Source organism: Pseudomonas sp. RL_105y_Pfl2_101 (assembly GCF_963970585.1).
Lineage (GTDB): Bacteria > Pseudomonadota > Gammaproteobacteria > Pseudomonadales > Pseudomonadaceae > Aquipseudomonas.
The window spans coordinates 1-56,899 of the sequence record NZ_CAXAPG010000030.1 but is presented as its reverse complement, the minus strand read 5'-3'; the positions used below and the strand labels follow the sequence as shown (position 1 = coordinate 56,899).

Sequence of the window (56,899 nt, the reverse complement as noted above, 5' to 3'; positions counted from 1 at the left end):
GATATACACACCTTAAGCGAACAGCATTAGCCTTCCACAGGGGAACTGCGCTGATTTTTAGTCCCGCACCAGACTTTGCTCCCACCCCTACGCGTTGTAATCTCCCCGCCATTTCCCCGGCCAAGGCTTCGATCACCCATGACCACTTCCCTCATCCGCATCGCCGCCGCCCTGTTGCTCGGGCCGGACGGGCGAACCCTGCTGGTGCGCAAGCGCGGCACCCGGGCCTTCATGCAGCCGGGCGGCAAGATCGAGGCCCATGAACAACCGGTGCAGGCGCTGGCCCGTGAGCTGGAAGAGGAACTGGGGTTGCAGATCGACCCGGCACAGGCCCATTACCTGGGCGTGTTCAGCGCGCCGGCGGCCAACGAGCCGGGGTTTATCGTGCAGGCCGAGGTGTTTTTGCTGAGCATCGACGCCCCGGTTTCGCCGGCAGCCGAAATTGAAGAGGTGTGCTGGATCGACCCGGCCGGCGACAGCGATCTTTTGCTGGCACCGTTGACAGGCGAGGTGATCCTGCCGTTTTATCGAGCGACACTTCTCGCTACCTGCTGATTCACGCCTCAAGGACTGATGCTCATGATTCCATTGCCGGACCTGTTGATTTTCGCCGCCGCCGCGTTGCTGATGGTACTGACGCCCGGCCCGAACATGATCTACCTGATTTCCCGTTCGATCTGCCAGGGCCGCAAGGCCGGCGTCACCTCCCTGCTGGGGGTGGTGGCCGGGTTCTTCGTGCACATGTTCGCCGCGGCCGCCGGGTTGACGGCGGTGTTCCTGGCGGTGCCGGTGGCCTATGAAGTATTGAAATGGGCCGGTGCGCTGTACCTGTTGTGGCTGGCCTGGCAGGCCGTGAAACCAGGTGCGCGTTCGCCCTTCGAGGCCCAGCAGTTGCCAGCGGACTCGACGCGCAAATTGATCACCATGGGCTTTCTCACCAGCGCGCTGAACCCCAAGATCGCGGTGTTCTATCTGTCGGTGTTTCCGCAGTTCATCAGCCCGGAACACGGTTCATTGTTCACCCAGAGCGTTATCTTGGGCCTGACCCAGATCGGCGTCAGTTTCAGCGTCAACCTGTTGATCGCCCTGTTTGCCGCCGGCATTGCCTCGTGGTTCGTCCACAACCCGACCTGGCTGGCGGCGCAGCGCTACTTCATGGGGTTTGTACTCGGTGCGCTGGCACTGCGCTTGATGTTTGAGCAACGGCGTTCGGCGTGAGCATCCGACGGTTGAGGGCCGGCGATGCCCTGGCGTATCGCCAGCTGATGCTCCAGGCGTACGCACTGCATCCGCAGGCCTTCACCTCCAGCGTCAGCGAACGGTCGAAGCTGCCTATCAACTGGTGGGAGTCACGCCTGGGCAGCCGGCTCGATGTACTGTTGGGGGCGTTTGTCGAGCAGGCGCTGGTCGGCATCGTCGGCCTGGCCTTGGAGCCCCGGGAAAAAGCCCGGCACAAGGCGCTGCTGTTCGGCATGTACGTCGCCGATGAACAGCGCCATCGCGGGCTTGGCTACCAGTTGGTACAAGCCGCCCTCGACGAAGCCCGGCGCTATCCCTTCTTGCGTCTGGTGCAACTGACCGTCACCGCCGGCAACGACCCGGCGGTCAAGCTCTACCAGCGCTGCGGCTTCGTCCTGTACGGCCTTGAGCCGATGGCGATCCGCGTGGACGACGAATACCTCGACAAAATCCATATGTGGCTTGAGCTTTGATCCCACGCAGCTCCCCTGGAGCTGGCGAAGCCTGCGATCTTTTGATCTTGATCTGTGGGGCGTTCGCTCGTGACTCAATTGTCAGGGGAAAGATCACAGCCTCGCTTCGCTCGACAGCTCCTACAGTCAGCGCACGGCACTGACACCGTCGAGTGTGGAGAACGACGTGTCCTTGGCCGTCAGCAAAAAGTCGCGCATGTACGGCGCGTCGAGCATGTCGGTGCGCACCGCCGCATACAGGGTGGCAAACAAGCCTTTCTCCCCCAGTCGCTTGGCCTTCACGTAACCGCGCGAGCTGTATTCATGCAGGGCCCAGTGCGGCATGCCGCAGACGCCGCGGCCGCTGGCCACCAATTGCATCATCATCACCGTCAGTTCAGAGGTGCGCACCTGGGCCGGTTCGATGTCGGCCGGCTCCAGAAAACGGGTGAAGATGTCCAGGCGGTCGCGCTCCACCGGGTAGGTGATCAGGGTTTCGCTGATCAGGTCCTCGGGCACGATGTACGCCTTGCCGGCCAGTCGATGCTGGTTGGCCACGGCGAGCATCGCCTCGTAGGTGAACAGCGGCACGTAGGTGATGCCGGCCAGTTCCATCGGGTCGGAGGTCACCACCAGGTCGAGGTCGCCCCGGGCCAGGGCCGGCAACGGCGCGAAAGCGAAGCCCGAGGCCAGGTCCAGCTCGACTTCCGGCCAGGCATCGCGGAACTGGTCAATGGTCGGCATCAACCACTGGAAGCAGCTATGGCACTCGATGGCCATGTGCAGCCGTCCGGCGGTGCCGCCCGCCAAGCGGGCGATGTCCCGTTCGGCGCCGCGCAGCAGGGGCAGGGCGGCATCGGCCAGTTGCAACAAGCGCAGGCCGGCGCTGGTGAACCGTACCGGCTTGGTCTTGCGCACGAACAACTGCATGCCCAGGCGTTCTTCCAGTTCCTTGAACTGGTGGGAGAGGGCGGACTGGGTCAGGTGCAGGCGTTCGGCGGCTTCGACCAGGCTGTCGGCTTCGCGCAGGGCGTGCATCGTCTTGAGGTGGCGGAGTTCAAGCACCGGAGTTGCTCCATGAGTAAAACTTGTGATCAACACGAAAAAGTTGAGTTTGTCTCATGTGGGGCCGGCTGTCGACAATGGCACCATCTTTTACAGGAGGACGCACACCATGGCTCTGGCCCACACCCTCGGTTTTCCCCGCATCGGCGCCGACCGCGAACTGAAAAAAGCCCTCGAAGCTCACTGGAAGGGTGACCTGGCCCCGGCTGCGTTGCAGGCAGTGGGGCGCGAACTGCGGGCCCGGCACTGGCAATTGCAGAAAGACGCCGGCATTGACCTGCTGCCGGTCGGCGATTTTGCCTGGTACGACCAAGTGCTCAGCCACTCCTTGACCCTGGGCGCCGTCCCACAGCGTTTCCACAGCACCTTGAATGCCCAGGGCCGGCCGACCCTCGACACCCTGTTCGCCATGGCCCGTGGCGCCACGGCCAGTTGCTGCGGCACCGACCACGGCCAGGCGCAATATGCCCAGGAGCTGACCAAGTGGTTCGACACCAACTACCACTACCTGGTCCCGGAGTTTTCCGCCGACCAGACCTTCGCCCTGAGCTGGGAGCAGTTGTTCGACGAAGTGGACGAGGCCCATGCCTTGGGTCATCAGGTCAAACCGGTGATCATCGGTCCGTTGACCTACTTGTGGCTGGGCAAGGCCAAGGGCGAGGCGTTTGACAAGCTCGGCCTGCTGGAGCGCTTGCTGCCGGTCTACGGCGAAATCCTCAACCGCCTCAAGGCTCAGGGGGTGGAGTGGGTGCAGATCGACGAACCGATCCTCACCCTCGACCTGCCTCAGGCCTGGAAGAGCGCTTTCGAGCGGGCTTATCACATCCTCCAGTACTCGCCATTGAAAAAACTCGTGGCCACCTATTTCAGTGGTCTGCAAGACAACCTCGGCCTGGCGGTGAGCCTGCCGGTGGACGGCTTGCACATTGACGCGGTGCGCGACCCGGAACAACTGGGCCAGGTGCTGGACCGCCTGCCGACCTACAAGATTCTTTCGGTGGGCCTGGTCAATGGCCGCAACGTCTGGCGCTGCGAACTGGAACAGGCGCTGGCGCAGCTGCAACCGGCCCAGGAGCGCTTTGGCGACAACCTCTGGGTCAGCACCTCGTGCTCGCTGCTGCACAGCCCGGTGGACCTGGAGCGCGAAGACCGGCTCGATCCCGAACTCAAGAGCTGGCTCGCCTTTGCGGTGCAGAAGTGCGGCGAGGTCGCGGTGCTGCGCGATGCCTTGAACGATCCCCTGGCGCCCGCTGTGCAACAGGCCTTGGCCGACAGCCGCGAGGTGCAGGCCCGTCGTGCCAGCTCGACGCGCATTCACAAAACCGCGGTCCAGGCACGTTTGGCGGCAATCGGGCCACAGGACAGCCAGCGGCGTTCGCCGTTTGCCAAGCGCATCGAGCTGCAGCGTGCACGTCTGGCGTTACCGACCTTTCCCACCACCACCATCGGATCTTTCCCGCAGACGGCGGCCATTCGCCTGGCACGCCAGGCCTACAAGCAAGGAAAATTGTCAGCCAACGACTATCAGGACGCCATGCACACCGAGATCCGCCATGCCGTGCAGATCCAGGAACGCCTGGGCCTGGACGTGCTGGTGCACGGTGAAGCCGAGCGCAACGACATGGTGGAATACTTCGCCGAGCAACTGGACGGCTACGTCTTCACCCGTTTCGGCTGGGTGCAGAGCTACGGTTCGCGTTGTGTGAAGCCGGCGATCATTTATGGCGACATCAGTCGGCCGAGTGCCATGACCGTCGACTGGATCCGCTATGCGCAGAGCCTGACCGACAAAGTCATGAAAGGCATGCTCACCGGTCCCGTGACCATGCTGATGTGGTCGTTCCCCCGCGAAGACGTGTCGCGCCAGGTCCAGGCCCAACAACTGGCCCTGGCCCTGCGGGACGAAGTGCTGGACCTGGAAAAGGCCGGGATCAAGATTGTGCAGATTGACGAGGCGGCGTTCCGCGAAGGGTTGCCGCTGCGTCGCGGGCAGTGGCAGGAGTACTTGGATTGGGCGGTTGACGCGTTCCGTTTGTGCGCGTCGGGGGTGGCTGATGAAACCCAGATCCATACCCACATGTGCTACAGCGAATTCAATGATGTGATCAAGGCCATCGCTGACATGGACGCCGATGTCATCACCATCGAGACCTCGCGTTCGGACATGGAGTTGCTGGAAGCGTTCGAGGCGTTCGACTACCCGAACGACATCGGCCCCGGTGTCTACGACATTCACTCGCCACGGGTGCCGGATACGGCTGAGATGGTTGCGCTGATGAGCAAGGCGGTAAAACGGATCGCCGCCGAGCGGCTGTGGATCAACCCCGACTGCGGGTTGAAAACCCGGGGCTGGCCGGAAACGGAAGCGGCACTGGTGAACATGGTGGCGGCGGCGCGGCAGTTGCGTAGCCAACTGGCATAGAAGCTGTCGAGCGAAACGAGGCTGCGATCTTTTCCCTGGCAATTGAGTCAAGAGTGAAAAAACAGCAGATCAAGGTCAAAAGATCGCAGCCTTGGGCAGCTCCTACGCAATCTTCATCAAACTGTCACGCAACTGTGGCAGCGCGCTTGAACAAACTTCATCAGACTCGCGCTCTACTGGGGTTCTGCGTTTCGGTGTTTCTTCATGCGTGTATTCATTTTCCTGGCCGCGTTGTTTTTCGGCCTGCCGTCGATGGCGGCTTTGCGGTGTGACATCAATGTTGCGACCCAACGGGTCGATCTGGATCAGGTGAGTCTGGCCTACCAGAGCGTTGGCCGTGCTTCGGATCCGGCGCTGTTGCTGGTGATGGGCCTGGGTGGGCAATTGATCCATTGGCCGGACGAAGTGGTGGTCGCCCTGTGCGAGCAGGGGTTCCGGGTGATTCGCTACGACAACCGCGACGTTGGTCTGTCCACCTGGCGCCAGGCCCCCGGCAGCGCCAACCTGACCTTTGAAGCGTTGCGCTACAAACTCGGCTTGCCCGTGGCCGCGCCTTATACCTTGACCGACATGGCCGATGATGGGCTGGGGTTGATGGATGCCTTGCAGGTGCAGAGCTTCCACGTGTTGGGCGTGAGCATGGGCGGGATGATCGCCCAGCACATGGCCGCCATGGCGCCGCAGCGAGTCGAAAGTCTGACGCTGATCATGAGCAGTTCCAGTGCCGAAGGCTTGCCCGCACCCAGCGCCGCGCTGGTGCAGTTGCTGTCGCGGCGCGGTGCGCCGAATCGCGAAGCGGCCCTGCAGCAGCAGGCCGATCTGCTGGCCGCGTTGGGCAGCCCGATGGTGGCGGATGATCGCCAGGCATTGCTGCATCAGGCCGCCGTGGCCTATGACCGGGCCTTCAACCCCGAAGGCGTGAAGCGCCAGATCATGGCGATCATGGCCGAACCGAGTCGCGTGGCGCTGCTCAATCAACTGCGGGTGCCGACCCTGGTGGTCCACGGCACCGCCGACCCTTTGCTACCGGTGATGCATGGCGTGCATCTGGCGGCGCACATCCAAGGTAGCCAATTGAAGTTGATCCCGGGCCTGGCCCATCGTTTCCAGGAGGCATTCAAGGCCCCGTTGCTGGCGGCCGTGCTGCCGTATCTGCAGCAGCACCGCGAAGACCCGTCGCACTGGGCGCAGATCGAACCGGTGCAGGCGCCTAACCTGCTCTAGCGTTTCCTGTGGCGAGGGGGAGCAAAGCTTGCTCGCGAAACAGCCACCTCGATCTCTGGAAGACCGCGTCGCCTTCATCGCGGGCGAGCCTTGTTCCCACAGGGGTCGTTCCAATCAACACAAACTCTGGGTCAAACGGTCATCCGCAACCGCGCCAGATCCCGCAGCGGCGGCGCGCCGAACAACCGGCTGTACTCGCGGCTGAATTGCGAAGGGCTTTCATAACCCACGCGATACCCCGCCGCCGAGGCCTCCAGCCCTTCGGCGAGCATCAGCCGTCGGGCCTCTTGCAGGCGCAGTTGCTTCTGGTATTGCAGCGGGCTCATGGCGGTCATGGCCTTGAAGCGGTGATGCAGGGTCGAGACACTGAGGTTCACCTCCCGGGCCAGGTCATCGATGCGCAGCGGCTGTTCGAAATGGCCGTTGAGCCATTTGATCGCCTGGCTGATGCGATGGCTCTGACTGTTGGCGATGGCGATTTCGTACAGCCGATAACCCTGGGGACTGCGCAGCAGGCGGTACAGAATCTCCCGGCGCACCAGGGGCGCAAGCATGGCGATGTCTTTCGGGCTGTCCAGCAAGCGCGCCAGGCGCAGCACGGCGTCGAGCGTCGGCGTGTCCAGGCGTTCGACATACAGCCCCCGTCCGGCGGGTTGGGTCGGAACACTCAGGGGGCCGGCGTCGGCGATCAGTGCGGTGATTTCCGCCGGGTCGATGTCCAGGCGCAGGGCGAGGATCGGCTCTTGCGGCGAAACGTCAGCGATGCAGCCACTCAACGGCATCGACACCGAGACCACCAGGTAATGGAGCGGGTCGTAGTTGAAGTACTCATCCGCCAGGCGCACCTGTTTGCTGCCCTGGGCCATGATGCACAGCGCCGGTTGGGCCAGCACCGGGGCGAACTTTTGAGACTTGCTGTGGCGCGACAGGTTCAGCGAGCCGATGGCCGTGGCGTAGCTGCCGTCTTCGCTGGTGTTGCGGTCGATGATCGACGCCAATTCGGCGCGCTGTTGTTCCAAGTGCGTGTCCAGCGGGACATGGGCGTGGTCAAGTGGCGACATGCCGGGATCCTCAGGCGATAGGGAGCGATGAACCAAAGCTTATGTTTGTGCAAGGCGCAGCGATAGCAACATCCTGTTGAAAGCTTGCCTGATCCTGCACGGCGCAAGGGGCTATGACGGTGCAACGTTGCCGAAACTTGCTTGAAACCTTTTGTTTCAACTTCCCGGGTTTCAATCGGTGCGATGGCGAATTCTATGGCGCCGATGTGCAGGATTGTGCAATGGGTCGGCAGGAATTGACTAACGAAGCTGGCGTCGTGGCGCTTAACCTTTGATCCTGTCGCAGCCTGTCCCCGGCTGCACAACGGATGACCTGGGAGGGTTGAACATGACGACACAGATCCCCGTCAGCCACATGGCTTTCGTCCGTGCCCGCGGCGGTTGCTCCAGGCAACTGGGGGCGCGACTGAGTACGCTGATCGCGCCCTCGCGCCAGGCCCCCGGTTGCTTGCACTTTGCTTTGCAGCAATCGCAATGCGACGCTGATTTGTGGCTGGTGTCCGGGCTCTGGGTCAATCAGCCATCGATGGACGCCTACTTCAATTCACCGGCCATGGCGATTTTCGCCGAGCTGGTGCAGGACCTGGTGGTCAGCAGCCTGGATTTCCACACCTTCAGGGAAGTTTCTGCTGCCGACGCGACCGAAGGGTGTCGGGCGCAGGTACACAAACTGGCTGGATGAAGGTTTAATGAGCGTCATTTTCCACCGCCAGGATGCACAAGACATGGCACGTAAAGCCTTTGAAACCTTTGAAGCTGTTTCCGCTGTCGTTCCCAAGGAAGGCGGCGGTTACCATGCCGCCATTGCCACCAAGGCCATCGGCGGCTCAGGTGCGCCGCGCTTCAACAAGATCCTTGAAGACCAGGCCTTCGAGACCGCTGTCAAAGCCGATGAAGCGGCAGCCCTGCAACTGACCCACCTCAAGGGTGTCGACGACGAGGGCGGGTTGCTCTGGAGCTCACGAGATTAACGCTGTGGGAGCAAGGCTTGCTCCCACCGTGCAAGCCTCTATCGAGGGCGATGCATCTTGAACAACGCCTCGGGCCCCAACTGGAAATAATCCGCCGGCCCGCCACCGCGCAAGATCGGCTCGGCGGCGGCGGTGTCGTATACCCCATCCTTGAGCAGCCACTTGGCGATATGCACGGCGACCACTTCGCCGAGAATCAGCCAGCTCGGTACCAGCCCTTTATCCGCGCGCTGCAGTTGAATGATCTGCGTGACCTTGCATTCGAAGGACACCGGGCTTTCGGCGACGCGCGGAACTTGGATTACCCGTGACGACGCCGTCGTCAAACCCGCCAGTTCGAACTCATTGACCTCTGGCGCGGCCATCGCGCAGCTCTGGTTCATCTGCTCGGCCAGGGGGCGCGTGGCCAGGTTCCAGGCGAATTCGCCGGTCTGTTCGATGTTGTTCAGGCTGTCTTTGCGCCCGACGCTGGAGAATCCGATGATCGGCGGAATGTAGTTGAAGGCGTTGAAGAAACTGTAGGGTGCCAGGTTCAGGTGGCCTTCGGCATCCTGGGACGAAATCCAGCCAATGGGGCGCGGGCCAACAATGGCGTTGAACGGGTCGTGGGGCAGGCCGTGGCCGTTGGCGGGTTCGTAGAAATGGATGTCATCGGGCATGGCTGAAGAAGGTCCTGCGGTGGAGTTTCAAGGGAGTGAAGATAGTGCAGGGCCCCACTGTTTTTGTCAGTACCCAGGGACCCTCTGGGAGTGGGCTTGCTCGCGAATGGGCAAGTTCAGACACATAGATGTCGACTGACACACTGTCTTCGCGAGCAAGCCCGCAATGTGGTGAGTGGCGATAACAAAACCAGCGGTGGTCTTCCTTTTTCCATCTCCCATCAATAACTAAGCCCGGCCGAAGCCGGGCTGTGAGGGTGTCGTTCTCGGATTAGCTGATGGCAGCAGTGTTAGTGCGATCGAAGCCATCTTCAGCAACGGTGGCGCCGCCAGTGCGATCGAAACCATCTTCGGCGACGGTGGCGCCGTTAGTGCGGTCGAAACCATCAGCAGCAACAGTGGCAGTGGTTGTGCGGTCGTAACCGTCAGCGGCAATGGCCGAACTGGTGCGGTCGAAGCCATCGGCGGCGAAGGTGTTGGCAGCCAGTACGGACAAGGTCAGGGCAAGGATCAGTTTGGTTTTCATGGTCGTGCTCCAGAGTGGTTGGCGTTAAGTGCCTTGGGTGTGGAATTCATATTACGCTTGTTAATTTGATTAAAAAGTGCAAAAAAACGCTTAAATGAATCGACTAAATAGATGTGTTTGCGATCGTCACAGGGCAGGCGAAAAGTCTCATCACCCAGGCACCGGATTGCGTTTGGTTGAGAGTGAGAGTGGAGGGCAGGCATTAACCAGCGATTAATGTCGGATAATTCTTTAGGGACAAGGAAACGAAAAAGGGGCGAACCTGTTCAGGTCCGCCCCTTTTATTTGTCCGACTGGGATATCAGTCGGTGACAATCCGCGAGTGCTTGCGGGTGTCTTTCATGGTGATGTACACCAGCAGCGACACGGCGATGCAGGCCGTCACGTACCAGTAGTAGCCGGTTTCCATACCGATGCTCTTGAACCACAGGGCGATGTATTCAGCGGTGCCGCCGAAGATCGATACGGTCAGCGCATAGGGCAGGCCGACGCCCAGGGCGCGGATTTCGGTGGGGAACAACTCGGCTTTCACCACGGCGTTGATCGAGGTGTAGCCGCTGACGATGATCAGCGCGGCCATGATCAGGAAGAACGCGCCCCACCAGGTCTGGATGGAGTGCAGGGCAGTGAGGATCGGCACGGTGCACAGCGTGCCCAGGATGCCGAAGGCGATCAGGATCGGCCGGCGCCCGATCTTGTCCGAAAGCCCGCCGATCACCGGTTGCAGGCACATGAACAGGAACAGTGTGGCGGCGGAAATAGTGGTGGAGTCGGAGATGCTCATGCCGACGGTGTTCACCAGGTATTTCTGCATGTAGGTGGTGTAGGTGTAGAACGCCAGGGTGCCGCCCATGGTCAGGCCGACCACGGTCAACAGTTCCTTGGGGTGGCGCATCAAGGTGCGCATCGCGCTTTCCTTGGCTTTTTCCTTCTTGGTGAACGACTCGGTTTCTTCCATGCCGCGACGCAGGTACAGCGCCACGATCGCACACAGCGCGCCGATGGCAAACGGGATGCGCCAGCCCCAGGCGTACAGCTCTTCGGTGGTGAGAAACCGTTGCAGCACGATCAACACGCCCAAAGCGATGAGTTGGCCGGAGATCAGGGTCACGTATTGAAAGCTGGAGAAGAAACCGCGACGTTCCTTTGTAGCCATTTCGCTCAAGTAGGTTGCCGAGGTGCCGTATTCGCCGCCCACCGACAGGCCCTGGAGCAAGCGGGCCACCACCAGCAGGATCGGCGCGCCGACGCCGATGGTTTCGTAGCTGGGGCTCAGGGCGATGATCAGTGAACCGAAGCACATCAGGTACACCGAGGCCATCAGTGCCGCCTTGCGGCCAGCACGGTCAGCGTACAGGCCCATCAGCCAGCCACCGATCGGGCGCATCAAAAAGCCCACGGCGAAGATCGCGGCGGTTTTCATCAGTTGTGCCGTGGATGACCCGGCCGGGAAAAATACTTTGGCGAAGTACAACGAGAACGCGGCGTAGACGTACCAGTCATACCACTCGACCATGTTGCCGACCGAGCCGCTGAAGATCGATTTGATCCGGCTGGCGGTGGTTCTTTCACGGGCGGGCACGGCAGCCGACCCAATGGGCAGGGCGTTGGAGTTGTCCATTGAAGGATCCTTCGTTTAATTGTTTTTGTGGAGCGCGTGGGAACGCAGCCTGACAGGGCTATAGCAGGAGCTGTGCCAGGTGCTAGAAGGCCGGTTTAGAGGGGTTGGTGGTGTCGCGTAGGCAAAAATCCGCTCATTGTGGCTGGTGAAGTGGGCGGGAATCCGCTTATGCAGTGGGAAGTTCGATGTCTGTGCGGGCCTCATCGCGAGCAGGCTCGCTCCCACATTTGGACCTGTATGTACGAACCATTGTGGGAGCTGCTCGCGATGGCGCCGGTTCAGGCGCTACAAAGCCTCAGGGCGAAGACGTCGAGGGCGTGAACTCCAGCTTCAACTCGCCCCGGTACTGCCCGGTGTTTTTGTCGATCTGGTTGAAGGCCGGGGTCTGCAAGGTGATCGGCCAGGGTGTGCACACCACCGGGAAGGGCACGTTGGGCAGGCGCACGGCGCGGATGTCGGCGTTGTTGATGCCGGTAAAACTCACCGGTTGCCCGGACACGTGCTGGGTCTCCCCCAGGTTGGCGGTGCGGGTGCGGACCTTGTACTCGATGCGGTTGCGCTCGCCGATGCCGCCGGAGGCATGGTGGACGAAGAAGCGCCCATCCATGCCCGGTACGGGGTTGGTGCCGGTGACGCGGATTTCGTAGCGCTGGCTGTTGGCGTTGTAGCCATCGTAGAGACAGGCGTCGACGACGGTTTGGCCGGAGACGATGCCACCCGGGCCGTTGCTCAAGGGGCGTGTGCGCAGGTTCAGGTCCACCAGTGGAGTACTGACACCGTAGGCGGGCAGGTAGATCTGCATGTTGTTGTGGTCGGTGACGTCCAGCTTGAAGTCCACGGTGTAGGTGTTGGCTGCCCCGATAGGTTGGCTGGCGTATGTTTTCAGTTTGAGTCTCAGCTGTGCGGTCCAGACTCCTCCCGATGGCAGTCTGGCCAGTTCCGATTGCGGTATCCAGATGGTGGAGGCACTGCCCCGAGGGCTGATCTGGTCTCCGCACACCTGATGGTTGTTGCTGGTCAGGTGGTGCTGGCGGGTTCCCCATCCGGTGGTGAAGCATCCCGAGTTTGTGAAGTACCGCTCCATGTATCCTCGAACAACCAGCACCTGAGAAAGGCGACTGCGTCGTTCGGTGAACCGAAGTGATATGGAACTGATGCCTGCATTCCCCGAGTTTGAGGTCGGGCAGGCCCCGTTTTTCGGATCGCTGGACGAGAGGCAGACAAAGAGCATCTGACGGTAGTTGAAGTTGGTGTCGCTATAGCCGTGCATCTTGCGTGTCCATAAGTAATGGTCGCTGGCGGGCGCGGCACGGTCAAAGCTCAACTCTTCACGCTGATAATAATCGCTCGGGTCAACGTTATTCTGGGCTGGGGCAGGCAGCGTCACGAGTGCAACCGCACTGCAGAGCAAGGTGCATACCTGGCGTATCCGGCGATGGAGGTATGAAGACAGGTTCATGGTTGGTTTCTCTTGTCTGGCGATAACGCGGCATTGCGACGGGCAGTCCAGCGCCCCAGGCGATTCTGGTCGTTGAGATCCTTGGGCAGGGCATCCATAGTGGTGCTCTGGCAGGTGAGCGTGCCAACCCGCCGCAGGCTGCTGTGGGCGGCCCGGGTTTGTATCGCGCAGGCGTGCACGCCGTTGAGGTCCAGGGCGAACAAAGGTTCGGGATGATGATTGAGGTCGACAACGAAGCTGCCGTCCTCGCCGGTCTCGAGCATCGCCGCATTAAGGATCGCCGCCTGTGCCAGCGGTTCACCCTGGGCATTCACCAGGCGCCCGACGTAGGTGTAGCTGACGCTGGACTCGATCCGTTGCACGGCCAGCTTGCCCGGTTGCAGGAACCACTCGCGGCTGCCGTTGCCGACGTTCACTGAACTGAGGTTCTGGCGCGAGGCATCGGCGTCGCTGATGCGGGTTTGGGTGGCTTCGAAGCCGTTGACCGGAATCAGGCGCTTTTCACCAAAGCCGATGCTGGTCTGGGCGCCGTAGCCGCCACTGATCTTGGCGGCCGCCCCGGTGGCGTTTTCCACTGGTGCCGCGACGATGCCCACCGCGGCCCCTGGCCCTGTACCGCCTTGGCCTTGGCCCCAGAAGAAACCTTCGCGCCCCAGCGCCAGAGAGGAGGAGTGATTGCCGCTCAGGCTTGGCCGCGAGTCTTGCTGGTCCCCGCCGCGCTGGGCCACCGTCAGGCTGGTTTCGCCCCAGTTACGTTCGATCCGCCCGCCGACTTCCGCGTCCCAGCGTCCCAGGTCATCGTAGCCGACCCCGGTGTTCACTTCATTCCTGCCCTGTTCGTTGTCCCAGGCGCGGGTGTGGCCCAGGCCGGTGCGCAGGCTGTCACGGGCATTCTGTTCGCGACGCATGTCCACGCCGATGTTGCTTTGGCGATAGCCGCCGGTATTCGAGCGCTCGTTGTGGGACAGGTTCAGGCTCAGGTACACGCCATGGTCGGTGTCGCGGTTGCCGCTAGCATTGCGGAAGGCGCCCACCCGATGAATGAGGTGAAACGGCCCCAGGACATGGCTGCGGGAGAAGCCCAATTGCAGGGTCCGGGCCCAGGTGGAAGTCGTCAGGTCGCGGGTCGGGTCGTCTTCGTCGGGAGAGTCGTTCCAGTAGGAGAACGGATTCACCTGAGCATAGCGATTGTAGGTGTAGCCGGCACTGAGGGTGCCGCCAGCCAGCGGCAGGGAAGCGCTGGCCATCAAGGTTTCGTTGCAGCCGCTCTGCTGGTAGGCGCGGGTGTTGTGTTCGCAGGACGGGCTGCGCAGCGAGTAGCGATACAGGTTCCAGGAGATCCCGTGGGTGAAGGTCATTTGCTGGCTATTACCGCTCGCGCCATCGTTGCCGGCCAGGACGGCGCCCGATAACGACCAGTTGCTGGCGCCCAGCGTGCCGGCCCAATCCAGGCGGCTCTCGTTGTAGAACGCCGAGTCCAGCGAAGTGATGGCGCTGGTGAACGCCAGGTCATCACGCAACGGAATGCGCAGGCCGGTCTGGGCTACGGCGGAGGGGGCCTGCTCATACAACGAATGTTCCGCCGTGCGCCCGCCTTGCAAGAACCATTGCACAGTGTCGTCCCCAAGGCCGTTGCCGTCGGTGCGGCTGAAGGGCACGGTTTCGGTGCGGGTCACCTGGCCGTTTTCGATGACCCGCAGGGTCACCGGATAGCTGCCGTTGGGGAAGGTCCGGGTGTCGACGTTCTGCACGCCGGCGTCCAGGTAGGAGGTGGACAGCAGTTCTTCGCCACGGAACGCATCGACGCGCGAGCGCTGGGTCAGGATCAGGGAAATCGGCGTGCCTTGCCCAACGACGTCGCGGTTGAGGTAAGCCAGGGTGGTACCGACACGGGCGCCATCGATCCGGCCCAGGGGCAACAGGCTGAAGCTGAAATTGCCGCCTTCGGCGCTGGACAGGTTGCTCATGTCCATGCGCCCGGCCTGGGCGTAGTGTTCACGATCGAAGTCCTGCCGGTAGTAGATGTTGTTGAACTCCAGGTTGCTTTCGCTGCTGCGCTTGTTCTGGTAGGCCTGGTAGTTCCAGGTGAAGCCCAGGTGGCTGGTTTCGCCCAGGCCCAGTGCACCGAGGCCGCTGGTACCCAAGGCGCGGTAGCTGTCGGCCTGGGCGATGTTGATGTTTTGCCGATGGACCAGGGCGTTCTGGGCCTCGGTGGGTGTATGCAAGCGCAGCGCCGCCGCATCGTTGGCCGGCAGCCAGTCCTTGCGCATGAGGATCTGCAGGCGCGCGCCGGCCGCGTCGAGAATTACCGCCACCGCGTCGGTTTCCAGGTAACCGCAACTCGCTTCGCTGGCCAGGCCATAGGAGCAGGCCAACTGGCTGTTGCTTGGCAACGGTTCAGACAGCAACGATTGCAGGTCCTGGGCGGAGGCCGAGGCACCGGCCTCGATCAGCAGCGCCGCGATTCGCTCGGGTTGTTGGAATTCGATACGGCCGGGGCGCACCATCACAGGATGCAGGCCCAGGATGCGATTGAGCAGGTGGAGTTCAAGTTGTTCCACCTGACCTTCAACCAGGGCTTCGAAACCGGCCGGCACCTGGGGCAGATCGGTGGATGCGACCGATACGGCATCGGCCAGCGCCCAGGACAGGGTGATGGAGAGTACGGTGAAGTGGCGTTTCATACAGAGCCTTGACGGAGGAAAAGGGAAGTACGGCGGCGCCGCACCTCCCTTCTGGGGACGAACCGGCGATACTTAAGGCTGCTGGGTCAATACCAGGCTGACCATGCCTTCGTAGCGACCGGCGTTGGCGATTACGCCAGCAGTGCTCTGGCGGATTTCCAGCATTTGCTCGATCGAGCCGCTGGTAGGGTCGCCACCTGGGAACAGGTCGGCGGCGGGTAACGTGACACCGGTGGTATTGAGCGCCCGACCGCCGTAGTTCACGCTCAGGGGAACGGCCGCGGCGGCGGGGTTGGTCATGTTGGCCAGGACTGGACTGGTGATCAGTCGCAAGGTCATGTCTTTGTTTGTGTCATTGCTGTAGATCCGCGTACTCAGGCTGGTTGGCCGCAGGCCAGCACCCGGCAGATACGCCATTTCCATGGACGGTGGCAGCGGGCTGCCATCGGACTGGAGGATTTCCAGCGTCGGGTCGACATCGGCAAAGACCATGATGCTCTTGTCTACTGCCATGGCGGGCAGCGAGGTCAGGGCGAGCAGGGCCAAGGGTGCGAACTTCATCAGTTTCATGGGGTTTTCCTCTTTTGCTATGGGTGAACGGGGGCCTGACCCCGTGCGCGAGCACGTGGCCTGGGTCAACAGTGGGGGATTAGCTTTCCGGCGTTACAGTGAGGGTGCGTGGACGCTTATCGTCGCTGGTCACGAAACGCACGAGCACATTGCCATTGGCGCCGGGTGTCGAGACAGGCAGCGTGCTGCCGGGGTAAAGGCTGCGGTTGACGTCGTTCCAGATGCAGTCTTTCTCGCCCTGGACGTCGGCACATCGACCGACCTGCAGCACACCGACGCGCAGTGTGCCGTCGTTGCGCAGTTCGTTGCCCTTGGGTTGCAGCTTGAGGCTGGTGCGACGCTCGTCGGGCAACAGACGTACCAAGGCACCCCAAATCAGGTTGACGCCGATCCTGGGTTTTACCCCGTCTGGCCCTGAATCGTCTTCCTCCGCCAGACCCGGTGCCGCGACCGGCTCGAAATAGACCCGATAGACGGTCTCTTCGCTGGGTATTGCCTGGGCGATGATCCGTATGGTGCGGCTCGCGCCAGGCGCCAGCACCGTGCGTTGTGGCGATACGACAATGCCCAGGGCATCGGCGGGCGACAGCGGGCTTTCATGTTCGTCCGGCGTGCCGGGGCGCTGGATCTGGGTCACGTTGACCTTGATGTACTGCACCTTGTCGGACTTGGAATGCAGTTGGATCTGGCCAATGCCATCCTGCTCGGCGCCGATGGTGCTGCTCATCGGGTACACGACCATGTTGGCGGTCGCTGGAAGCGCCAGGCTGATGGCGAGTGTCATGAAGGCCAGTTTGCCCAGGACAGCCCAGCGATGGGTAAGCGCTTGATACAAATGCATTTCAAACCTCAAACAAAGGAAGATGGACGATCAACGTTTCAATACCCTGAGTACAGGGGGCCTGTTTCGACCAAAACCTACGGTCATGCCACGAAAACACCGGCGCTTCGATAACGCCACGCGAGACCCACGTAGTACTTCTTTGTTGCTTCAAATCCTTCGCTATTTCCTGTGGGAAATTTCCGGAGTAAATTAATGTTTCAATGCCCCCTGCTTGCTGACTACTGCGAAATGGATGGGATTCCGAGTGCGCGCAGTCTTGGCGCGGCCGTGGTGCCGATTCTGATGAGGCGATGATGGCCGTTTTTTATGCCGGGGATTTTGGTGGAGTATATACACCGTGTCAATAGTGTTGGTGGAATATATACACGTTCGTTTGCGCGAAGAAATTGACCGCTGTGGTGTTTCGCTGGCGGCCGCGTCTCGCGCGGCGGGGGAATCGAGCCCGCAACGCTTGAAAGAAGTGGTCTCGGGGCGGCAGAAGTGCCCGGCCGATCTGGTGGCGAAACTGGTGGCGATCGGGGTGGACGTCCAATACATCCTGACGGGCCAGCGTGTGCAAACCGCGCCAGCCTTGGCGCCGGACGAAGAATTGCTATTGGATGGCTACCGTGCGCTGGATGGGGCGGGCAGGAAGCGGCTGATTGCCAGTTTGCTGTCGGGTTAACCTCAGGCCTCGGGACGATCGCGAGTCGTGTCGCGACAGCCTCATCAGTTGCCCCGCAAGAACATTTCCCGACTCAACCCATGGCGTTGCATCTTTTCATTGAAGGTGCGGCGCGGCAGTTGCAGTTCTTCGAGCACGGCTTTCACATCGCCTTTGTGCCGGGTCAGGGCGGCGCGCAGGCATTGGGCTTCGAAGGCTTCCTGCTGGGCCGCGAGGGACTGGCCAGGCTCCGTCTCCAGGACGGGCAGTTGATCGAGCCCCAACACCTGGCGTTCGGCGACGTTGGCCAGTTCTCGCACGTTGCCCGGCCAGTCGTGGCTAAGTAGGTGGCTCAACTGCGGGCTGCTCAGGGGCGCGGCGGGGCGGCCCAGGCGTTCGGCGGCGCTGTGGGTGAAGTGTTCGAACAGCAAGGGAATGTCCTCGCGCCGTTCACGCAGCGGCGGCAGGCGCAGCTCGGCGATGTTCAGGCGATAGGCCAGGTCTTCGCGAAAACGCCCGGCCCGGGCTTCGTCCAGCAGGTCGGGCTTGGTGGCGGCGATGATGCGCAAGTCCACATGGATGCTCTGGTTGGACCCCAGGCGTTCGAGCTTCTGTTCCTGCAACACCCGCAGCAACTTGGCCTGTTGGGCCAGGGGCATGCTCTCGATTTCGTCGAGAAACAGCGTGCCGCCGTCGGCGTATTCGAGCTTGCCGATGCGCTTGCCCTGGGCGCCGGTGAAGGCGCCGCTTTCATGGCCGAACAGTTCCGCCTCGAACAGCGGTTCGGGAATAGCCGCGCAGTTCAACGCGACGAAGGGCTTGCTCGCCCTCGGGCCGAAGTCATGCAGGCAACGGGCGACCAGTTCCTTGCCGCTGCCGGTTTCGCCGCGGATCAACACGTTGACCGGCAGTGCCGCCAAGTCCAGCACCTGGCGCCGCAGGTTTTGCAGCGCGCGGGAAACCCCCAGCAGCGTGCCATCGAGGCGGGCGCGGGCGTCGGCCTGTTCATGCAGACGACGGTTTTCCAGGACCAGGGTGCGCTTGTCCAAAGCCCGGCGCAGGCTGCCGAGCAGGGCCTCGGGGCTGAAGGGTTTCTCCAGGAAATCGTAGGCGCCGTCGCGCATGGCTTCCACGGCCATCGGTACGTCGCCGTGGCCGGTCAATAGAATCACCGGCAGGTCGGGATCGCGGCGGCGCACTTCGGCCAGCAGATCCAGGCCGCTGAGGCCGGGCATGCGCACATCGCTGAGGATCACCCCGGGGAAATGCTCCGGCAATCGGGCCAGACATTCGTCGGCGCGGCTGAACAACTGCACCTGGAACCCCGACAGGCTCAGCCACTGCTCGACGGCACTGCGAATGCTGCCTTCGTCATCCACGACCATGACTGAATCAAGCATGCAGTTGCGCCTCCTGATCGATGGGCAAGGTCACGCAGAATACCGCGCCGTGCTCATGGTTGTCCGCCGTCAGCCGTCCACCGGATTCATGGATGATGGCGAACGAAACCGCCAGCCCCAGGCCCAGGCCGTCGCCTACCGCCTTGGTGGTGAAAAACGGATCGAACACCTGGGCCAGATGCTCCTCGGCGATCCCGGTGCCGCTGTCGCTGATGGTCAGGCGCCACAATTGATCATCGGCCTCCAGGCGCACTTCCAGGCGCTTGATGGGGGTGTCGGCCATGGCGTCGAGAGCGTTGCGCAGCAGGTTGATCAACACCTGTTCGAGTCGAATCGCATCGCCGCGCACCCATGCCGGTCGCGTCAGGTGCAGCACGGTACTGATCTGCTCGTCGCGCAGGCGCGTGTCCAGCAGTTGCAGCGCCTGGTCCACCACCGCCGCCAAGTCCAGACGTTCGCGCAGGCCGCTGGGGCTTTTGCGGGCAAACGTCTTCAGGTGACCGGTGAGGGCGGCCATGCGGGTCAGCATGTCGTCCAGCGGCTTGAGGGCCTTGTAGGCGTCATCGACCCGACCGTGATCGAGCAGCAAGCGTAGAGTCGCCAATTGCATACGCTGGGCGGTCAAGGGCTGGTTGATTTCATGGGCCAGGGCCGCCGACATCTGCCCCAGAGCCGCCAGCTTGGCCGATTGCACCAGCCCGTCCTGGGCTGTGTGCAGGTCCCGGGTACGTTCTTCGACCAACCGTTCAAGCTCTTCGCGACTGCGCTGGCGCAACTTTGCCAGGCGCCAGCGCTGGTTGAGAAACAGCAACAGGAACACCAGCGCCAGCCACGACCCGGCGGCCGCGAACCCAGCGTTGCGACGGTCTTCGAAGGCGATCTGCGGCCGACGCAGCAAGTGCAGCGTCCAGCCTTCGGCGGTCAGTGGCAAGGACTCCCACAAGTAGTCCGCCGAGCCATCAGGCGTCTCGACCCGGGCCAGATGGCTATTGTCGTCAAAGCGTCGCCGGGGCTCATAGGTCAGCGGTTGCAACGGTTGTTTGTCGTATTGACGGGTGGCCTTGAGTTCGGCACGGTCGCTGTCGCTCAGCGGCTGCAAGTGGCGATAACGCCAACCCGGGCGGTTGGCGATGAAGATGATGCCCCGGGCATCGCTGACCAGCAGGGTGTCGTTGCCCTGGCGCCATTCGCGCTCCAGCTCCGGAAACTCCAGCTTTACCACCATCGCGCCGAGGAACTCGCCGTTGTCATCGGTTACGGCGCTGGAGAGAAAGTACCCCGGGATGCCGCTGGTCACGCCCACCGCATAAAAACGTCCGGTGCCCTGGGTGCGGGTCTGGAGGAAATAGGGCCGAAAGCCATAGTTGTGCCCGACATAGCTGCTGGGCAGGCGCCAGTTGCTGGCCGCGACGGCCAAGCCTGTGTGGTCGAGCAATTCCAAGGTGGATGACTGGGCGGCGCCATTGATCTGTTCCAGCTTGCGGTTCAACGCATCCTGCTGCGCCGCGCTGACCGGCCCCTTGAGGGCCGAGCGCAATTGCGGGTCCAGCGCCAGCACGGCAGGCAGGGCGCGGTAGCGTTCGATCAGGGTGTGCAGCGAAGTGGCATACAGCGCCAATTGCTGGTTGGCACGGCTGGCCTCTTCTTCCAGCGCCGCACGTTCGGCATGGCGCACGGCGAGGGTGGCGGCAACCGCGGCGCCGGTGAGGATCAGCAAGGTGTACAACGACAGACGCAAGGTACGGGAAGTCGGCAGCATGCTGGCGTAAACCAGTGGAAAGTCGGGCGGGCACGATAGCATGGCGGTTGCGTCAAGCCATCATGTACTTCGAGCCTGCCGCAGATCCTGTGGGAGCGAGCCTGCTCCCACAGGTTTGGCTGTGGCATCACTGCATAAAAAAAGGCCAGTGAGCTTGTCGCCCACCGGCCTTTTTCACCGCGCCAAAATGCCTGTTACTGCACTTCGACCGCCAGGCTGTCACTGATCTTCTTCTGCCAGATGGCGGGACCTGTGATGTGCACCGACTCGCCTTGGCTATCGACCGCAACGGTCACCGGCATGTCCTTGACCTCGAACTCGTAGATCGCTTCCATCCCCAGTTCGGCGAACGCCAGGACCTTGGATTTCTTGATCGCCTGGGCCACCAGGTAAGCGGCGCCGCCGACGGCCATCAGGTAGACCGCCTTGTTGTCCTTGATCGCTTCGATAGCGGTCGGGCCGCGCTCGGATTTGCCGATCATGCCCAACAGGCCGGTTTGCTCGAGGATCTGGCGGGTGAACTTGTCCATCCGCGTGGCGGTGGTCGGGCCGGCTGGGCCGACGACTTCGTCGCCTACCGGGTCGACTGGGCCGACGTAGTAGATGAAGCGGCCCTTGAGGTCCACTGGCAAGGTTTCACCCTTGTTCAGCATTTCCACCATGCGCTTGTGCGCCGCATCACGACCGGTGAGCATCTTGCCGTTGAGCAGCACGGTTTCACCCGGTTTCCAGCTCTGCACGTCTTCCGGGGTCAGGGTGTCGAGGTTGACGCGACGGGCCGATGGGCCGGCTTCCCAGACGATTTCCGGGTAGGCGTCCAACGGCGGCGCTTCCAGCGACGCCGGACCGCTGCCGTCGAGCACGAAGTGGGCGTGACGGGTGGCGGCGCAGTTGGGGATCATGCAGACCGGCAGGGAGGCGGCGTGGGTCGGGTAGTCCATGATCTTCACGTCGAGCACGGTGGTCAGGCCACCCAGGCCCTGGGCGCCGATGCCCAGTTGGTTGACCTTCTCGAACAGCTCCAGGCGCATCTCTTCGATACGGTTCTGCGGGCCGCGGGCCTTGAGCTCGTGGATGTCGATGGATTCCATCAACACTTCCTTGGCCATGACCGCGGCTTTCTCGGCGGTGCCACCGATGCCGATACCGAGCATGCCCGGTGGGCACCAGCCGGCACCCATGGTCGGAACGGTTTTCAGCACCCAGTCAACGATGGAGTCGGACGGGTTGAGCATGGCCATCTTCGACTTGTTCTCGGAGCCGCCGCCCTTGGCCGCCACGTCCACTTCCACGGTGTTGCCCGGGACGATGGAGTAGTGGATGACCGCCGGGGTGTTGTCCTTGGTGTTTTTACGTGCGCCTGCCGGGTCGGCGAGGATGGAGGCACGCAGGACGTTTTCCGGCAGGTTGTAGGCGCGACGCACGCCCTCGTTGATCATGTCGTCCAGGCCCATGGTCGCGCCATCCCAACGCACGTCCATGCCCACGCGCACGAACACGGTCACGATGCCGGTGTCCTGGCAGATCGGCCGATGGCCGGTGGCGCACATGCGCGAGTTGATCAGGATCTGCGCCATGGAGTCACGGGCCGCCGGCGATTCTTCGCGCAGGTAGGCTTCGTGCATCGCCTGGATGAAATCCACGGGGTGGTAGTAGGAAATGAACTGCAAAGCGTCGGCAACGCTCTGTATCAGGTCATTTTGCTTGATCACGGTCATGAGTCGCGCTCCTCTCTAAAGACGGGAACATTCAATAAGGTGCCGGCCGCTTGGGTGCATCGGTCGACGGGCGGCACCTCTATAAGGCACGCCGGGCATGCTGGCGCGACGCTAAAAAGGCGCGGCAGTATATCGCAGGCCGACCCCCTGTGGGAGCGAGCTTGCTCGCGATAGCGATGTGAGCTTGTGGGCGCACGGTTTGCCCGCGATGAAAATAACGCGCTCTCCCAGGAAATCGAGGCGTCTGCATCGCGAGCAAGCTTTGCTTTCACAGCCCAGCAGGGCGGTGTACAGGCCATGTGTAAGGCATCAAACAACTGCGTCAATCTGGGCCATTGCTTTGACGCCATTTTTCTGCTCCAGAATTGAATGGTCATTTGTCCTACACGCCACTAAAGTGGCGTCTGGCCTGTAGCGTAGGACGCCTCCTGTCAGTTTCCTTTCCCATGGTGAGTCAACGATTGACCCATAACGCCATTCAACGTCTTTTGCTGAAACGCTTCGCTTTGGCGGCCGCGACGTACGCGCTGGCACTGGTTTTGTTGTGGCTGGCATTTTTCAGTGGTCATTACCTCGATTCGTTGCGCGATGTCATCATCGGCAGCGTGTTGGTGGTGCTGTGCCAGGCCGGCCTGTTCGCGCTGTTTATCACCGACCGTAACCTGCGCTTCGCCGACCCGAGCCTCACCGAAGCGCAGGTGTTGATCGGCCTGGGTTGGCAGACCTGGATGATGGCGCACCTGGACCAGGCTCGGGGCGTGTTCCTGGTGTTTTACGTATTGATCCTGCTGTTCGGGCTGTTTCACCTGTCACGCCGGGCCTTCGTGCGCTGCGCGGCGCTGGTGTTCATCAGCTTCACCGCTATTACCCTGTGGGACGGCTACTTCTTCAGGCTTCCCGATCCCACCCTGGCTGGATTGCAGGTGGCCGTGCTGTTTCTCGTGCTGGTGTGGCTGGTGTTTTACGCCCGCTACGTCCAGATATCACGTCAGCGCATGCGCCAGCGGCGGTTTGCCTTGCAGGCGCACCAGGAAACCTTGCGCGGGATGATGCGCCAGCTCGAAGACCTGGTGGCCACCGATGAGCTGACCGGGTTGTTCAATCGCCGGCACTTCCTGCGCCTCGCTTCGCGTGAACTCAACACCCTCAGGCCCGGCATCGCCCATGGCCTGGCCCTGATCGACCTCGACCATTTCAAACGCATCAACGACCTGCACGGCCACGCTGCTGGTGATCAGGTGCTGCAGGCATTTGCCGCGGTCGCCACGGCGTGCCTGCGCGAGGGCGATGTATTGGCCCGTTATGGCGGCGAGGAATTCGTCATGCTGCTGCCCGCCTGCGATCCCCAGCGCCTGACGGCCTGCTGCGAGCGGCTGCGGCTGGCGTTCACCGAAGTCGAGCTGATCGGCCTGCAGGTCGGCACCCTCAGCTTGTCGGCGGGCTTGACGATGCTGGAAATGGGCGACGACCTGGACAACGCGTTGCAGCGTGCCGACCAGGCCCTGTACCGTGCCAAGCGAGACGGCCGCAACCGTTGCGCCGCCGCCTGGGAGAGCGTCGATGCCTGAACTGACAGTCGCCGGTCGGCAATGGACGGTGGCGGCGGGCAGTAACCTGCTGGACGCGTTGAACGGTGCCGGTGTGGCGGTGCCCTACAGTTGTCGCGCCGGTAGCTGCCACGCCTGCCTGGTGCAGTGTGTGGGCGGCGATGTGCGCGACAGTCGTCCCGATGCCTTGAACCCAGTGCAACGCGACCAGGGTTGGCGGCTGGCCTGCCAATGCCAGGTGGTCGAGGATGTGCAGATCCACACCTTCGACCCGCAACGCGACGGCCAGGCCGCTCATGTGGCGGCGGTGGATTGGCTCGGTGGCGAGGTGCTGCGCCTGCGCATCACCCCCGAGCGGTCGCTGCGGTATCAGGCCGGGCAGCACCTGGTGCTGTGGGCCGGCGACGTGGCCCGGCCCTATTCCCTGGCGAGCCTGCCGGAGGAGGACCGTTTCCTGGAGTTCCACCTCGATTGCCGCGAGCCCGGCCAATTCATTGATGCCGCCCGGCAGATGAAGGCCAGTGATCCGATCCGCCTGGGCGAGTTGCGCGGCGGTGCCCTGCATTACGACCCCGACTGGCACGACAGGCCGCTGTGGCTGTTCGCGGCCGGCACTGGCCTGGCGCCGTTGTTTGGCTTGCTGCGCGAAGCTTTGCGTCAGCATCACCAAGGTGCGATTCGCCTTATTCACGTGGCCCATGATGCGACCGGGCATTACCTGGCCAAACCCCTGGCGGCGCTGGCAGCCAAGCATAAAAACCTCAGCGTGGAGCTGCTGACCGCCGTCGAGGCACCGTCCGCCTTGGCGCAACTGCGGCTTGTTTCGCGGCAGACCCAAGCCTTACTCTGCGGCCATCCCGACCGGGTCGAGGCCTTTGCCAAGCGCTTGTACCTGGCCGGCTTGCCGCGCAATCAACTGCTGGCCGACGTTTTCCTGCCCCGTGGTTGAGCGTTTCCAGGCCGGGAACAGTTGCGCAAGGTGATTGAAGAAGTGGGCTGGCAGTTCACCCAGCGCTTGCGCTCGCCCGAGGCGCCACATTTCTGGCAGGCAAAAACCAAAAAGCCCCGCCATTCACATGGCAGGGCTTTTGTTTTTCAGCTCGGTCACTCAGACCATCGGGTCGCCCACATGCAGGATCTTCATCCCGTTGGTACCGCCGATGGTGTGGTAGCTGTCGCCTTTGGTCAAGATGACCCAGTCGCCGGTCTGCACCACGCCACGCTTGACCAGTTCATCCACCGCCGCCTGGCTGACTTCGCCCGGTTGCAGGGCGGCTGGGTCGAACGGCACGGTGTAGACGCCACGGAACATCGATGCGCGGGCCTGGGTTTCACGGTGCGGGGAGAACGCGTAGATCGGCACCGAGGAGCGGATGCGCGACATGATCAGCGGCGTGTAGCCACTTTCGGTCAGGGCGATGATCGCCTTCACGCCCGGGAAGTGGTTGGCGGTGTACATCGTCGCCAGGGCGATGCTTTCGTCGCAGCGCTCGAAGGTCTTGCCGATGCGGTGGCTGGAGGTCTTGCTGGTCGGGTGCTTTTCAGCGCCGATGCAGATGCGTGCCATGGCCTGTACCGCTTCGAGCGGGTAGAGGCCGGCGGCGCTTTCGGCCGAAAGCATCACGGCGTCGGTGTAGTCGAGTACGGCGTTGGCTACGTCGGACACTTCGGCGCGGGTCGGCATCGGGTTCTGGATCATCGACTCCATCATCTGGGTCGCGACAATCACGGCTTTATTGTGGCGGCGTGCGTGCAGAATGATCTTCTTCTGGATACCCACCAGCTCGGCGTCGCCAATTTCCACGCCCAGGTCACCACGGGCCACCATCACGGCGTCGGACGCCTTGATCAGGCCATCAAGGGTTTCGTCGTTGGCCACGGCTTCGGCGCGTTCGATCTTGGCCACCAGCCAGGCCGTACCGCCGGCTTCGTCGCGCAGTTGACGGGCGTATTCCATGTCGGCGGCGTCACGGGGGAAGGACACGGCGAGGTAGTCGACTTCCATTTCCGCGGCCAGCTTGATGTCGGCTTTGTCTTTTTCGGTCAGGGCCGGTGCGGTCAGGCCACCACCGCGTCGGTTGATGCCTTTGTGGTCCGACAACGGGCCACCGATGGTCACGACGCAGTTCAGTTCAGTGGCGGTGGCGGTCTCGACGCGCATCACCACGCGACCGTCGTCGAGCAGCAGTTCGTCGCCGACGCCGCAGTCCTTGACCAGGTCCGGGTAGTCGATGCCGACCACTTGCTGGTTGCCTTCGGTCAGCGGATGGCTGGTGGAGAAGGTGAAGGCGTCACCGATCTTCAGCTCGATGCGCTTGTTGGCGAATTTGGCGATACGGATCTTCGGGCCTTGCAGGTCACCCAGCAGGGCCACGAAGCGGCCGTGCTTGGCGGCGAGGTCGCGCACCAGCTTGGCACGAGCCTTGTGCTCGTCGGGGGTGCCGTGGGAGAAATTCAGGCGGGCAACGTCCAGGCCAGCCAGAATCAGCTGTTCGAGAACTTCCGGCGAATTACTGGCCGGGCCAAGGGTAGCGACGATTTTGGTGCGACGGACGGACATGCAAGACTCCTCAAGTTCAAGCGCCAGCGAAGGCTACTATGCTCTTTGGGTGTAGTCATTGTTCATATGCACTACTTTTTCGTTTGTTTTTCGAAATGAACATTCCTGAAAATTTTTGCGCCTTGTGAAAGGGTGCCCCCCTTTGCAATGTGAACTCATCCTGTAGGAGCTGCCGAGTGCAACGAGGCTGCGATCTTTCCCCAGACAATTGAGTTTCAAGCGAAAGATCAAAAGATCGTCCGAACGCGGCCCGAGCCTTCGGCATCTCCTACAGATTTTCCCACCCAGGTCGATACAGAGCTCAAGACAGGAGAACCTCCCATGCGATTCGTGCTTTTTGTTGCCCTGGCCCTGAGCGTCACGGGCTGTACCCGTTGGTCGATGAACCATCACATGAACCTGGCCTACAAGGCCTATGACCGCGGCAATTGCGAGCAGGTCATGCTCGAACTGTCCCAGGTCGACCGCGCCAGCCGTGCCCGCCGCTATATACAGCCGGAAGTCTCGATGCTGCGCGGCCAGTGCCTGGAACGGCAGAAGCTGTTTATCGATGCGGCGCAAACCTACCAGTTCATCATCACCCAATACCCCAACAGCGAATACGCTTTCCGCGCCCGTGCCCGGCTCGAGACCCTGCAGAGCCTGGGCCATTACCCTACCCGTAGCGCCTCGGCGATCCGTCCTACTGCGTCTTGACCCCTCCCCCCGGCCAGGCGTCATCCCTGGCCACCGCTTCTATCTGTCTTGTTTATGAAATTTAATTCATGAGGCTGGTCGTCATTCCACCTTGGGCTATATTTGTACAAGTCGTAGTTAGAGCTAGATCTCTACTTTCTAGAAGCACCTGAGACCGGCAGAAACAGGCTCAAGACGATTGACAGCGTCTGGCACCGGTATTGGGGAGAGCGGGCTCGTTTGGGTTCGTTCCGAAGTGATCGGTAGGCCCGGTATGTGGCCGCTAAGAAAGCGATACAAGACATGTACAAGGAACGCCGAATCGAACGGCATCAGTTGCCGTATTTTCTCAGAGTGTTCAACGGTATCAACGACAGGCCCATCGGCTTTTTGGGCAATGTTTCTGACAATGGGCTGATGCTGATCAGCCCGTTGCCGTTGATGATCGGTGCGGATTTTGACCTGCACCTGAAAATCCCCGCCGACGAAGGGCCACAGCAAAACATCAAGTTGAAAGCCAGGTGCCTGTGGTGTCATGAAGATGTGACCCCGCAGCATTTCGACGCCGGTTTCAGCCTGCTGTGGGCACCACCGGACTACGGGGAGCTGGTGAGCGCGTTGCGGCAGTATTTCAGTTTTTATCCGTTGTCGGCCTCGGCCTGAGCGCCCATTTGATTGTTGTTGGGGCACCACTTGTGGGAGCGAGCCTGCTCGCGATGGCGATTTCAAGTACGCCATCGCGAGCAGGCTCGCTCCCACAGGTTGCGCATTAACTACTAGATATTATTCAGTCGCCTGCACTTGCGCAGCCTTCAGCGCTGAACCCTCGCTTCGTTATCCAGCATCCTCTCCAGCAACAACACCCCCATCTCGCCCATCTCGCCCATCTGGTGAATCGCCAGCGCCAGGTTGCGCGGGGCGCCTTCCAGGTCTTCCGATAGATCCAGGATCAGCGTGCTCACCGAACAGAAGGTTTCGTAGGTGTGCGCGAGCATGCCTTCGGGGTCGGCGTCGGGGGCGACGATGAAGTAATCCGGTTGTGTGTAAGGTTTTTTGTCGGGTTGGCCGTGGTTGGGCTTGAGGTAGTAGTCGAGGGCTCTTTGAGCCGCTTCGTCGAGCTTTTCGGGGTCGGGGGTTTCGTGGGGTGGATTTGGGGTCGGCTTGATCATTTACTGCTCCTTTAGAAATGGAGCCGTCACTTTTTCGCGACTAAACGAAGGGGGTGGCGGCTGTACGCAGGTTAGTCGACCGGGAGGAGTAGCAAAACCGGCGCGCCCGAGAGCGCCCTGCGTACAGTCACCATCAAGTGCAGGGATAGGGAGGCCTGACTGGATGACGCTTGTGCACACGCTACTACTGCCCGGGCGACTAAACCCGATCGCTGGGTATCAGCGACGCGAATCAAGTTACGGGGCAAGGCCAAGGTGCACAAGCCGGCGGATTCTGGCGGATCTGTAGTCCGTTGCGCAAGGCGCTGTAGTTAATCGGACTTTTGCTGGCTCGCTGTAGGACCAATGCGGTCCCGCATGACCGGACGGGCGCTCCAGTGCGAAGCGCTCCCCAAAAGGGGGGGCTGCGCAGCCCGGCGGGAGCAAGCTCCCTCGCCACGCGTTCATCGTTTTTCTTAAGGGATCAGCTTCAGGCGGTCCCGGCCTTTTTCCAGGCCAGGTATTGGCTCACCAGGTCCGCGCCCAACTCACTGGGGCGCGAATCCAGGGTTGGCACACCATGGGCGGCCAGTTGCTTGTGCAGCTCGGCCCGTGCGTTCAAATAGTCCACCGTCCCGCAGTAAGCCAAGGCTTGCGGCAGGGTTTGCACCGGCGTCTGGCGCAACCGGTCTAGGGCCTCTTCCCGCAGGCTGGCCACCAGCACCCGATGCTGCTGGCCCAACCGTTTGACGGCCGCGAGCAGATCCGCGTCGTCCTCATCCCGCAAGTTGGTCACCAGCACCACCAGGGCCCGGCGTTTTTGCCGGGCCAACAATTGAGTGACGGCGGCCTGGTAATCGGCGGGGCGTTGGCTGCTGTCGAGGTCGTACACGGTGTTGAGCAGGACGTTGAGCTGGCCGGTGCCTTTGACTGGGGCAAGGTAGCGGTTTTGCTCGCTGGCGAAGGTACTCAAGCCCACGGCATCGCCCTGGCGCAGGGCGGTGTAGCTGAGCAGCAGGCACGCATTGAGGGCGTGGTCGAAATGCGCCAGCTCGCCGTCCTGGCTGCGCATGCGCCGGCCGCAGTCGAGCATAAAGATGATCTGCTGGTCGCGCTCGTCTTCGTATTCCCGGGCAATCGGCGTGCGATGGCGGGCCGTGGCTTTCCAGTCGATCTGGCGCAGGCTGTCGCCCTCGCGAAATTCGCGCAGTTGATGGAATTCCTGCCCCTGGCCACGGCGTTGACGCTGGCGGATGCCGAGTTGGCTGAGCCAGTTGTCCACCGCCAGCAGTTGACCGTCGTAGAGCCTGGCGAAATCCGGGTAGACGCGGGTGTGGTCGACGGCGTCCAGCAGGCGTTTGTCGGCCCACAGGCCCAGCGGGCTTGGCAGGTTGGTTTCGCAGTGGGCGAAGGTGAAATGACCGCGCTTGAGCGGGCGCAGGCGGTAGCCGACCTGGCTGCGCTGGCCGGGTTGCAGTTCGACCGACAGCGGCAGGTTTTCGAAGTCCAGGCCGTCGGGTACATGGTCGAAAAGCTGCACGTGCAGCGGTTGGGCAAAGTCATGGCTGATGTCCAAGCGGATTTCACCCCAGCGGCCCAGGGCCAGGCTGCCGGGCATTTGCCGTTGCACCCGGGGCGAGGGCAGGCGCCGGACGCGCACCGCGTCGAGCAGCGCCAGGGCCAGCACAGCCAGCAGCAACCCCCAGTTGATCGACAGCAGCGTCGATGGCACCGCCATGCCCAAGGCCCGTAGCGCGCCGAGCACGATGCTCACGGCCAGCAGCACGGCGAGCCAGGTCAGCAGCAGGCGTGAGGGTTTCATGGGTGCATTTCCATGACAGGGCAGCAACCCATTGTGGCGAGGGGATTTATGTGGGAGCAAAGCTTGCTCGCGAAACAGGCACCTCGATTTCTGCGAGAGCGCCTCGCTTTCATCGCGGGCAAGCTTTGCTCCCCCATAGATTCCCTTGCCATCACAGGTATCTGCGGCATGGTGTTACTCACAGCCGCGGCGCCGGCACTTGATCGAGCAGTTGCTCCAGCACCTGGTCCACCGACAGCCCTTCGATGTCCAGTTCCGGCGCCAGACGTACGCGATGGCGCAGCACGGCCAGGGCGCAGCCCTTGATGTCATCCGGTACCACGAACTCGCCTGCGCGCAACAACGCCCGCGCCCGGGCGCAACGTACCAGTGCGATCGAGGCGCGAGGCCCGGCGCCGAGGGTCAAGCCCGGCCAGCTACGGGTGGTGCGGGCCAGGCGCACGGCGTAATCGAGTACCTGGTCGTCCATCGGCAGGTCGCTTGCGATGCGTTGCAGCGCTTGCACGTCCTTGGCCTGCAACACCACGCGCAGCGGCTGTACGTCGAGCATGTCGGCGCGGGTCGAGCGGCTGACCTGGCGCACCATGTCCAGTTCCTGGTCGGCGTCCGGGTAGTCCATGCGTACCTTGAGCATGAAGCGGTCGAGCTCGGCCTCCGGCAGCGGGTAGGTGCCTTCCTGTTCGATGGGGTTCTGGGTGGCGAGCACCATGAACGGCTGGCTAATGGGCAATGCGCGGCCTTCGAGGGTGACCTGGCGTTCCTGCATGGCTTCGAGCAGCGCGGCCTGGGTCTTGGCCGGCGCGCGGTTGATCTCGTCGGCCAGCAGCAGGTTGGTGAACACCGGGCCCTTGCGCAGCTTGAACTGCTCGGTCTGCAAGTCGTACACCGCGTGCCCAGTAACATCGCTGGGCATCAGGTCCGGGGTGAACTGGATGCGCGCGAACTCGCCGTTGAAACACCGGGCCAAGGCCCGCACTAGCAAGGTCTTGCCCAGCCCGGGAACGCCTTCTAGCAGCACGTGCCCGCCGGCGATCAGTGCCGTGAGCACATCGTCGATCACGCTGGCCTGGCCGACCACCGCCTTGCGCAGCTCGGTGCGGATGGCCTGGGCCAACTGACTGGCGCGCTGGCGCTGTTGGGCGGCGTGGGCCTGGCCGTCGACAGGTTCGTTTTGTTCAGTCGTCAATTCTGGCGTTCTCCTAACGGTTAAATCCTGTGACTAGCGACATGATGTCGTTACATGATCTGGCGCTTTCATGCCTTGCAGTGCTGGGCGGTGACAACTGAGTCGCCGGCACACCTTAGCCCATCGGGAAATGCAGGTTTGGAAAGATCAACCCGGCGAAGCGTGCCGGTAAACCCGCTTCCACCGTGCGGGATCTGGGGGTATTGCTGACCACGATTCCCGCTTCGATCAAGCGGCCCAGTTCTTCTGTCGCAAGTCGGTCCTTCAGGCCTGTGAACACCTTGAACTCCGCACGCGGCATAGCCCCTTGGGTGAGAAGCGCCAACACAGCCGCTGCACTGGTGGGCCGGAGGCCGACCCGGCGAAGCTCAGGATCGGTTGAAAACACATGAACAACCTGCTCGCGCAGCTTGGCCGGGTTTAGCGAGGTGGTCATGTACTCGATCTGGTCGTGGCAGACATCGAGCATGAATTCAATGAAGTTGAAGTAGTGACGCTGTGAGAGTTGGCCGCGCCCGTCGTAGTCACCTTCGCGAGGGCGATCAGCCAAGGCCAGGAAGCGATAGTACTCATCTTGCCTGCGCGCCAGGCCACGAGACAGTGACCAGAGGAAAGGTTTTAGCCCGAGATGAACCAGTTGCAGGTGGGTGAGCATCCGAATCACTCGACCATTGCCGTCAAGGAAGGGGTGAACAAGCGCCACTCGATGATGGCCTGCCAGGGCAGCAATCAATTGGCGCCGCGGATCCCTGATTCGTCCGTAGTGCAACTGCAGATGCTCAAGCATGGGCAATACAGCGGCAGCTGCTGGAGCGATATGCGCGCCAGCCTGGACCTGCTCGTTCTCTTCGGCCCGCAGCCTGCCGGGCTCCATCATGCGACCATCGCCCAGGGTCAATTCCTGCTTGGAGGCGTCCTTGAACAGTCGACGATGGATGGCCGCGATCAACTTGGGATCGAACAGGGCGGAGAAACTGTCCGTTGGCCGCATGCGCAGCAGCCGTTCCGTCACCTCCTGCTGCGTCATGTGTTGCACGGCCAGCTCTTTGAGCTCTTTTCTTTCCCGCTTTGGTGTCGTGCGAGCAGCCTGGAGGTCGGCGATTTCGGTCCGATGCCCTTCGATCAGGTTCGAATAGTAGGTATTGGTGATGCGTAACAGGCCCGCCAGTTGCCTGGATGTCTCGTCGGCCAGCCGTCCGGCCAGAAAGGCTGCCTTGCGTGGCAACTGATCTGCGGCCTGAATGATCGAGTCGGGCAGATTTTCTGGCAGTACGGGGTCAAGGTACGTTTTCGAAGTGATCATCGTTTTGCTTCCAGCGAACACAAACGGCTATTTCTTGGTTATGCCTGCGGAAATTTCTGCGGAAAATAAAGCGGCCTATAACGCTTGTTATTACTAGCTGTAGCGATACCGTACGATAGGGTATCTCGAGTCTTTTTGCGGATTTTTCTGCGAAAAAAATCTATAAGGCATTCCTAAGAGTTTGCAAATGGGCGACCTGGCGGCAGAACTCGGCGCTGGAGAGGCGCTGTTTCGGCCGTGGGCTCAATGCCTGGCTGATGGCCCGCGTGGGTTGCCGGGTCAGGCGGGCGAGTACCTGCCATTGTTCGGCGACGGCCAGTTGTTCGAAACCTGGGTGAAGCTGGCGTGCCCGGCGCACCACGTCTTGCTGCAAGGCATGCAACAGGTGCTGCTGGCCGTTGTGGCGCAGGTGGAAACCGGCGCTGGCCTGCACGTGCTCTTCCAACTGGCGCCGCGCCTGGGAGGCGGGTAGTTGCAGCGGGCCATGACGCACCGCCGAACGCCAGAACCACAGGGCGATCAAGGCCAGCAATGCCACCAATGCCTGGGGAAAATAGCGCAGCAACAGGGTCAGCAGGTCGTCGTGGTCGGTGTTGAACAACAGTGTGACGTCCGTGTCGGCGCTCAGATACCAGAGCAGCCAGGCGTTGTCGTACTGGTCGATGGCGTCGTTCTTCCACAGCTCGGCGTCGGTGATCACGGTGATCGAACCCAGGCCGAGGTTCAATTGCATCATGTGGGTCGCGAGCGCGCTGTTGGCCCAGGCCTGCGCCAGGTTATGCGGGTCTTCGAGGTGAAAGTCGGTGTCGAAGCCGACATAGGCGGGCGCTTGCTCATCCTCCAGGTAAAGCTTGGTCAGTTCCGGGTAACGGTCCTTGATCAGTTCGGGCGCGGGCTCCTTGAGGTCCTTGCTCAGAAATTGGCGCAGGCGCACGCGGTCGAGCAGCAGGTCGCCGCTGCTGCCGGTGCTGTCGTCCCACAAGGCTTCGGCCACGAAGAGCAAGCGCCCGCCGGCCCGGGTCCAGTTCATCAATTGCTCGACTTCCCGTGGCGTCATGTGGGTTCGTTCGCCCAGTAACAGCAGGCTGTGCTGGCGAGGCTCCAGGGTGGGCAGCACATTCAGGCTGTTGGCGTGCTCGACGGCGATGCCCTGCTGGCGCAGGAAATGCTCGGCGGCCAGGTAAGGATTGGCCTGGGCTTCAGGGGAGGGACCGTGCTCGATGACCTCTTCATAGGGCTCGGCCTTGGTGTAGAGGTAGAGGCCGAATGCGCACACCAGCGCGGCCAGCACGGCGCCGATCAGCCACCCCGCGTGCCGGCTCATCGAGACGCTCCTGGACCGAACAGCTGGCGCCAGCCGTCACACAGTTCCTGTTGCAGGTGTGTCGGCGGGGGGCGATGTCCATAGGCAATGTTTTGCCAATGCAAGGTCAGGCTTTTGCTGAAGCCCAGCAGGTTGTCCTGCTTGAGCTGTTCGACGCGTTGCAGCACCTGGCCTTCGGTGTCGGCCGGTTTCAAGGGGATCTTGAAGTCATGATGCAACCGGCTGAGCAGCGCCCGGTACAGCAGACCCAGGGCTTCACGGGGCTGAGTGGCCCATAGTTGTTCAACGCTGGCGGCGACGTCGGCGGGCAGGCTCTCTTCGCGAATATCCAGGCCAAAACTGCGCGCAGGTACGGCGCGTTCCACCGGCAGGCGCTGCCTCGGTCGGCGATTGACCAGGGTCTTGAGTCTTTCACGGTAGCGCCAGGCCAGCCAGACGATCGCCGCCACCAGGCAGGCCCACAGCACCACCTGGATCAACGTGGCGGCGATGTCGAAGCGTTGGCTGCCGAGCCATTTGAGCAATGGCTTGAGCCAGCTCGGTTTGGTCTCGGCTTCGCTCTCGGGGGATTTGGCCGTTTCTTTGCTGAAACGATAACGGGTGACGGTCTCGGGGTTCTTGAACGGCGGGGTGTCGAGGATTGCCTTGATACCGTCCCGGGAGGCTTGGCTGGTGAGGGGCTGCTTGAGCAGCCGCGGGCTGTCGGGGCCGCCGCTGTCCTCGGCGGCAAACGCCGGGGGCGCCAGCGGCAGCAGCATCAGGGCCAGCAGCATCAACGCCGGGGCCACGCCGCTCAGGCGTTGGCGCAGGCGTCGGAATACCAGTTCGATGTCCCACGCCTCGAGGATCGTGCGCCGGTTCAGGTAGAGGCTGAAGCCGCAGGCGACATACACCGGCTCCCATAAGATCAGCAGCAGTGGGTACAGGAAGTTGACCAGGTGTTCGAACCACAACCAGTCGTGCTCGGCCGCTGACACCAGCGTTTCCCAATCCCATTGCAGTTCGACTTGTTGCGGCACGAACAGATAGAAAAGGGCCAACAGGCCGAACCACAAGGCGGTTTCCAGGTGCACGCCGATGATGGTCAACCATTGCGCCGCGCCGCGGTTGCGTTGCTGCAATACCCGCAAGCGCTGCGCCCGCGCCTCACCGCTAAGCCCCTCGAGTTGCACCACGGGCATCAGGAAGCTGCGGCTCAGGCTCAGCCTGCGCCAGGTCAGGCTGGCCAGCAACTGCGGCTTGAGCAGCGCCGGCCACTGGCGTAACGCCTGCCGCAAGGTGGGGGTTTCGCCAAACAGTGCCTTGGACAGAATGTACAGCGGCAGCCGGTCGAAGGCCGGCTTCAACCACCAGAACAGCATCACCACCAGTGACGGTGAGTCCCACAGCAGCAGGGTCAGCAACAGGTACACCGGCAATGTGCTGATCGCCCAACTGGTCATCAGCAGGCGTCGATGCCGCTGGCTCATCAACACCCCAAGGTCCATGGCTTCCCAGGTGGTGCGTGGGCGGATGACGACGGTGGCGTCACTCAGGCGCATGGCGGCCCCGTCCGGCAAGCGACAGATAGCTGATCACCAACAGCCACAACAAGGCACCCACGGTGTATTTGGTGGCGGGTGTCACGGCGCTGGAAGACCAGTAGGCCTCGATGAACGCGGCAATGAGCAGGAGCAGCATCACACCGCCGATCATCAGCACGCTTTTGCCCGCCGCGAGCCGCAAGGCCTCGCCTCGGGTCAGGCGTCCCGGCGCAATCAAGGCCCAGCCCAGTTGCAGGCCCGCGGCCCCAGCCAGGGCGATGGCGGTGAGTTCGAAGGCGCCGTGGCCAATCACGAACGACCAGAACGTTCCCCCAGAGCCGATCTGGGTCAGGTGCCCGGCCACGGCGCCAATGGTCAGGCCATTGAAAAACAGGAAAAACGCGCTCCCCAGGCCAAACATCAAGCCACTGGCAAAGGTCTGAAAGGCAATGCCGATGTTGTGCATGATGTAGTAACCGAACATGACCCAGTCTTCGCTGGCGGCCCGCTCGATCGAGCGCCCCAGGTGTCCGGACGTCGGGTCATACATGCTGCGGATCTGGCTGATTTCGTCGGCGCCGAGCACGCTGTAGACCAGTTCCGGGAACAGATAGACCAGCAGCCCGATGCCCACCAGGCTGCCCAGGAACATCAGGCTGGCGGCCAGTACGAATCGCCATTGTTCACGGACCAGTCGGGGAAAACCGACCAGGATAAAGGCCGAGAGGCTGGCCGAGGGGCGGCTGCGGTCCCGGTAGAGTTGCTGGTGACCGCGCAGCGCCAGTTGTTGCAGGGTGTCGACCAGCAAGCTGCTGTAGCCCCGGGCCTGGGCCAGTGCCAGGTGATGGCAAAGCCGTCGGTAGGTCGCAGGGAAGTCGCTGCTCTGGGGGACGTTGCGGCTGCGCTCCAGTTGGTCGAGTTGCAGGGACAGGTGCGCCCATTCCCCTTGGTGACGGTTTTCGAACAGGCTTTGCTTCATGTTGGCCCCAGCAGACCGCGGGCGAGGCCATTGAGTTCGGCCGCGGCGTTTGGCACCTGGACGTTCAGCGGCGCGGCCAGGATGGCAGCCAGTTCGTTGACCCGCGCCGGGGAAAGTTCTGCCTGGCGTTCGGCGAAGCCCAGCACGGCACGTTGTTCATGCAGGCTCAGGGTGAAAGGTGTTCGTATGGGCGGTGCCATTGGCAAGGCGGGGCGTTTGACTGGCTGTTCGCGATACACCACCAGCGTGCCGGCCGCGAGGTCGCCCAGGCGCTTGAACGCCGGATGCTGCAGGCAACTGATGGCTCCGAAGGTGTAGCCGAAGGGCAGCATGTCGACGAAACGCAGCAGGTTTCGGATCAACGACGCCGACCAGTCGATAGGCCGGCCATCGTCCTGCACCACGCGCAGCCCCATGATCTGCTTGCCGGGAGAGCGCCCCTGATTGAGTACCTCGAACAGCACCATGTACCACCAACTGACGACAAACAGCAGGATGGACCCCAGGCCCATCCCCAGTGCGCCGAAAAACGCCAGGGCCAGGAAGAAAAGCCCCAGGATCAACCCGCGTATGCCCAGATCGATGGCGAATGCGATTGCACGCGGCATCAGTCCCGCCGGGCGCAGCGGCAGGTCGATGCCTTCGGGCGTTTCAACCTGATAGCGCGTGTCCAGGGGCGTGGGCAGCGTCGCGTTCCTTTGCAGTGCTGGTGTCTCGAGCATGGGCAACCTGTGATGGGCCAGACCGAATGTTCAATCTCGGTCCCGATGCTAGCAGTCTTCGCGCGGGCAAACGATACAACTGTGTGGCGCATTCATGGATTGCAACAGGATTGATGCAACAGGATTGAGAGCGTGGGCCGGGCATTGCCTTCGCGGACACCGGAGTTCGACTATGGGGGCGGACTTGCTCGCGAAAGCGGTGGGACAGTTTGCATCGAGGTCGAATGTAGCGCGGTCTTCGCGAGCAAGCCCGCTCCCACATGGGCTCTCGGGTGTTTACAGATCCAATATCCACCCCCGCATTGGCATTCAAAAGTTACAGGACGGCTGGTCGCAGGTGGGTTCGAGCGCCTAGACTTCGCCTGTCTTCAGTTCAGGAACAGCCCGTGACTTCCATTTTCTGGTACGACTACGAAACCACCGGCATCAACCCGCGTTGCGACCGGCCCTTGCAGGTGGCGGGTATCCGTACCGATTTCGAACTTAATGAAATCGACGAACCGGTGAACCTGTATTGCCGGCCGAGCGATGACATCCTGCCTCATCCGGCGGCCTGTGCAATTACTGGCATTACTCCGACATGCCTGGCCGAAAAAGGCTTGAGCGAAGCCGATTTCATGACCCGTGTCCACGGCCACCTGGGCGCGCCCGGTACCTGTGGCGCCGGCTATAACACCCTGCGCTTCGACGATGAAATGACCCGTTACAGCCTCTATCGGAATTTCTTCGACCCGTACGCACGCGAATGGCAGGGCGGCAATAGTCGTTGGGATTTGATCGACCTGGTGCGTGCGGCCTATGCGCTGCGCCCGCAAGGCATTGTCTGGCCGCAAGAGGACGGTCGCGTGACCCTCAAGCTCGAGCGCCTGACTGCCGCCAACGGCATCGACCATGGCCAGGCCCACGATGCGTTGTCGGACGTGCGCGCGACCATCGCCTTGGCCCGCCTGATCCGTCAGCAGCAGCCCCGGCTCTACGACTGGCTGTTCCAGTTGCGCAGTAAACAGAAGGTGATGGACCAGATCCGCCTGTTGCAGCCCATGGTGCATATTTCCGGTCGCTTCTCGGCGGCGCGCAACTACGTCGGCGTGGTCTTGCCGCTGGCCTGGCACCCGAAAAACCGCAACGCCCTGATCGTCTGCGACCTGCACCTGGACCCCCAGGGGCTGCTGGACGACGATGCGCAAAGCCTGCGCCAGCGTTTGTATACCCGCCGTGAAGAATTGCCCGAAGGTGAGCTGCCGGTGCCGCTCAAACTTATCCATATCAACAAATGCCCGGTGATCGCGCCATTGTCGGTGCTGCGTGCCGAGGACCTGCAGCGACTGGAACTGGACATGGAGGGCTATCAGCAACGGGCATTGCGGCTAACTGACGCACAGAAAGTTTGGCAGGATAAACTTCAGGTTATTTATGGTCGGGAGGATTTCACCGCCAGCGAGGATCCCGAGCAACAGTTATACGCGGGTTTCCTGGGGGATCGCGATCGACGTTTATGTGAACAAGTCCGCATGGCTGACCCTGCGCAATTGGCTCAAGAACGCTGGCCTTTCGATGATGAGCGTTTGCCAGAACTATTGTTCCGATATCGCGCGCGCAACTTTCCAGATACGTTGAATCCTGAAGAGCAGGGGCGTTGGAGACTTTTCTGTCAGCAACGGCTGTCATCCCCAGAGTGGGGCGCGCCTAATACCTTGGAAAGTTTTGATGCGGCGATGGGGGAGTGGATGGTCCTGTCAACGCCAGTGCAGCAAGAAGTACTCATGGAGTGGCAGGGTTACAGCCAGCAATTGCGCAACCGTTTAAGTCTGGAGCCGCAATGAACTGAAAAGATGACAGGCATAAAAAAACGCCAGCAATCGCTGGCGTTTTTTTGTTCGCAAAGAAGCTTGCGCAGTGGTGAGGCTTAGCCCAGCAGGGTTGCCCAGCCTTCCACCACGTCACCGCCCCACTTGGCTTTCCACTCTTTCAGAGTTTTGTGGTTGCCACCTTTGGTTTCGATGACTTCGCCGTTGTGCGGGTTCTTGTATTGCTTAACTTTGCGAGCGCGTTTGGTGCCGGTAGTTTTCACGGCGCCACGTGGTGCTTTGCTCGACTTGGCTTCTGGATCCAGCAGGGCAATGATGTCGCGCAGCGATTTGGAGTATTCGCCCATCAGCGTGCGCAGTTTGCCTTCGAATTCAAGCTCGGTTTGCAGTTTGTCGTCTTGGGACAGGTTTTTCAGGCGAGCTTGCAGTTCTTTGATGGCTTCTTCTGTGGCGCGGTATTCATTGATCAAGGACATGTGGACTACCTTATGTAGGATGCGGGTGACAAGGACACAGTGCGGCAATAGTAATCAGACAGTTTCATCAAGTAAACATTTAACCGGTGTTTTATTTAATTAATTAGTGCTGTGCCACAAAAACGCCTGATGCAGTTAAATACCGTGACAGAGTCTTCACCGCTGTTCGCACGTATAGCCTGCTTTTGCGGGGCACGCCGGTCGTGGCTTGGGGCTGTCGTCGAGATTTGGCCTGTCATCGATACTGCAGTTTTGCCGCGCAATGGCTAGAATGGCCGCCTTTGCGAAGTTCTGGAGTTTCCCTAATGCGCACTTTTCGTCTGGTGATTGCTTGCCCGGACCGCGTCGGCATCGTTGCTAAAGTCAGTAACTTTCTGGCGGCCCATAATGGTTGGATCACCGAAGCAAGCCATCACTCGGACAATCAAAGTGGTTGGTTTTTCATGCGTCACGAAATTCGTGCCGACTCGCTGCCCTTCGGTATCGAAGCCTTTCGTGAAGCGTTCGCCCCCATTGCCGAAGCGTTCTCGATGGACTGGCGTATCACCGACACCGCGCAGAAAAAACGCGTGGTGCTGATGGCCAGTCGTGAGTCTCACTGCCTGGCCGACCTGTTGCACCGCTGGCACAGCGATGAGCTTGATTGCGATATTGCCTGTGTGATTTCCAACCATGACGACTTGCGCAGCATGGTGGAATGGCACGGCATCCCGTATTACCACGTACCGGTCGACCCCCAGGACAAACAGCCGGCGTTCGCCGAAGTCTCGCGACTGGTCAAGCAGCACGATGCTGAGGTGGTGGTACTGGCCCGCTACATGCAGATCCTGCCGCCGGCCTTGTGCCGCGAATACGCCCATAAGGTCATCAACATTCACCACAGTTTCCTGCCGTCGTTCGTGGGTGCCAAGCCGTACCATCAGGCGTCGATGCGCGGTGTGAAGCTGATTGGCGCTACCTGTCACTACGTGACCGAAGAACTGGATGCCGGCCCGATCATCGAGCAGGACGTGGTGCGCGTCAGCCACAGCGACAGCATCGAAGACATGGTGCGTTTGGGCCGTGACGTAGAGAAGATGGTGTTGGCCCGGGGGCTGCGTTATCACCTGGAAGATCGGGTGCTGGTGCATGGCAACAAGACGGTGGTGTTCTGACTGGATTTGGGCTCTTGCAGGCGCTGCCGAAGGCTGTGATCTTTCGATTTTAATCTTTCGCTCGAGACTCAAGCGGTAGGGGAAAGATCGCAGCCTCGCTTCGCTCGTCAGCGGCTACAGGCGCAGCCGAGCGGGAACAATCTCTGGCCACAATGATTCAGGCCACCTTCTTGCGGGAGCAGCATTGCGCCATGACCGATCCGTTGGACAAAGCCACCTCCAAGGCGCCAGCGACCCTGGGCGAGGGTTGCCTCAGCCGCTATGACCCAGATGCGTTGGGCCCGGAGGACGGCACTGAGTTTCCTGATGCCGCGCAATTGTGGGAGCAACTGCATTCCCAGGACGAGCCCGAACAGAAACCGTGATGTGTCAGGCCTGCCTGAGCCTGATCAGTTTCTTGAGCAACGGCCGCCCGACCATCAGGAAGAACACCGGCCCACCGGCCACCAGATAAAAGTAATAGGTCACCGCCCGCCAGATCAGAATTGCCGCCGCTGCGGTGGATTTGCCCACCATGGGGGCCAGCAGCGCCGTAGAGGTCAATTCGGCCGCCCCGGCGCCGCCCGGCAGCAGGCTGAACTGCCCCGCACTCAGGGACAGCATCTGGACCAGGAAACTCCAGGCCCACTGCAAGTCTGCCCCCAGCCCCTTCAATACCAGGTACAACACGCTGTAGCGCAGCACCCAATGCAGGCAGGTCAGGCCGAAGACCTGGAACAGTGTCTGTCGTGGCAACTTCAAGGTGTCGGTGAATGCTGCCAGAAAGCTCAATATCTTGCGGGCCCAGCGTCGACGGGTGACGGCTTTTACGCGCAGGTGGTGCAGCAGGCGAGCGCCCAGTAGAATCAATCGGCGGTGATACCGGGCCACCAGCACGCAGCCGAACAGCCCGCCAAACAATGAAATCGCGCTTAACGCCAGCATCCATTCCATGCGCTGGCTGAGATTCTGGAACAGCGCGTAAAACACGATGCCCACCAAAGCGCAGAGGAAGAACAGCAAGTCGCTCAACTGATCCATGGCGAATACCGCGCTGCCATGGGCCGGGCGCACGCCGTTGCGTGCCAGCAGGGCCATCAGCGTCAGCGGGCCGCCACTACCACCGGGCGTCGCGCACATGGCGAACTCGCTGGACATCACCACGCCGATGCTTTTGAGCCTGCCGATGCGCCCACTGTGTTCCCCCAGCAGTAGGCGCAAGCGCACGGCGTTCAAACCCCAGCACAGCACGATCATGCCGAGCATGGCCAGCAGTAGCGACACGGGAAAGCGCTGCACCCGTGACCACATTTCCCCGCCACCGACCAGTAGCGGCACCAGTAGTGCCGTGAGCAGGGCGACGCCCAGCCAGATCAGCCGTTTCATGCGGCGCTGCTGAGTTGCAGCCCCTGGGTCGCCAGCCAGCCGACTTTGGTCATTGGCACGCGACCGTCGTTGAGCAGGCGTTCGAGGGTGCGCAGCCAATAGTCCCGGGAAAAGGTATGGCGCATGTCCACCGGGTGCAGGCCCAGGCGAATCACCGGGGCCTGGCGCCAGCGCTGTTCGCGTTGGTCGCTGATGACTTTCGACAGGCCGCGGCGCCAGGCGCTGCGGGCGCTCCAGACCAGCCCTGGCGCGTCGATGGCGGTGAAGTCGGGCAAGCGATAAAGGTGTTGGGTATCACTGGTGTAGCTCAGGGGCAACTGGCGCAAGGCCTGGCGCGTGCCTTCGCTCATCAGCCAGGCGGGGGCGACGAAACCCTCCAGCGGCCAGTGGTAGCGTTCAAAGGTTTCGATACCGGCACGCAGGCGGGCGAGGGCGGCGGCCTTGGACAGGTTGTAGAACTCGCCCTCGTGGGTATAGACCCGGCGCATGAACCAGTCCTTGGGGTGGCGGGCGACAGGGCCATCGTCGCAATGGTAGTAGCCATGCAGCACCAGTTCGTCGCCGCGCTCGACCCGGTTGTCAAGCTGGCGCCGAAAGCCGGGGTGAGCCTCCAAGGCATTGTTGCGATGAAAGTCTGGCACTACCAACCAGGTCATTGGCACTGGGCCGAGGGCGTCGACGGCGTCGACGAACGGTTGGTAGTCGGGCCAGGTTTGCGGTGCCACGTCGTGCAGCACCAGGAGCACGTTGGGTGAGTGATTCATCGACACCGACCTCGCTTCAACCATTGGCCAGCAGTGGCATCTGCTCGCCGAGTACGGCGTAGTAGTGCCCCAGCAAGCTGTTGACCACGGTATTCCAGGCGTAATGACGCTCCACGTGCCGGCGTGCCAATCCCCCCCGGCGTTGACAGCCTTCGTAAAACAGTTGGCGCACGGCATTGGCCATGGCCTGTGGGTTGTTGGGTGTGCACAGCAGGCCGCAGTCTTCGTCGACGATTTCGGTGAAGGCCCCCGCTGCCACCGCCACCACGGGAATGCCGCTGGCCATGGCCTCGAGGATCACCAGGCCGAAGGTCTCTTGGTCGCCAGCGTGCAGCAGGGCATCGGCGCTGGCCATGAGTCGGGCGACTTGCGATGCCGGACAGAATTCATCGACCACCGTGACGTTGCTCGGCACCACGGCGGGCATGGACGAGCCCACCAACAGCAGGTGGTAGCGTTCGCCCAGGCGTTTCATGCATTTGAGCAGCACCGGCAGGTTTTTTTCCTTGGAGCCGCGACCGGCAAAAATCAGCAGGCGCGTGTCTTCGGCGATGCCCAGCTCGGCGCGCAACTCCGGGTCACGGGCGGCCGGGTTGAAGGTTTGCAGGTCGACGCCCAACGGTTGCACGTAGACGTTCTTGACCCCCAGTCCGGTGAGTTTGTCGGCCATGACCTGGCTCGGTGCCAGGACCCGGTCGAAATTGCCGTACAACTTGCTGACATAGGCTTCGATGTTGGGGGTGAACCAGTTGCCCATGCGATTGCTCACCAACAGCGGCAGGTCGGAGTGATAGAAACCGATGACGGGGACGTCGAGTTGGCGACGGGCGTCCAGCGCGGCCCAGGCCGTGAGGTAAGGGTCGCCGACCTCGATCAGGTCCGGTTGCAGGTCGCGCAGGACATTGCGCCAGGGCGCCAGGCGAAGGGGAAAGCGATAGCCCTTGCCGAACGGCAGCGCAGGGGCCGGAACCTGGTAGATCCCATCGTGCTCGCTCAAATGCGCGCCGGGAATCAGCAGGCTGTGGCGAATACCGGGTCGATTACCCAGGCGCCGGTGCTTGGCATCCAGATAAGTGCGCACGCCACCGCTGGCAGGGGCGTAGAACATGGTTATGTCCGCTATATGCACGATGAACGTCCCTCCGGTCAGTGTTCTCCTGTGTTGACCTTTAGTAAGAATAGATGTTCGGTTGGGGTTGTGGGGGTGGAGTGTCAGTGGAGTATTGCCGGGTTTGACAGGGCCTCATCGCGAGCAAGCTATTATTCCTGGCGCCGGGGCCTTAATGCGCCAGGCATGCTTTTATATAAGCGTGCAAAATGGCGTCATATCGCAAACACCACAGGTGACCACATGCCTGACTCATCGCAACTCGTTATCGGGGCTGACCTTAGCGGCCAACCCATTGCCCAGGCCATGCGCCTGGCGAACCGTCATGGTCTGGTGGCGGGTGCCACCGGTACCGGCAAGACCGTCACTTTGCAACGCCTGGCCGAAATGTTCAGCGATGCAGGCGTGGCGGTGTTCGCGGCGGACATCAAGGGTGACCTGTGCGGCCTCGGCGCCGCCGGCCACCCCCAGGGCAAGATCGCCGAGCGCATCGCCGGCATGCCTTGGCTCAATCACAAGCCCCAGGCTTATCCGGTGACCTTGTGGGATATCCACGGCCAGTCCGGTCATCCACTGCGCACCACCCTGAGTGAAATGGGCCCGTTGTTGATCGGCAGTCTGCTGGAATTGACGGACAGCCAGCAGTCGGCGCTCTACGCCGCGTTCAAGGTGGCTGATCGCGAAGGCCTGTTGCTGCTGGACCTCAAGGACCTGAAGGCGCTGCTCAACCACCTCAAGGATAACCCTGAGTTGCTGAGGGACGATGCGGCCTTGATGACCACCGGTTCCAGCCAGGCGTTGTTGCGACGTTTGTCCACCCTGGAACAGCAGGGGGCGGAGGCGTTGTTCGGCGAGCCGGCCTTGCAGCTCGAAGACATCCTGCAACCGGCCAGTGATGGCCGTGGTCGCATTCATTTACTTGACGCCACTCGTCTGGTTCATGAAGCGCCGAAGGTCTACGCGACGTTCCTGCTGTGGCTGTTGGCCGAGCTGTTCGAACAGTTGCCTGAGCGCGGTGATGCAGAGAAACCGCTGCTGGCACTGTTCTTCGATGAGGCGCATTTGCTCTTCGCCGACACGCCCAAGGCCTTGCAGGAACGCCTCGAGCAAGTGGTACGGCTGATTCGTTCCAAGGGCGTGGGGGTGTATTTCGTGACCCAGTCGCCGGGCGACTTGCCGGACGCTGTGCTGGCGCAGTTGGGCTTGCGCATCCAGCACGGACTGCGGGCCTTTACCACCAAGGAGCAGAAATCCCTGCGGGCGGTGGCCGACGGTTTCCGACCCAACCCACAGTTCGATGCCCTGGCGGTGCTGACCGAACTCGGCATCGGTGAAGCCCTGGTGGGCACCTTGCAGGAAAAAGGCACGCCGCAAGTGGTCCAGCGCGTGCTGGTGGCACCACCGCAATCGCGCATCGGACCACTGAGCGAAGCCGAGCGCGCCGGGTTGATCGCAAGTTCACCGTTGCAAGGGCGCTACGACAAACCCATTGACCGCGAATCGGCCTATGAAGTGCTGATGGACCGCAAAGGGCTGGAGCCGCAGGCTGAAGTGGCACCGAGCAAGTCGGCGGCTGAAGCGCCAAGCTTCACCGAAAAGGCCGGGGAATTGCTCGGCACCGCGGCCGGTCAGGCGCTTAAATCGGCCATGCGCCAGGCGGCCAATCAGTTGGGGCGGCAACTGGTGCGTGGGTTGATGGGGTCGTTGCTCGGTGGCAGCAAGCGTCGGTAGTTAGAGCCGGCTCGCCGCCTTCGCGAGCGGGCTCGCTCCCACAAGGGCTTGGCGTCGTACACGAAAGAGGTGTTCGCTGCAGATCCAGTGTGGGGGCGAGCTTGCTCGCGATAGCGATTGAACAGGCGCCGAAAATCTCAGCCCTTGGGCCTGGCATGTGCCGCCAACCGCTCCAGCGCCGCCCGCAGGTTGGGATCGCTGATGCCGTCGGCGGTGGCTTGAATGGTCTCGGCGGCGTCGGTAGACAAGTCCAGCGTGTGCCCCTTGGCGCCGACCTGGACGGTGGGTGGTTGTACCTTGAACAGGATCCGCGTCAGGTTGGCGAATTCTTCGAACGCCTGGAGCTGGCGCAGCAGGCGTTTTTGCTGGTAGCGCAGACGCGTCGCCCAGTGGCCGTCGGTGACGATCAGTAACAAGTTGCCTTCGCGCCAGGACGCCACGTGGCAATGCTCGCGCGCGGCCGGTTGCAACTGGCTGTCCAGCAGGCGTTGCAGGTGGCCCAGGCGTCTGGCGTGGCCGAAGATGGCTTTCAGCGGCTTGGCTTCGCGCAGCAGAACGGCGGGTGCCTTGGCTGGAAGAGGGCGAAAGGCCATGAATGAATACCGCAAGTGACAGAGGCGCCATGGTAGCAGAAAGCGCCGGATGCGCCTCGACCCTCTCGCCCAGCGGCTTTTTGGTTGCACAATCAATGAGTAACTTCTGCGCCGGGTGGGTTGAAGTTCGCGCAAAAGCCCTTATTTTAAGCGAGCCCCGTCACAGCGCTGTGCCAGCATCGTGGAATAACGCCACTTTCCTCTCCATCGTTTCCGGGTAGAATGCTCGTTCGCATGCGGCCATGAGGGCTGCACGGGCGACTCACGGGGCCGCCCTCCATCCCTTTAGTGTGGAAGATCCTGCCGATATGTTTGCGCCTTTGTTAAAGAAACTTTTTGGAAGCAAGAACGAGCGTGAAGTCAAACGCATGCTCAAGACGGTACAGACTGTCAATGCCTTCGAAGAGCAAATGGTGGCCCTTTCGGACGATCAGTTACGCGCCAAGACTGCCGAATTCAAGGACCGCATTGCCAAGGGGGAAACCCTCGATCAGCTCCTGCCCGAAGCCTTCGCGGTCGCCCGTGAAGCCGGCAAGCGGATCATGGGCATGCGCCACTTTGACGTTCAGTTGATCGGCGGCATGACCTTGCACGAAGGCAAGATCGCCGAAATGCGTACCGGTGAGGGCAAGACTCTCGTGGCTACCTTGGGCGTGTACCTCAACGCGCTGTCCGGCAAGGGCGTACACGTGGTGACGGTCAACGATTACCTGGCCCGCCGCGACGCCAACTGGATGCGCCCGCTCTACGAATTCCTCGGCCTGAGCGTCGGCGTCGTCACGCCGTTCCAGCCGCCGGAAGAGAAGCGCGCCGCCTACGCCGCCGACATCACCTACGGCACCAACAACGAATTCGGTTTCGATTACCTGCGCGACAACATGGCGTTCAGCATGGAAGAAAAATTCCAGCGTGAACTCAACTTTGCCGTGATCGACGAAGTCGACTCCATCCTCATCGATGAAGCCCGTACCCCGCTGATCATTTCCGGTCAAGCCGAGGACAGCTCCAAGCTGTACATCGAGATCAACAAGCTGATCCCGCAGCTCAAGTTGCACGTCGAGGAAGTCGAAGGCGAAGTGACCCAGGCTGGGCACTACACCGTTGACGAGAAGACCCGTCAGGTCGAGCTCAACGAAGCGGGTCACCAGTTCGTCGAGGAAATGCTCACCCGCGTCGGCTTGCTGGCCGAAGGCGAGAGCTTGTACTCGGCCCACAACCTGGGCCTGCTGACCCACGTTTATGCTGGCCTGCGTGCGCACAAGCTGTTCCAACGCAACGTCGAGTACATCGTGCAGGACGGCCAGGTCGTATTGGTGGACGAACACACCGGCCGTACCATGCCGGGCCGTCGCCTGTCCGAAGGCCTGCACCAGGCCATCGAAGCCAAGGAAGGCCTGAATATCCAGGCCGAGAGCCAGACTCTGGCCTCGACCACCTTCCAGAACTATTTCCGCCTGTACAACAAGCTGTCCGGCATGACCGGTACCGCGGACACCGAAGCGTTCGAGTTCCACCAGATCTACGGCCTGCAAGTGATGGTGATTCCACCGAACAAGCCGCTGGCCCGTAAAGACTACAACGACCTGGTGTTCCTGACTGCCGATGAGAAATACGCGGCGATCATCAACGACATCAAGGAATGCATGACCCAGGGCCGTCCGATCCTGGTGGGTACCGCCACCATTGAGACCTCCGAGCACATGTCCGCCCTGCTCAACAAGGAAGGCATCGAGCACAAGGTCCTCAACGCCAAGTTCCACGAGAAGGAAGCCGAGATCATCGCCCAGGCCGGTCGCCCGGGTGCGCTGACCATCGCCACCAACATGGCTGGCCGTGGTACCGACATCCTGCTGGGCGGCAACTGGGAAGTGGAAGTCGCCAGCCTGGAGAGCCCGACCCCAGAGCAGATCGCGCAGATCAAGGCCGACTGGCAGAAACGTCACCAGCAGGTACTCGAGTCTGGCGGTTTGCAGGTGATCGCTTCCGAGCGTCACGAGTCGCGCCGTATCGACAACCAGTTGCGTGGCCGTGCCGGTCGCCAGGGCGACGCCGGTTCCAGCCGTTTCTACCTGTCCCTGGAAGACAGCCTGATGCGTATCTTCGCCTCTGACCGGGTGAAGAACTTCATGAAGGCCCTGGGCATGCAACCGGGCGAGGCGATCGAGCACCGGATGGTGACCAACGCCATCGAGAAAGCCCAACGCAAGGTCGAAGGCCGCAACTTCGATATCCGTAAGCAATTGCTCGAGTTCGACGACGTCAACAACGAACAGCGTAAAGTGATCTATCACATGCGTAACAGTTTGTTGGCCGCCGACAACATCGGTGAAACCATCGCCGATTTCCGCCAGGACGTGCTCAACGCCACCATCAGCGCCCACATCCCGCCGCAATCGTTGCCGGAGCAGTGGGATGTCGCCGGCCTGGAGGCCGCTCTGCAGAGCGACTTCGGCGTGGCATTGCCGATCCAGCAATGGCTCGACGAAGACGATCACCTGTATGAAGAAACCTTGCGCGAGAAACTGCTGGCCGAACTGATCGCCGCCTATAACGAGAAGGAAGACCAGGCCGGCGCCGAGGCGCTGCGCTCCTTCGAGAAGCAGATTGTGCTGCGAGTGCTGGACGACTTGTGGAAAGACCACCTGTCGACCATGGATCACTTGCGTCACGGTATCCATTTGCGCGGCTACGCCCAGAAGAACCCGAAGCAGGAGTACAAGCGCGAGTCCTACACGCTGTTCTCCGAATTGCTCGACTCGATCAAGCGCGACTCGATCCGTGTGCTGTCCCACGTTCAGGTCCGCCGCGAAGACCCGGCCGAGGAGGAAGCCCGCCTGCGTCAGGAAGCCGAAGCCCTGGCCGCGCGCATGCAGTTCGAACACGCCCAAGTCTCTGGCCTGGAAGCGGATGCCGAAGAGGGCGTCGATGTAGATGTCGCCCTGGCGGCCGCACCCGTGCGCAACGAGCCGAAGCTGGGCCGCAACGAACTGTGCTATTGCGGTTCGGGCAAGAAATACAAGCATTGCCACGGGCAGATCCAATAAACCCGTTTCATCGCTGAACGACCCGCGCCGCGACCGGTTAGTGGCCTGTGTGGCCAGTGCTGTTAGTCAACTTCTGCATCCGGAGTTGACTAACCGCACTGGCCACACAGGCCACCTTCCGTCGCGGCGTTTTGCCATTTTGATTCGCCGTTCCGATGAGGGCGGCGTCGATTTATCTACTAAGGAGCGCATTCATGGCTGTTGGTCTTGGTCCGTTGCCAACGTTGCACCCGGTTGCCGGTTTTGAACTCGGTATTGCTTCGGCGGGCATCAAGCGCCCCGGGCGCAAGGACGTCGTGGTCATGCGTTGCGCCGAAGGCTCGACGGTGGCAGGCGTCTTTACGCTCAACGCCTTTTGCGCAGCGCCGGTCATCCTGGCCAAGCAACGTGTGCAGGGGGCGGTACGTTACCTGCTGACCAACACCGGTAACGCCAATGCCGGCACTGGCGCGCCAGGCCTGGCCGCCGCCGAGCGCACCTGCGCCAAGCTGGCGGAACTGACAGGTGTAGAGGCCAACCAAGTACTGCCGTATTCCACCGGCGTGATCGGCGAGCCACTGCCGGTCGAGAAGATCGAAGGCGCGTTGCAGGCCGCCCTCGACGATCTGTCGGAAAACAACTGGGCTGCCGCCGCCACCGGCATCATGACCACTGACACGTTGCCCAAGGGCGCGAGCCGCCAGTTCGAGCATGATGGCGTGACCGTCACCGTGACCGGTATCAGCAAAGGCGCCGGCATGATCCGCCCGAACATGGCGACCATGCTCGGCTACATCGCCACCGACGCCAAAGTCTCGCGCCAAGTGCTGCAAGACCTGATGCTCGACGGTGCCAACAAATCGTTCAACCGCATCACCATCGACGGCGACACGTCCACCAACGACTGCTGCATGTTGATCGCCACCGGCAAGGCCAACCTGCCGCAGATCACCGAGGCCAGCGGCCCGATGTTCGCCGCTTTGAAGCAGGCTGTTTACGAAGTGTGCATGGACGTGGCTCAGGCCATCGTGCGTGACGGCGAAGGTGCGACCAAGTTCGTGACCGTGCAGGTCAACGGCGGTGGCAATCACCAGGAATGCCTGGATGTTGGCTACACCGTGGCCCACTCGCCGCTGATCAAGACCGCACTGTTTGCCTCCGACCCGAACTGGGGCCGGATCCTTGCCGCCGTTGGCCGTGCCGGCGTGCCTGAGTTGGACGTGAGCAAGATCGATGTGTTCCTCGGTGACGTCTGCATCGCCAGCCAAGGTGCCCGCGCTGCGACCTACACCGAAGCCCAGGGCGCGGCAGTGATGCAACAGGAAGAAATCAGCATCCGTATCGAACTGGGGCGTGGGGATTGCAGCGAAACCATCTGGACGACCGATTTGTCCCACGAGTACGTCAAGATCAACGCTGAGTACCGGACTTAAACCGAGCAAGCCCGCTCCCACAGGGGATTGGTGGTGTGAGCACTTTCTCAGTCACCCAGCAAATCTCCTGTGGGAACGGACTTGCGCTCGCGAAGGCGCCAGAACAGACAACCTCAGAACCATAAGAAAGGAGTCCACATGAGCCTGCACCTGATCATCGGCGACAAAGATCTCTCTTCCTGGTCCCTGCGCGGCGCGCTGGCCCTGGCGCTGACCGGCGCGAAGTACACCGAAGAGCTGGTCAGGCTTGACCAACCCGACACCCGCGAGAAGCTGCTCAAGTATTCGGCCACGGCCAAGGTCCCGTTGCTCAAGACCGAGTTTGGCGTGATCGCCGATTCCCTGGCGATTGCCGAATACCTGGCTGAACAGTTTCCGGATGCCAGTCTCTGGCCCAAGGATGTAGCCGCCCGGGCCCAGGCACGGTCGGCCTGTGCACAAATGCACAGCGGCTTTTTCGCCATCCGCAGCAACATGCCCTTTGACCTGCTACGCGATGCACCGTTGTCGCCCATGCCGGCTGACGTCCAGGTGGAAATCGAGCGGATGTTGGCGCTGTGGGCCGAATGCCGTGCCGCGGCGACCGAAACCGGTCCCTACCTGTTTGGCCGCGCGAGCCTGGCCGACGCATTTTTTGCCCCTGTTGCCGTGCGCTTGCGCACTTTCCAGGTGAAACTGTCGGAGGTCGATGAGGCCTACGTCGAAACCCTTTATCAATGGCCGGCGTTCAAGGCGTGGCAACAAGCTGGCCTGGAGGACACTGCGCGGTGAAACGAGTCCATGTGGCGGCAGCGGTCATCCGCGATGCCGCCGGTAGAATCCTGATCGCCCGACGGGCCGACACCCAGCACCAGGGCGGCTTGTGGGAGTTTCCTGGCGGTAAGGTCGAGGCCGACGAATCCGTCGAAACCGCCCTGGCCCGCGAACTTCACGAAGAGCTGGGCATTGTCGTCGACGCCGCTCGGCCGTTGATCAAGGTGCGTCACGATTACCCGGACAAACAGGTACTGCTGGATGTCTGGGAAGTCTCGGCGTTCACCGGCGAGCCCCACGGCGCCGAAGGTCAGCCGTTGGCCTGGGTGACGGCACGTGATCTGACGAACCATGAATTTCCGGCGGCCAATCAGCCGATCGTTGCGGCGGCTCGTTTGCCGGGTGAATACCTGATCACCCCTGAAGGCCTTGAGACGCCGGCCTTGCTGCGCGGCATGCAGAAGGCGATTGCCGGCGGGATCAAGTTGGTCCAGCTACGTGCCCCCAACGGTTACGACCCGCAATACCGCGATCTGGCGGTGGATGCGGCGGGGCTGTGTGCCGGCAAGGCCCAGCTGATGCTCAAGGGGCCGTTCGAATGGCTGGGGGATTTCCCTTCCGCTGGCTGGCACATCACCGCCGCGCAATTGCGCAAGCATGCAGCGGCCGGTCGACCGTTCGGCAAAGACCGCTGGTTGGCGGCCTCCTGCCATAACGCCGAAGAACTGACCCTGGCGCAGCAGATGGACGTGGATTTCGTGACACTCTCGCCGGTGCAACCGACCCAGACCCATCCCGACGCACAGCCGTTGGGGTGGGTAGAGGCAGCGCGGTTGATCGAGGGCTTCGATAGGCCGGTTTACCTATTGGGTGGGGTCGGGCCTGGCGAGCGGCAAAAAGCCTGGGAGGCCGGGGCGCAGGGTGTGGCGGGGATTCGGGCGTTTTGGCCTGAAGCTTGAAAATGGGGTGCACCAGCTGACGCCATCGCGAGCAGACTCGCTCCCACAGGGGGAGTGTGTGGCATCAATAGTGATCACACCGCAGCCTACTGTGGGAGCGAGCCTGCTCGCGATGGCGACCTGACAGGCAATACAGTTATCTGATCAATCCGCGGGCTTGGCCGCCGCCACCCATAGCACTTCCGCCACCCCCTGCCGCCGGGCAATGACCCGCGCGGCCACGAACAGCAGATCCGACAATCGATTGATATAGGCCAGCCCCGGCCCGGCCAGCGGTTCCATGGCGTTCAATTGCTGGCAACGCCGCTCGGCGCTGCGGGCCAGGCTGCGGCAGACATGGGCCTGGGCGATCAGCGCCGAGCCACCGGGCAGGATGAAGTTTTCCAGGGGGCCCAATTCCTCGTTCCACCCATCGATCGCCGCTTCCAGCCGCTCGATTTCCGCGACGTTCAAGGCCTGATAAGCCGGCATCGCCAGTTCCCCGCCGAGGTCGAACAGACGGTGCTGACAAGGCCCCAGCACGTCACTGACCTCCTTTAGCCCCGGATGTCGGGCCGTCTCAGTGGCGAGCCCGGCCAGCAATAAACCCAGCTGGCTATTCAGCGTATCCACTTCGCCGATGGCTTCGACCCGTGGGTGGTCCTTCGCCACGCGGCGACCATCGCCCAACCCGGTTTCACCTTTGTCGCCGGTGCGGGTGTAAATCTTCGACAGGCGAAAACCCATGCTCAGCGCTCCAGTTGTTTGTTTTCCTGCGGCACCATCGAAGTGCTCGCCAGGGGCAGGCGCAAGGTGAAGCAGGTGCCTTGACCCGGCGCCGACTGCACTTCCATCTGGCCCTTGTGGTTGTTGGTGATGATGAAATACGAGACCGAAAGCCCAAGGCCCGTGCCCTGGCCGATCTCCTTTGTGGTGAAGAAAGGCTCGAAGGTGCGTTTGCGCACGTTCTCGCTCATGCCGATGCCGTTGTCCTCGACCTGGATTTCCGCCCACGGAGGATTCAACCGCGTGCGCAGGATAATGCGCCCCGGTTCGCTGTCGTCCTGGCGTTGGTGGATCGCTTGGGCGGCGTTTTTCAGCAGGTTGAGCAGCACCTGTTCCAATTCGTTGGCCGTGCCAGGTACCGGGCCCAGGTTCGGGTCGAATTGACGAATGATCGCCTGGCCCTTGAAGTCGAAACCGATTGCCAGGTCGAAGTCGTTGCCGGCGATTTCCACCGCTTGGTCGATCAGCGCCGGCAGGTCGCAAGGCGCCATCTGCCGGGTGCTGCGACGACTGAAGCTGAGCATGTGGGTGACGATTTTCGCCGCCCGGGCGCCGGCCTGCTGGATGCCGTCGAGCAACTGCGGAATCTCCCGGCTCTGCAGGTAACGATTGACCACCGGCAGGTCGATGCCCAGTTGCTCGGCCTGTTCGAGGTTCTTGGGCAACTCCGGCGACAGGCGTCGGCGGATGTTCTGCACGTTGTGCAGGATCGCCCCCAGCGGGTTGTTGATTTCATGGGCCATGCCCGCCGCGAGACCGCCGACCGAGAGCATTTTCTCCGATTGCACCATCATTTCTTCCAGCGACAGGCGCTGGGTGATGTCATCGATCCGGATGACCACGCCACGCCCGGCGCCGCCCATCAGTGGGTAGAAGGTGAGGGCGTAATGCCGGGCTTCGTCGTCCTTGGTCCAGGTGACGCGTTCGATCTTGGCCACCGTGTGTTGCTCGACGGTCTGCTTGAGCTGGGGCAGATAGGGTTTGAGCGGTTCGAAGGCGAGGAAAATCGGCTGGTTCAGCGCCTCGTCCAGCCGGGTGCCGGAGAGAGCGCTGGCTTCCTGGTTCCATTGGGTGACGTAGAGTTGCTCGTCGAGGGCGATCAGCGCCGACGGCATGGAGTCGATGATGCTGTTGAGGTAGTTCTGAAAGCCGGTGAGCTTTTTCTCGATCTTGCTGCGCACCTGGACTTCCAGCTCCAGCTTGCGATTGGTATGACGGGTTTCTTCCGCCAGGCCCTGGGCCTGGTCGTAGGCGGCCTGGGAGTCGTCCCGTGCACGTTTGAGTTGCTGCTCCCGGGCTTCGATCCGCGACAACATGGTATTGAACGCCTCGGCCAGGCTGCCGATCTCGTCGTGGTTGCCGCGTGCGGCACGCAGGGCATAGTTCTCTTCACGGGTGACTTGGCGTGACAGTTCTTCAAGTTGATGGATCGGCTGGGTGATCAGGCGCTTGATCTGGCGGGCAATGATCAGCCACAGCAACACGCTGAAAATCAGGATGCCGAGGCTGGCGGTCAGGGTGCCGGTGTAGAACGCGGTCGGCAACTCGCTGCTGGCCACCAGTAGCAGATGGCCGGGCGCCGTGCCGGGACGGGGCAGGGTAATGACTTGGTTGCTGCGAAATTCGCCCGCCTGCCAGGCTTGTATGTTGCGGTATTGGTCCGGCAGCTTGAGCTTTTCGCCCTGTTGCAGTTGTGCCAGGCGTTCGCCCTGGCCGTCGTACAGTGCCGCCGCCCGTAGCGGTGCGTAGCTGTTGAGCTCATCGAGCAGGCGTTGGGCACTTTGTGGCGAACGCAGGGCGTCGGAGATCAGGCTCGGATTGGCCACCAGCCGGCCAATGGTCTGCAGGGCCTGGGGCGCCATGCTTTCCTGGGAGATATAGTAGGCGGCGCTGATAAAGGTCAGGTTGGCCACCAGCAGGACGGTGGTCAGCAACACCAACAGGGCGGCCAGCAGTTTCTGGCCGACCGGGAGGTTTTCAAGGTGCTGGCGCAATGGCATCAGACTCGTCGCTAAAAAGGAACACGAGGGCCAGCGTAGCCGCTGCTCAGTCGCTGGGCAATCCGAGGTTGTGCAAGTGGACAATCAGTCGCTGACGCAGTTGTTCCAGGTGCGGCACGGTCAGCTCATGGCGTTGGGCGATCTTGCAGGCATAACCGAGCAAGTAGCTGATTTCAGTGCGGCGCCGATTGGCGACATCCTGGTACATCGAGGAGTAATTGGCGGCCGTGGCCTGGATCACCCGTTCGACTTCCGGCTGCAAATCTTCGGCCGCCGCGGGCTGGCCGCAACGTTTGAGCAGGTCGGTGAGCTCCGCGCACAGGGTCGCCACTTCGCAGCGGTGTTCCTGCAAACCGCCGTTCTTGCAGTGATGCAGCACGGTCAGCGGGTTGATTGCGCAGTTGAGCGCCAGCTTGCGCCAGAGCCGGGTGAGGATGTCGGCGCTCCATTCGTGGGGAATGCCGGCAGCGGTCAGGTCGTCGAGCCAGAACGGCGCCACTGGGTGAGCTGCGTCGCCCAGCCAGGTGTAGCCGTGGCCGGCGAACACCACGCGCCAGTCACCGTCGCGGAACGCGCCTTCGGTGCTGGAGGCGCTGACGCATCGGGCTTGGGGCACGCAATTGGCCACCGCGTCCTGGCTGCCGAGGCCGTTCTGCAGCAGGATCAGTTCCGATTCGGCGTCCAGGCGGTGGGCCACCGAGGCCACGGCGGCTTCCGCGTCGTAGGCTTTGCAGGCCAACAACAGGCGCCTGATCGGCGCCTGGCTGTCCGCCGTTTCGCCGGGTATGGGGTAACACTGCGCCTGGCCCTGTTCCACCAGCGTCAGGCCGCCGGCGCTGCGGTAGGCCTGCAAGCGGGCTTCGTTGCGCAGCACCAGCCGCACCGGCAACCCGGCCCGGGCCAGGCGCGTGGCCCACAACGTGCCGAGACTGCCGGCCCCCAGGACATGCCAGGTGGTGGGCATCAGTTTTTTACTCGGATTGGCGCAGGCATCTGAGGGCTCGCAGTGTCGACAGGAAAAGAGCCGTTATAATGAGCCCGATTTTAACCACAAGCCAAGCGCGCGCCGTTGATACTGGCGCGCCTTTTATTTGGAGAACACTACATGCCGTCATTCGACGTGGTATCCGAACTGGACAAACACGAAGTCACCAACGCGGTTGAAAACGCCGTCAAGGAACTCGACCGTCGTTATGACCTCAAGGGCAAGGGCAGTTTCGAGTTCAAGGAAAAAGACCTGACCGTGAACCTGACCGCCGAGGCCGATTTCCAGCTCGAGGCGATGATCGAGATCCTCAAGCTGGCGCTGGTCAAGCGCAAGATCGACGTGCAGTGCCTTGAGGTCAAGGACGCCTATGCCTCCGGCAAGCTGATGAAACAGGAAGCCGTGCTCAAGGAAGGTATCGACAAGGAACTGGCGAAGAAGATCGTGGCTCATATCAAGGACGCCAAGCTCAAGGTGCAAGCCGCCATCCAAGGCGAGCAGGTGAGGGTCACCGGCAAAAAGCGTGACGACTTGCAGGAAGCCATTGCGGCCCTGCGCGGCAAGGAATTCGGCATGCCGCTGCAATTCAATAATTTCCGCGACTGATACTTCGGTTGTATGGAAATTCTGTGACGGGGGGCTTGTGTAGGAGCTGCCGAAGGCTGCGATCTTTTGATCTTTTGATTGTTCGCTTGAGACTCAAGTGTCTGGGGGAGGATCGCAGCCTCGTTGCACTCGACAGCTCCTACACAGCTCCTTGTATCTCGACTATCGCTCCGACAGAAGCGATAGTTCTCGACTGATCATCGAGGGAGGGACTTGGAAGCCGTACAGCTCCTTAGGCTTTTTGCCTGTGATGTAGATAGTGCTCCAGCC

The 56,899-nt window shown here is 61.9% G+C and carries 50 protein-coding genes; 21 read left to right on the top strand and 29 right to left on the bottom strand.

From position 1 onward, the window contains the following. The first annotated feature begins 138 nt into the window (after positions 1-138). Genes AACY31_RS23450 through AACY31_RS23440 form a run of 3 tightly spaced genes read left to right on the top strand, consistent with a single transcriptional unit; the run spans position 139 to position 1,712 of the window. Positions 139-555 carry an NUDIX hydrolase gene (locus AACY31_RS23450; protein WP_024619625.1) on the top strand — a complete coding sequence of 139 codons (417 nt, stop codon included), beginning with the start codon at positions 139-141 and terminating at the stop codon, positions 553-555. Positions 556-579: 24 nt separating this feature from the next. Continuing rightward, a complete protein-coding gene (locus AACY31_RS23445; RefSeq protein ID WP_339475665.1) occupies positions 580-1,218 on the top strand; it encodes a LysE family translocator in 639 nt (212 codons plus the stop codon). Next, positions 1,215-1,712: a GNAT family N-acetyltransferase gene (locus AACY31_RS23440; RefSeq protein WP_339475663.1), complete on the top strand. Its 498-nt coding sequence runs from the start codon at positions 1,215-1,217 to the stop codon at positions 1,710-1,712. Before AACY31_RS23445 ends, AACY31_RS23440 begins: the two co-directional genes overlap by 4 nt. 126 nt (positions 1,713-1,838) lie before the next feature. Here the strand turns inward: AACY31_RS23440 and metR are convergent, their stop codons facing one another. Next, on the bottom strand, positions 1,839-2,756 hold the full coding sequence (gene metR / locus AACY31_RS23435) for a transcriptional regulator MetR (RefSeq protein WP_339475661.1): 918 nt from the start codon (positions 2,754-2,756) through the stop codon (positions 1,839-1,841). A gap of 109 nt (positions 2,757-2,865) precedes the next feature. On the opposite strand from metR, the gene metE reads away from it, so the two are divergent. Both metE and AACY31_RS23425 read left to right on the top strand, forming a co-directional pair. Next, a complete protein-coding gene (gene metE, locus AACY31_RS23430; RefSeq protein WP_339475659.1) occupies positions 2,866-5,178 on the top strand; it encodes a 5-methyltetrahydropteroyltriglutamate--homocysteine S-methyltransferase in 2,313 nt (770 codons plus the stop codon). 204 nt (positions 5,179-5,382) lie between these two features. Further along, entirely contained in the window at positions 5,383-6,402 is a 1,020-nt protein-coding gene (locus tag AACY31_RS23425; RefSeq protein ID WP_339475656.1) for an alpha/beta fold hydrolase, read from the top strand. A 131-nt stretch (positions 6,403-6,533) separates the two neighbouring features. Here AACY31_RS23425 and AACY31_RS23420 read toward each other — a convergent pair whose 3' ends face one another. Further along, on the bottom strand, positions 6,534-7,463 hold the full coding sequence (locus AACY31_RS23420) for an AraC family transcriptional regulator (RefSeq protein ID WP_339475654.1): 930 nt from the start codon (positions 7,461-7,463) through the stop codon (positions 6,534-6,536). 328 nt (positions 7,464-7,791) lie between these two features. Here AACY31_RS23420 and AACY31_RS23415 point away from each other — a divergent pair, with 328 nt between their 5' ends. Further along, positions 7,792-8,145: a putative quinol monooxygenase gene (locus AACY31_RS23415; protein WP_339471127.1), complete on the top strand. Its 354-nt coding sequence runs from the start codon at positions 7,792-7,794 to the stop codon at positions 8,143-8,145. Between the two features lie 43 nt (positions 8,146-8,188). Further along, complete coding sequence (locus AACY31_RS23410) at positions 8,189-8,434, top strand: hypothetical protein (RefSeq protein ID WP_339475726.1); 246 nt, start codon at positions 8,189-8,191, stop codon at positions 8,432-8,434. Between the two features lie 38 nt (positions 8,435-8,472). On the opposite strand, the gene AACY31_RS23405 is transcribed toward AACY31_RS23410, so the two are convergent. The 7 genes from AACY31_RS23405 to AACY31_RS23375 form a co-directional block, all read right to left on the bottom strand. Continuing rightward, positions 8,473-9,093 (bottom strand): flavin reductase family protein, encoded by a 621-nt coding sequence (locus AACY31_RS23405; protein ID WP_339475652.1) that lies wholly within the window; start codon positions 9,091-9,093, stop codon positions 8,473-8,475. 271 nt (positions 9,094-9,364) lie between these two features. Next, on the bottom strand, positions 9,365-9,619 hold the full coding sequence (locus tag AACY31_RS23400) for a hypothetical protein (protein WP_339475649.1): 255 nt from the start codon (positions 9,617-9,619) through the stop codon (positions 9,365-9,367). A 301-nt stretch (positions 9,620-9,920) separates the two neighbouring features. Next, entirely contained in the window at positions 9,921-11,240 is a 1,320-nt protein-coding gene (locus AACY31_RS23395) for an MFS transporter (RefSeq protein WP_339475647.1), read from the bottom strand. A 295-nt stretch (positions 11,241-11,535) separates the two neighbouring features. Further along, positions 11,536-12,699 (bottom strand): CfaE/CblD family pilus tip adhesin, encoded by a 1,164-nt coding sequence (locus AACY31_RS23390; protein WP_339505134.1) that lies wholly within the window; start codon positions 12,697-12,699, stop codon positions 11,536-11,538. Then, positions 12,696-15,383: a TcfC E-set like domain-containing protein gene (locus AACY31_RS23385; protein ID WP_339505133.1), complete on the bottom strand. Its 2,688-nt coding sequence runs from the start codon at positions 15,381-15,383 to the stop codon at positions 12,696-12,698. Before AACY31_RS23385 ends, AACY31_RS23390 begins: the two co-directional genes overlap by 4 nt. A gap of 72 nt (positions 15,384-15,455) precedes the next feature. After that, positions 15,456-15,953 carry a CS1 type fimbrial major subunit gene (locus AACY31_RS23380; RefSeq protein WP_339475640.1) on the bottom strand — a complete coding sequence of 166 codons (498 nt, stop codon included), beginning with the start codon at positions 15,951-15,953 and terminating at the stop codon, positions 15,456-15,458. A 79-nt stretch (positions 15,954-16,032) separates the two neighbouring features. Further along, a complete protein-coding gene (locus AACY31_RS23375; RefSeq protein WP_339475637.1) occupies positions 16,033-16,794 on the bottom strand; it encodes a hypothetical protein in 762 nt (253 codons plus the stop codon). A 340-nt stretch (positions 16,795-17,134) separates the two neighbouring features. On the opposite strand from AACY31_RS23375, the gene AACY31_RS23370 reads away from it, so the two are divergent. Further along, positions 17,135-17,461, top strand: a complete 327-nt coding sequence (locus AACY31_RS23370; protein WP_339475635.1) for a hypothetical protein — start codon at positions 17,135-17,137, stop codon at positions 17,459-17,461. 44 nt (positions 17,462-17,505) lie between these two features. Here the strand turns inward: AACY31_RS23370 and AACY31_RS23365 are convergent, their stop codons facing one another. The 3 genes from AACY31_RS23365 to AACY31_RS23355 form a co-directional block, all read right to left on the bottom strand. Continuing rightward, positions 17,506-18,840 carry a sigma-54-dependent transcriptional regulator gene (locus AACY31_RS23365; protein WP_339475632.1) on the bottom strand — a complete coding sequence of 445 codons (1,335 nt, stop codon included), beginning with the start codon at positions 18,838-18,840 and terminating at the stop codon, positions 17,506-17,508. Further along, positions 18,833-20,599, bottom strand: a complete 1,767-nt coding sequence (locus AACY31_RS23360; protein WP_339492057.1) for a sensor histidine kinase — start codon at positions 20,597-20,599, stop codon at positions 18,833-18,835. Before AACY31_RS23360 ends, AACY31_RS23365 begins: the two co-directional genes overlap by 8 nt. Before the next feature lie 194 nt (positions 20,600-20,793). After that, the gene (locus tag AACY31_RS23355; protein WP_339475626.1) at positions 20,794-22,317 is read right to left on the bottom strand and encodes a fumarate hydratase; all 1,524 of its coding nucleotides are present in this window, start codon (positions 22,315-22,317) and stop codon (positions 20,794-20,796) included. Between the two features lie 461 nt (positions 22,318-22,778). Here AACY31_RS23355 and AACY31_RS23350 point away from each other — a divergent pair, with 461 nt between their 5' ends. Continuing rightward, positions 22,779-23,885, top strand: coding sequence for a GGDEF domain-containing protein (locus tag AACY31_RS23350; RefSeq protein WP_339475623.1), 1,107 nt, complete (start codon positions 22,779-22,781; stop codon positions 23,883-23,885). Beyond that, entirely contained in the window at positions 23,878-24,813 is a 936-nt protein-coding gene (locus tag AACY31_RS23345) for an iron-sulfur-binding ferredoxin reductase (RefSeq protein ID WP_339475621.1), read from the top strand. The genes AACY31_RS23350 and AACY31_RS23345 overlap by 8 nt, the downstream gene beginning before the upstream one ends. 159 nt (positions 24,814-24,972) lie before the next feature. Here the strand turns inward: AACY31_RS23345 and pyk are convergent, their stop codons facing one another. Next, entirely contained in the window at positions 24,973-26,424 is a 1,452-nt protein-coding gene (pyk, locus tag AACY31_RS23340) for a pyruvate kinase (RefSeq protein WP_339475618.1), read from the bottom strand. Between the two features lie 321 nt (positions 26,425-26,745). Here pyk and AACY31_RS23335 point away from each other — a divergent pair, with 321 nt between their 5' ends. Together AACY31_RS23335 and AACY31_RS23330 are read left to right on the top strand one after the other, a co-directional pair. Next, positions 26,746-27,120 (top strand): tetratricopeptide repeat protein, encoded by a 375-nt coding sequence (locus tag AACY31_RS23335; protein WP_339475616.1) that lies wholly within the window; start codon positions 26,746-26,748, stop codon positions 27,118-27,120. A gap of 282 nt (positions 27,121-27,402) precedes the next feature. After that, the gene (locus AACY31_RS23330) at positions 27,403-27,762 is read left to right on the top strand and encodes a PilZ domain-containing protein (RefSeq protein ID WP_339475613.1); all 360 of its coding nucleotides are present in this window, start codon (positions 27,403-27,405) and stop codon (positions 27,760-27,762) included. A 149-nt stretch (positions 27,763-27,911) separates the two neighbouring features. Here the strand turns inward: AACY31_RS23330 and AACY31_RS23325 are convergent, their stop codons facing one another. The 8 genes from AACY31_RS23325 to AACY31_RS23290 all read right to left on the bottom strand — a co-directional run bounded on the left by AACY31_RS23325 (position 27,912) and on the right by AACY31_RS23290 (position 37,106). Next, positions 27,912-28,268, bottom strand: coding sequence for a DUF6124 family protein (locus AACY31_RS23325; protein WP_339475611.1), 357 nt, complete (start codon positions 28,266-28,268; stop codon positions 27,912-27,914). Positions 28,269-28,737: 469 nt separating this feature from the next. Beyond that, positions 28,738-30,069: a DUF58 domain-containing protein gene (locus AACY31_RS23320; RefSeq protein WP_339475609.1), complete on the bottom strand. Its 1,332-nt coding sequence runs from the start codon at positions 30,067-30,069 to the stop codon at positions 28,738-28,740. A 178-nt stretch (positions 30,070-30,247) separates the two neighbouring features. Continuing rightward, on the bottom strand, positions 30,248-31,255 hold the full coding sequence (locus AACY31_RS23315; RefSeq protein ID WP_339475607.1) for an AAA family ATPase: 1,008 nt from the start codon (positions 31,253-31,255) through the stop codon (positions 30,248-30,250). Between the two features lie 115 nt (positions 31,256-31,370). Further along, entirely contained in the window at positions 31,371-32,558 is a 1,188-nt protein-coding gene (locus AACY31_RS23310; protein WP_339505131.1) for a Fic family protein, read from the bottom strand. Positions 32,559-32,718: 160 nt separating this feature from the next. After that, the gene (locus tag AACY31_RS23305) at positions 32,719-33,882 is read right to left on the bottom strand and encodes a DUF4350 domain-containing protein (RefSeq protein WP_339475602.1); all 1,164 of its coding nucleotides are present in this window, start codon (positions 33,880-33,882) and stop codon (positions 32,719-32,721) included. Further along, a complete protein-coding gene (locus tag AACY31_RS23300) occupies positions 33,879-35,423 on the bottom strand; it encodes a DUF4129 domain-containing protein (protein ID WP_339475600.1) in 1,545 nt (514 codons plus the stop codon). Before AACY31_RS23300 ends, AACY31_RS23305 begins: the two co-directional genes overlap by 4 nt. Then, a complete protein-coding gene (locus AACY31_RS23295; RefSeq protein ID WP_339475597.1) occupies positions 35,410-36,384 on the bottom strand; it encodes a stage II sporulation protein M in 975 nt (324 codons plus the stop codon). The genes AACY31_RS23300 and AACY31_RS23295 overlap by 14 nt, the downstream gene beginning before the upstream one ends. Further along, positions 36,381-37,106: an RDD family protein gene (locus tag AACY31_RS23290; protein ID WP_339492053.1), complete on the bottom strand. Its 726-nt coding sequence runs from the start codon at positions 37,104-37,106 to the stop codon at positions 36,381-36,383. Before AACY31_RS23290 ends, AACY31_RS23295 begins: the two co-directional genes overlap by 4 nt. A gap of 386 nt (positions 37,107-37,492) precedes the next feature. Between AACY31_RS23290 and sbcB the strand changes: the two genes are divergently transcribed. After that, a complete protein-coding gene (gene sbcB, locus AACY31_RS23285; RefSeq protein ID WP_339475591.1) occupies positions 37,493-38,929 on the top strand; it encodes an exodeoxyribonuclease I in 1,437 nt (478 codons plus the stop codon). 83 nt (positions 38,930-39,012) lie between these two features. On the opposite strand, the gene mvaT is transcribed toward sbcB, so the two are convergent. Continuing rightward, a complete protein-coding gene (mvaT, locus tag AACY31_RS23280) occupies positions 39,013-39,390 on the bottom strand; it encodes a histone-like nucleoid-structuring protein MvaT (RefSeq protein ID WP_003205091.1) in 378 nt (125 codons plus the stop codon). Between the two features lie 305 nt (positions 39,391-39,695). On the opposite strand from mvaT, the gene purU reads away from it, so the two are divergent. Together purU and AACY31_RS23270 are read left to right on the top strand one after the other, a co-directional pair. Continuing rightward, positions 39,696-40,544, top strand: coding sequence for a formyltetrahydrofolate deformylase (gene purU, locus AACY31_RS23275; protein ID WP_339475586.1), 849 nt, complete (start codon positions 39,696-39,698; stop codon positions 40,542-40,544). 191 nt (positions 40,545-40,735) lie between these two features. Next, positions 40,736-40,909 (top strand): hypothetical protein, encoded by a 174-nt coding sequence (locus AACY31_RS23270; protein WP_339475584.1) that lies wholly within the window; start codon positions 40,736-40,738, stop codon positions 40,907-40,909. 4 nt (positions 40,910-40,913) lie between these two features. Here the strand turns inward: AACY31_RS23270 and AACY31_RS23265 are convergent, their stop codons facing one another. Genes AACY31_RS23265 through AACY31_RS23255 form a run of 3 tightly spaced genes read right to left on the bottom strand, consistent with a single transcriptional unit; the run spans position 40,914 to position 43,781 of the window. Continuing rightward, positions 40,914-41,909 carry a lysylphosphatidylglycerol synthase transmembrane domain-containing protein gene (locus AACY31_RS23265; protein WP_339475582.1) on the bottom strand — a complete coding sequence of 332 codons (996 nt, stop codon included), beginning with the start codon at positions 41,907-41,909 and terminating at the stop codon, positions 40,914-40,916. After that, positions 41,906-42,673 (bottom strand): DUF2334 domain-containing protein, encoded by a 768-nt coding sequence (locus AACY31_RS23260; protein WP_339475579.1) that lies wholly within the window; start codon positions 42,671-42,673, stop codon positions 41,906-41,908. Before AACY31_RS23260 ends, AACY31_RS23265 begins: the two co-directional genes overlap by 4 nt. Positions 42,674-42,689: 16 nt before the next feature. After that, positions 42,690-43,781 (bottom strand): glycosyltransferase family 4 protein, encoded by a 1,092-nt coding sequence (locus AACY31_RS23255; RefSeq protein ID WP_339475576.1) that lies wholly within the window; start codon positions 43,779-43,781, stop codon positions 42,690-42,692. Between the two features lie 243 nt (positions 43,782-44,024). Here AACY31_RS23255 and AACY31_RS23250 point away from each other — a divergent pair, with 243 nt between their 5' ends. Further along, entirely contained in the window at positions 44,025-45,512 is a 1,488-nt protein-coding gene (locus tag AACY31_RS23250; RefSeq protein ID WP_339492049.1) for a helicase HerA-like domain-containing protein, read from the top strand. Between the two features lie 137 nt (positions 45,513-45,649). On the opposite strand, the gene AACY31_RS23245 is transcribed toward AACY31_RS23250, so the two are convergent. Beyond that, positions 45,650-46,105, bottom strand: a complete 456-nt coding sequence (locus AACY31_RS23245) for a DUF721 domain-containing protein (protein WP_339475570.1) — start codon at positions 46,103-46,105, stop codon at positions 45,650-45,652. Positions 46,106-46,413: 308 nt separating this feature from the next. Here AACY31_RS23245 and secA point away from each other — a divergent pair, with 308 nt between their 5' ends. The 4 genes from secA to AACY31_RS23225 all read left to right on the top strand — a co-directional run bounded on the left by secA (position 46,414) and on the right by AACY31_RS23225 (position 52,273). After that, positions 46,414-49,149 (top strand): preprotein translocase subunit SecA, encoded by a 2,736-nt coding sequence (secA, locus tag AACY31_RS23240; protein WP_339475567.1) that lies wholly within the window; start codon positions 46,414-46,416, stop codon positions 49,147-49,149. Positions 49,150-49,343: 194 nt separating this feature from the next. After that, complete coding sequence (gene argJ, locus AACY31_RS23235) at positions 49,344-50,561, top strand: bifunctional glutamate N-acetyltransferase/amino-acid acetyltransferase ArgJ (RefSeq protein WP_339475565.1); 1,218 nt, start codon at positions 49,344-49,346, stop codon at positions 50,559-50,561. Between the two features lie 138 nt (positions 50,562-50,699). After that, positions 50,700-51,332, top strand: coding sequence for a glutathione S-transferase family protein (locus tag AACY31_RS23230; RefSeq protein WP_339475563.1), 633 nt, complete (start codon positions 50,700-50,702; stop codon positions 51,330-51,332). Continuing rightward, complete coding sequence (locus AACY31_RS23225; RefSeq protein ID WP_339492047.1) at positions 51,329-52,273, top strand: Nudix family hydrolase; 945 nt, start codon at positions 51,329-51,331, stop codon at positions 52,271-52,273. Before AACY31_RS23230 ends, AACY31_RS23225 begins: the two co-directional genes overlap by 4 nt. A gap of 144 nt (positions 52,274-52,417) precedes the next feature. Here the strand turns inward: AACY31_RS23225 and AACY31_RS23220 are convergent, their stop codons facing one another. From AACY31_RS23220 to AACY31_RS23210, 3 genes are read right to left on the bottom strand one after another with little or no spacing between them, the layout of a single operon-like run. After that, the gene (locus AACY31_RS23220) at positions 52,418-52,999 is read right to left on the bottom strand and encodes a cob(I)yrinic acid a,c-diamide adenosyltransferase (RefSeq protein WP_339505130.1); all 582 of its coding nucleotides are present in this window, start codon (positions 52,997-52,999) and stop codon (positions 52,418-52,420) included. Between the two features lie 2 nt (positions 53,000-53,001). Continuing rightward, on the bottom strand, positions 53,002-55,038 hold the full coding sequence (locus tag AACY31_RS23215) for a sensor histidine kinase (RefSeq protein WP_339505129.1): 2,037 nt from the start codon (positions 55,036-55,038) through the stop codon (positions 53,002-53,004). 46 nt (positions 55,039-55,084) lie between these two features. Continuing rightward, the gene (locus tag AACY31_RS23210; protein WP_339475557.1) at positions 55,085-56,002 is read right to left on the bottom strand and encodes a putative 2-dehydropantoate 2-reductase; all 918 of its coding nucleotides are present in this window, start codon (positions 56,000-56,002) and stop codon (positions 55,085-55,087) included. Between the two features lie 141 nt (positions 56,003-56,143). Between AACY31_RS23210 and AACY31_RS23205 the strand changes: the two genes are divergently transcribed. After that, positions 56,144-56,629, top strand: a complete 486-nt coding sequence (locus AACY31_RS23205; RefSeq protein ID WP_003205057.1) for a YajQ family cyclic di-GMP-binding protein — start codon at positions 56,144-56,146, stop codon at positions 56,627-56,629. Positions 56,630-56,899: the final 270 nt, after the last annotated feature.

Bases quoted from the DNA above. Each gene is read 5' to 3' on its own strand.
- AACY31_RS23450 (WP_024619625.1), top strand. From the start codon at position 139: ATGACCACTTCCCTCATCCGCATCGCCGCCGCCCTGTTGCTCGGGCCG.
- AACY31_RS23445 (WP_339475665.1), top strand. From the start codon at position 580: ATGATTCCATTGCCGGACCTGTTGATTTTCGCCGCCGCCGCGTTGCTG.
- metE (WP_339475659.1), top strand. From the start codon at position 2,866: ATGGCTCTGGCCCACACCCTCGGTTTTCCCCGCATCGGCGCCGACCGC.
- AACY31_RS23425 (WP_339475656.1), top strand. From the start codon at position 5,383: ATGCGTGTATTCATTTTCCTGGCCGCGTTGTTTTTCGGCCTGCCGTCG.
- AACY31_RS23420 (WP_339475654.1), bottom strand. From the start codon at position 7,463: ATGTCGCCACTTGACCACGCCCATGTCCCGCTGGACACGCACTTGGAA.
- AACY31_RS23415 (WP_339471127.1), top strand. From the start codon at position 7,792: ATGACGACACAGATCCCCGTCAGCCACATGGCTTTCGTCCGTGCCCGC.
- AACY31_RS23410 (WP_339475726.1), top strand. From the start codon at position 8,189: ATGGCACGTAAAGCCTTTGAAACCTTTGAAGCTGTTTCCGCTGTCGTT.
- AACY31_RS23405 (WP_339475652.1), bottom strand. From the start codon at position 9,093: ATGCCCGATGACATCCATTTCTACGAACCCGCCAACGGCCACGGCCTG.
- AACY31_RS23400 (WP_339475649.1), bottom strand. From the start codon at position 9,619: ATGAAAACCAAACTGATCCTTGCCCTGACCTTGTCCGTACTGGCTGCC.
- AACY31_RS23395 (WP_339475647.1), bottom strand. From the start codon at position 11,240: ATGGACAACTCCAACGCCCTGCCCATTGGGTCGGCTGCCGTGCCCGCC.
- AACY31_RS23390 (WP_339505134.1), bottom strand. From the start codon at position 12,699: ATGAACCTGTCTTCATACCTCCATCGCCGGATACGCCAGGTATGCACC.
- AACY31_RS23385 (WP_339505133.1), bottom strand. From the start codon at position 15,383: ATGAAACGCCACTTCACCGTACTCTCCATCACCCTGTCCTGGGCGCTG.
- AACY31_RS23380 (WP_339475640.1), bottom strand. From the start codon at position 15,953: ATGAAACTGATGAAGTTCGCACCCTTGGCCCTGCTCGCCCTGACCTCG.
- AACY31_RS23375 (WP_339475637.1), bottom strand. From the start codon at position 16,794: ATGCATTTGTATCAAGCGCTTACCCATCGCTGGGCTGTCCTGGGCAAA.
- AACY31_RS23365 (WP_339475632.1), bottom strand. From the start codon at position 18,840: ATGCTTGATTCAGTCATGGTCGTGGATGACGAAGGCAGCATTCGCAGT.
- AACY31_RS23360 (WP_339492057.1), bottom strand. From the start codon at position 20,599: ATGCTGCCGACTTCCCGTACCTTGCGTCTGTCGTTGTACACCTTGCTG.
- AACY31_RS23355 (WP_339475626.1), bottom strand. From the start codon at position 22,317: ATGACCGTGATCAAGCAAAATGACCTGATACAGAGCGTTGCCGACGCT.
- AACY31_RS23345 (WP_339475621.1), top strand. From the start codon at position 23,878: ATGCCTGAACTGACAGTCGCCGGTCGGCAATGGACGGTGGCGGCGGGC.
- pyk (WP_339475618.1), bottom strand. From the start codon at position 26,424: ATGTCCGTCCGTCGCACCAAAATCGTCGCTACCCTTGGCCCGGCCAGT.
- AACY31_RS23335 (WP_339475616.1), top strand. From the start codon at position 26,746: ATGCGATTCGTGCTTTTTGTTGCCCTGGCCCTGAGCGTCACGGGCTGT.
- AACY31_RS23330 (WP_339475613.1), top strand. From the start codon at position 27,403: ATGTACAAGGAACGCCGAATCGAACGGCATCAGTTGCCGTATTTTCTC.
- AACY31_RS23325 (WP_339475611.1), bottom strand. From the start codon at position 28,268: ATGATCAAGCCGACCCCAAATCCACCCCACGAAACCCCCGACCCCGAA.
- AACY31_RS23320 (WP_339475609.1), bottom strand. From the start codon at position 30,069: ATGAAACCCTCACGCCTGCTGCTGACCTGGCTCGCCGTGCTGCTGGCC.
- AACY31_RS23310 (WP_339505131.1), bottom strand. From the start codon at position 32,558: ATGATCACTTCGAAAACGTACCTTGACCCCGTACTGCCAGAAAATCTG.
- AACY31_RS23305 (WP_339475602.1), bottom strand. From the start codon at position 33,882: ATGAGCCGGCACGCGGGGTGGCTGATCGGCGCCGTGCTGGCCGCGCTG.
- AACY31_RS23300 (WP_339475600.1), bottom strand. From the start codon at position 35,423: ATGCGCCTGAGTGACGCCACCGTCGTCATCCGCCCACGCACCACCTGG.
- AACY31_RS23295 (WP_339475597.1), bottom strand. From the start codon at position 36,384: ATGAAGCAAAGCCTGTTCGAAAACCGTCACCAAGGGGAATGGGCGCAC.
- AACY31_RS23290 (WP_339492053.1), bottom strand. From the start codon at position 37,106: ATGCTCGAGACACCAGCACTGCAAAGGAACGCGACGCTGCCCACGCCC.
- mvaT (WP_003205091.1), bottom strand. From the start codon at position 39,390: ATGTCCTTGATCAATGAATACCGCGCCACAGAAGAAGCCATCAAAGAA.
- purU (WP_339475586.1), top strand. From the start codon at position 39,696: ATGCGCACTTTTCGTCTGGTGATTGCTTGCCCGGACCGCGTCGGCATC.
- AACY31_RS23270 (WP_339475584.1), top strand. From the start codon at position 40,736: ATGACCGATCCGTTGGACAAAGCCACCTCCAAGGCGCCAGCGACCCTG.
- AACY31_RS23265 (WP_339475582.1), bottom strand. From the start codon at position 41,909: ATGAAACGGCTGATCTGGCTGGGCGTCGCCCTGCTCACGGCACTACTG.
- AACY31_RS23260 (WP_339475579.1), bottom strand. From the start codon at position 42,673: ATGAATCACTCACCCAACGTGCTCCTGGTGCTGCACGACGTGGCACCG.
- AACY31_RS23255 (WP_339475576.1), bottom strand. From the start codon at position 43,781: ATGTTCTACGCCCCTGCCAGCGGTGGCGTGCGCACTTATCTGGATGCC.
- AACY31_RS23250 (WP_339492049.1), top strand. From the start codon at position 44,025: ATGCCTGACTCATCGCAACTCGTTATCGGGGCTGACCTTAGCGGCCAA.
- AACY31_RS23245 (WP_339475570.1), bottom strand. From the start codon at position 46,105: ATGGCCTTTCGCCCTCTTCCAGCCAAGGCACCCGCCGTTCTGCTGCGC.
- secA (WP_339475567.1), top strand. From the start codon at position 46,414: ATGTTTGCGCCTTTGTTAAAGAAACTTTTTGGAAGCAAGAACGAGCGT.
- argJ (WP_339475565.1), top strand. From the start codon at position 49,344: ATGGCTGTTGGTCTTGGTCCGTTGCCAACGTTGCACCCGGTTGCCGGT.
- AACY31_RS23230 (WP_339475563.1), top strand. From the start codon at position 50,700: ATGAGCCTGCACCTGATCATCGGCGACAAAGATCTCTCTTCCTGGTCC.
- AACY31_RS23220 (WP_339505130.1), bottom strand. From the start codon at position 52,999: ATGGGTTTTCGCCTGTCGAAGATTTACACCCGCACCGGCGACAAAGGT.
- AACY31_RS23215 (WP_339505129.1), bottom strand. From the start codon at position 55,038: ATGCCATTGCGCCAGCACCTTGAAAACCTCCCGGTCGGCCAGAAACTG.
- AACY31_RS23210 (WP_339475557.1), bottom strand. From the start codon at position 56,002: ATGCCCACCACCTGGCATGTCCTGGGGGCCGGCAGTCTCGGCACGTTG.
- AACY31_RS23205 (WP_003205057.1), top strand. From the start codon at position 56,144: ATGCCGTCATTCGACGTGGTATCCGAACTGGACAAACACGAAGTCACC.